Source organism: Mesorhizobium sp. 43Arga (assembly GCF_053714255.1).
Map to the genome: position 1 here is coordinate 1,108,911 of NZ_JBSKBO010000001.1, position 54,752 is coordinate 1,163,662.

Annotated in this window: 56 protein-coding genes (2 of these 56 cut by a window edge); 20 read left to right on the forward strand and 36 right to left on the reverse strand. The window is 64.0% G+C overall.

The window, feature by feature from the left end; translation table 11 throughout:
• Positions 1-215: the start of an MFS transporter gene (locus ACWGS8_RS05480; protein WP_454579946.1), read on the reverse strand. Its footprint begins 1,318 nt before the window's first position; 215 of the gene's 1,533 nt are visible here — the first part of the coding sequence; it begins with the start codon at positions 213-215; the stop codon falls past the left edge of the window.
• 147 nt (positions 216-362) lie between these two features.
• Here ACWGS8_RS05480 and ACWGS8_RS05485 point away from each other — a divergent pair, with 147 nt between their 5' ends.
• A complete protein-coding gene (locus ACWGS8_RS05485) occupies positions 363-1,304 on the forward strand; it encodes a LysR family transcriptional regulator (protein ID WP_454579947.1) in 942 nt (313 codons plus the stop codon).
• Here ACWGS8_RS05485 and ACWGS8_RS05490 read toward each other — a convergent pair.
• The 4 genes from ACWGS8_RS05490 to ACWGS8_RS05505 form a co-directional block, all read right to left on the reverse strand.
• Positions 1,294-2,397: an AbrB family transcriptional regulator gene (locus ACWGS8_RS05490; RefSeq protein WP_454579948.1), complete on the reverse strand. Its 1,104-nt coding sequence runs from the start codon at positions 2,395-2,397 to the stop codon at positions 1,294-1,296. The two genes, ACWGS8_RS05485 and ACWGS8_RS05490, sit on opposite strands and share 11 nt — an antisense overlap.
• Before the next feature lie 67 nt (positions 2,398-2,464).
• Positions 2,465-2,773, reverse strand: coding sequence for a putative quinol monooxygenase (locus ACWGS8_RS05495; protein ID WP_454579949.1), 309 nt, complete (start codon positions 2,771-2,773; stop codon positions 2,465-2,467).
• A gap of 64 nt (positions 2,774-2,837) precedes the next feature.
• Positions 2,838-3,620, reverse strand: a complete 783-nt coding sequence (locus tag ACWGS8_RS05500) for an SDR family NAD(P)-dependent oxidoreductase (RefSeq protein ID WP_454579950.1) — start codon at positions 3,618-3,620, stop codon at positions 2,838-2,840.
• 61 nt (positions 3,621-3,681) lie between these two features.
• Positions 3,682-4,119 carry a DsrE family protein gene (locus ACWGS8_RS05505; protein WP_454579951.1) on the reverse strand — a complete coding sequence of 146 codons (438 nt, stop codon included), beginning with the start codon at positions 4,117-4,119 and terminating at the stop codon, positions 3,682-3,684.
• Positions 4,120-4,214: 95 nt separating this feature from the next.
• On the opposite strand from ACWGS8_RS05505, the gene ACWGS8_RS05510 reads away from it, so the two are divergent.
• The gene (locus ACWGS8_RS05510; protein WP_454579952.1) at positions 4,215-5,318 is read left to right on the forward strand and encodes a hypothetical protein; all 1,104 of its coding nucleotides are present in this window, start codon (positions 4,215-4,217) and stop codon (positions 5,316-5,318) included.
• A gap of 29 nt (positions 5,319-5,347) precedes the next feature.
• On the forward strand, positions 5,348-6,052 hold the full coding sequence (locus ACWGS8_RS05515) for a DUF4272 domain-containing protein (protein WP_454579953.1): 705 nt from the start codon (positions 5,348-5,350) through the stop codon (positions 6,050-6,052).
• A 215-nt stretch (positions 6,053-6,267) separates the two neighbouring features.
• On the opposite strand, the gene ACWGS8_RS05520 is transcribed toward ACWGS8_RS05515, so the two are convergent.
• Both ACWGS8_RS05520 and ACWGS8_RS05525 read right to left on the reverse strand, forming a co-directional pair.
• Entirely contained in the window at positions 6,268-7,215 is a 948-nt protein-coding gene (locus ACWGS8_RS05520; RefSeq protein ID WP_454579954.1) for a cation diffusion facilitator family transporter, read from the reverse strand.
• A 5-nt stretch (positions 7,216-7,220) separates the two neighbouring features.
• Positions 7,221-9,410: an anthranilate synthase gene (locus ACWGS8_RS05525; protein WP_454579955.1), complete on the reverse strand. Its 2,190-nt coding sequence runs from the start codon at positions 9,408-9,410 to the stop codon at positions 7,221-7,223.
• 318 nt (positions 9,411-9,728) lie between these two features.
• Here ACWGS8_RS05525 and ACWGS8_RS05530 point away from each other — a divergent pair, with 318 nt between their 5' ends.
• Positions 9,729-10,499 carry an isocitrate lyase/PEP mutase family protein gene (locus ACWGS8_RS05530; RefSeq protein ID WP_454579956.1) on the forward strand — a complete coding sequence of 257 codons (771 nt, stop codon included), beginning with the start codon at positions 9,729-9,731 and terminating at the stop codon, positions 10,497-10,499.
• Position 10,500: 1 nt separating this feature from the next.
• Here the strand turns inward: ACWGS8_RS05530 and ACWGS8_RS05535 are convergent, their stop codons facing one another.
• The 4 genes from ACWGS8_RS05535 to ACWGS8_RS05550 all read right to left on the reverse strand — a co-directional run bounded on the left by ACWGS8_RS05535 (position 10,501) and on the right by ACWGS8_RS05550 (position 14,788).
• Positions 10,501-11,556: a peptidase M14 gene (locus tag ACWGS8_RS05535; RefSeq protein WP_454579957.1), complete on the reverse strand. Its 1,056-nt coding sequence runs from the start codon at positions 11,554-11,556 to the stop codon at positions 10,501-10,503.
• 109 nt (positions 11,557-11,665) lie between these two features.
• Positions 11,666-12,841: an MFS transporter gene (locus ACWGS8_RS05540; protein ID WP_454579958.1), complete on the reverse strand. Its 1,176-nt coding sequence runs from the start codon at positions 12,839-12,841 to the stop codon at positions 11,666-11,668.
• A 112-nt stretch (positions 12,842-12,953) separates the two neighbouring features.
• On the reverse strand, positions 12,954-14,330 hold the full coding sequence (locus ACWGS8_RS05545) for an FAD-containing oxidoreductase (protein WP_454579959.1): 1,377 nt from the start codon (positions 14,328-14,330) through the stop codon (positions 12,954-12,956).
• Positions 14,327-14,788, reverse strand: coding sequence for a DUF4126 domain-containing protein (locus ACWGS8_RS05550; RefSeq protein WP_454579960.1), 462 nt, complete (start codon positions 14,786-14,788; stop codon positions 14,327-14,329). The genes ACWGS8_RS05545 and ACWGS8_RS05550 overlap by 4 nt, the downstream gene beginning before the upstream one ends.
• A gap of 141 nt (positions 14,789-14,929) precedes the next feature.
• On the opposite strand from ACWGS8_RS05550, the gene ACWGS8_RS05555 reads away from it, so the two are divergent.
• A complete protein-coding gene (locus ACWGS8_RS05555) occupies positions 14,930-15,487 on the forward strand; it encodes a sugar O-acetyltransferase (protein WP_454579961.1) in 558 nt (185 codons plus the stop codon).
• A 2-nt stretch (positions 15,488-15,489) separates the two neighbouring features.
• Here the strand turns inward: ACWGS8_RS05555 and ACWGS8_RS05560 are convergent, their stop codons facing one another.
• Entirely contained in the window at positions 15,490-16,821 is a 1,332-nt protein-coding gene (locus tag ACWGS8_RS05560; RefSeq protein ID WP_454579962.1) for an ATP-binding protein, read from the reverse strand.
• The gene (locus ACWGS8_RS05565) at positions 16,818-17,477 is read right to left on the reverse strand and encodes a response regulator (RefSeq protein WP_454579963.1); all 660 of its coding nucleotides are present in this window, start codon (positions 17,475-17,477) and stop codon (positions 16,818-16,820) included. Before ACWGS8_RS05565 ends, ACWGS8_RS05560 begins: the two co-directional genes overlap by 4 nt.
• 168 nt (positions 17,478-17,645) lie before the next feature.
• On the opposite strand from ACWGS8_RS05565, the gene ACWGS8_RS05570 reads away from it, so the two are divergent.
• Together ACWGS8_RS05570 and ACWGS8_RS05575 are read left to right on the forward strand one after the other, a co-directional pair.
• Positions 17,646-17,912 (forward strand): PepSY domain-containing protein, encoded by a 267-nt coding sequence (locus ACWGS8_RS05570; RefSeq protein WP_454579964.1) that lies wholly within the window; start codon positions 17,646-17,648, stop codon positions 17,910-17,912.
• Between the two features lie 5 nt (positions 17,913-17,917).
• The gene (locus ACWGS8_RS05575) at positions 17,918-18,478 is read left to right on the forward strand and encodes a cytochrome b/b6 domain-containing protein (protein ID WP_454579965.1); all 561 of its coding nucleotides are present in this window, start codon (positions 17,918-17,920) and stop codon (positions 18,476-18,478) included.
• Positions 18,479-18,532: 54 nt separating this feature from the next.
• Here the strand turns inward: ACWGS8_RS05575 and ACWGS8_RS05580 are convergent, their stop codons facing one another.
• A complete protein-coding gene (locus ACWGS8_RS05580; RefSeq protein ID WP_454579966.1) occupies positions 18,533-19,528 on the reverse strand; it encodes a helix-turn-helix domain-containing protein in 996 nt (331 codons plus the stop codon).
• Positions 19,529-19,654: 126 nt separating this feature from the next.
• On the opposite strand from ACWGS8_RS05580, the gene ACWGS8_RS05585 reads away from it, so the two are divergent.
• Positions 19,655-20,299 (forward strand): cysteine hydrolase family protein, encoded by a 645-nt coding sequence (locus ACWGS8_RS05585; protein WP_454579967.1) that lies wholly within the window; start codon positions 19,655-19,657, stop codon positions 20,297-20,299.
• A gap of 67 nt (positions 20,300-20,366) precedes the next feature.
• Here the strand turns inward: ACWGS8_RS05585 and ACWGS8_RS05590 are convergent, their stop codons facing one another.
• From ACWGS8_RS05590 to ACWGS8_RS05630, 9 genes are all read right to left on the reverse strand, one after another.
• Positions 20,367-22,046 (reverse strand): formate--tetrahydrofolate ligase, encoded by a 1,680-nt coding sequence (locus ACWGS8_RS05590; protein ID WP_454579968.1) that lies wholly within the window; start codon positions 22,044-22,046, stop codon positions 20,367-20,369.
• Positions 22,047-22,499: 453 nt separating this feature from the next.
• Positions 22,500-23,624, reverse strand: a complete 1,125-nt coding sequence (locus tag ACWGS8_RS05595; RefSeq protein ID WP_454579969.1) for a DUF2333 family protein — start codon at positions 23,622-23,624, stop codon at positions 22,500-22,502.
• A 105-nt stretch (positions 23,625-23,729) separates the two neighbouring features.
• Complete coding sequence (locus tag ACWGS8_RS05600; RefSeq protein WP_454579970.1) at positions 23,730-25,031, reverse strand: DUF6638 family protein; 1,302 nt, start codon at positions 25,029-25,031, stop codon at positions 23,730-23,732.
• A gap of 67 nt (positions 25,032-25,098) precedes the next feature.
• Positions 25,099-25,509, reverse strand: a complete 411-nt coding sequence (locus ACWGS8_RS05605; protein ID WP_454579971.1) for an endonuclease domain-containing protein — start codon at positions 25,507-25,509, stop codon at positions 25,099-25,101.
• Positions 25,510-25,570: 61 nt separating this feature from the next.
• Positions 25,571-27,475 carry an ATP-binding protein gene (locus ACWGS8_RS05610; protein ID WP_454579972.1) on the reverse strand — a complete coding sequence of 635 codons (1,905 nt, stop codon included), beginning with the start codon at positions 27,473-27,475 and terminating at the stop codon, positions 25,571-25,573.
• Between the two features lie 24 nt (positions 27,476-27,499).
• Positions 27,500-28,645: a hypothetical protein gene (locus tag ACWGS8_RS05615; RefSeq protein WP_454579973.1), complete on the reverse strand. Its 1,146-nt coding sequence runs from the start codon at positions 28,643-28,645 to the stop codon at positions 27,500-27,502.
• 40 nt (positions 28,646-28,685) lie between these two features.
• On the reverse strand, positions 28,686-29,774 hold the full coding sequence (locus tag ACWGS8_RS05620; protein WP_454579974.1) for a hypothetical protein: 1,089 nt from the start codon (positions 29,772-29,774) through the stop codon (positions 28,686-28,688).
• Positions 29,775-30,083: 309 nt separating this feature from the next.
• Positions 30,084-30,473 (reverse strand): c-type cytochrome, encoded by a 390-nt coding sequence (locus tag ACWGS8_RS05625; protein WP_454579975.1) that lies wholly within the window; start codon positions 30,471-30,473, stop codon positions 30,084-30,086.
• Between the two features lie 115 nt (positions 30,474-30,588).
• Entirely contained in the window at positions 30,589-31,446 is an 858-nt protein-coding gene (locus ACWGS8_RS05630) for a LysR substrate-binding domain-containing protein (protein ID WP_454579976.1), read from the reverse strand.
• Between the two features lie 99 nt (positions 31,447-31,545).
• Between ACWGS8_RS05630 and ACWGS8_RS05635 the strand changes: the two genes are divergently transcribed.
• On the forward strand, positions 31,546-32,442 hold the full coding sequence (locus tag ACWGS8_RS05635) for a DMT family transporter (RefSeq protein WP_454579977.1): 897 nt from the start codon (positions 31,546-31,548) through the stop codon (positions 32,440-32,442).
• A 22-nt stretch (positions 32,443-32,464) separates the two neighbouring features.
• On the opposite strand, the gene ACWGS8_RS05640 is transcribed toward ACWGS8_RS05635, so the two are convergent.
• Positions 32,465-33,076, reverse strand: coding sequence for a thymidine kinase (locus ACWGS8_RS05640; protein ID WP_454579978.1), 612 nt, complete (start codon positions 33,074-33,076; stop codon positions 32,465-32,467).
• A gap of 407 nt (positions 33,077-33,483) precedes the next feature.
• Between ACWGS8_RS05640 and ACWGS8_RS05645 the strand changes: the two genes are divergently transcribed.
• The 3 genes from ACWGS8_RS05645 (at position 33,484) to choV (ending at position 36,589) form a co-directional block, all read left to right on the forward strand.
• Entirely contained in the window at positions 33,484-34,419 is a 936-nt protein-coding gene (locus ACWGS8_RS05645; RefSeq protein ID WP_454579979.1) for a choline ABC transporter substrate-binding protein, read from the forward strand.
• A 137-nt stretch (positions 34,420-34,556) separates the two neighbouring features.
• On the forward strand, positions 34,557-35,411 hold the full coding sequence (gene choW, locus ACWGS8_RS05650; RefSeq protein WP_454579980.1) for a choline ABC transporter permease subunit: 855 nt from the start codon (positions 34,557-34,559) through the stop codon (positions 35,409-35,411).
• Positions 35,408-36,589, forward strand: coding sequence for a choline ABC transporter ATP-binding protein (choV, locus tag ACWGS8_RS05655; RefSeq protein ID WP_454579981.1), 1,182 nt, complete (start codon positions 35,408-35,410; stop codon positions 36,587-36,589). Before choW ends, choV begins: the two co-directional genes overlap by 4 nt.
• 6 nt (positions 36,590-36,595) lie before the next feature.
• On the opposite strand, the gene ACWGS8_RS05660 is transcribed toward choV, so the two are convergent.
• Both ACWGS8_RS05660 and ACWGS8_RS05665 read right to left on the reverse strand, forming a co-directional pair.
• Positions 36,596-38,002: an ATP-binding protein gene (locus ACWGS8_RS05660; protein ID WP_454579982.1), complete on the reverse strand. Its 1,407-nt coding sequence runs from the start codon at positions 38,000-38,002 to the stop codon at positions 36,596-36,598.
• Positions 37,999-38,715, reverse strand: coding sequence for a response regulator (locus ACWGS8_RS05665; RefSeq protein WP_454579983.1), 717 nt, complete (start codon positions 38,713-38,715; stop codon positions 37,999-38,001). The genes ACWGS8_RS05660 and ACWGS8_RS05665 overlap by 4 nt, the downstream gene beginning before the upstream one ends.
• Before the next feature lie 345 nt (positions 38,716-39,060).
• Between ACWGS8_RS05665 and ACWGS8_RS05670 the strand changes: the two genes are divergently transcribed.
• The 4 genes from ACWGS8_RS05670 to clpS all read left to right on the forward strand — a co-directional run bounded on the left by ACWGS8_RS05670 (position 39,061) and on the right by clpS (position 40,600).
• The gene (locus ACWGS8_RS05670; protein WP_095773502.1) at positions 39,061-39,360 is read left to right on the forward strand and encodes a hypothetical protein; all 300 of its coding nucleotides are present in this window, start codon (positions 39,061-39,063) and stop codon (positions 39,358-39,360) included.
• Between the two features lie 36 nt (positions 39,361-39,396).
• Positions 39,397-39,678 (forward strand): hypothetical protein, encoded by a 282-nt coding sequence (locus tag ACWGS8_RS05675; protein ID WP_454579984.1) that lies wholly within the window; start codon positions 39,397-39,399, stop codon positions 39,676-39,678.
• A gap of 161 nt (positions 39,679-39,839) precedes the next feature.
• Positions 39,840-40,154 carry a hypothetical protein gene (locus tag ACWGS8_RS05680; RefSeq protein WP_454579985.1) on the forward strand — a complete coding sequence of 105 codons (315 nt, stop codon included), beginning with the start codon at positions 39,840-39,842 and terminating at the stop codon, positions 40,152-40,154.
• A gap of 140 nt (positions 40,155-40,294) precedes the next feature.
• Positions 40,295-40,600, forward strand: a complete 306-nt coding sequence (clpS, locus tag ACWGS8_RS05685) for an ATP-dependent Clp protease adapter ClpS (RefSeq protein WP_010911143.1) — start codon at positions 40,295-40,297, stop codon at positions 40,598-40,600.
• Between the two features lie 156 nt (positions 40,601-40,756).
• Here clpS and ACWGS8_RS05690 read toward each other — a convergent pair whose 3' ends face one another.
• From ACWGS8_RS05690 to ACWGS8_RS05705, 4 genes are all read right to left on the reverse strand, one after another.
• Complete coding sequence (locus tag ACWGS8_RS05690; protein ID WP_454579986.1) at positions 40,757-42,835, reverse strand: hypothetical protein; 2,079 nt, start codon at positions 42,833-42,835, stop codon at positions 40,757-40,759.
• A gap of 63 nt (positions 42,836-42,898) precedes the next feature.
• Entirely contained in the window at positions 42,899-45,718 is a 2,820-nt protein-coding gene (locus ACWGS8_RS05695; protein ID WP_454579987.1) for a DUF4159 domain-containing protein, read from the reverse strand.
• Positions 45,715-46,692, reverse strand: a complete 978-nt coding sequence (locus tag ACWGS8_RS05700; RefSeq protein ID WP_454579988.1) for a DUF58 domain-containing protein — start codon at positions 46,690-46,692, stop codon at positions 45,715-45,717. The genes ACWGS8_RS05695 and ACWGS8_RS05700 overlap by 4 nt, the downstream gene beginning before the upstream one ends.
• Positions 46,692-47,696, reverse strand: a complete 1,005-nt coding sequence (locus ACWGS8_RS05705) for an AAA family ATPase (RefSeq protein ID WP_010911139.1) — start codon at positions 47,694-47,696, stop codon at positions 46,692-46,694. Before ACWGS8_RS05705 ends, ACWGS8_RS05700 begins: the two co-directional genes overlap by 1 nt.
• Positions 47,697-47,837: 141 nt before the next feature.
• Between ACWGS8_RS05705 and ACWGS8_RS05710 the strand changes: the two genes are divergently transcribed.
• From ACWGS8_RS05710 to ACWGS8_RS05720, 3 genes are read left to right on the forward strand one after another with little or no spacing between them, the layout of a single operon-like run.
• Positions 47,838-48,467, forward strand: a complete 630-nt coding sequence (locus ACWGS8_RS05710; protein ID WP_454580124.1) for a DUF1285 domain-containing protein — start codon at positions 47,838-47,840, stop codon at positions 48,465-48,467.
• Positions 48,467-49,099 carry a CoA pyrophosphatase gene (locus ACWGS8_RS05715; protein WP_454580125.1) on the forward strand — a complete coding sequence of 211 codons (633 nt, stop codon included), beginning with the start codon at positions 48,467-48,469 and terminating at the stop codon, positions 49,097-49,099. The genes ACWGS8_RS05710 and ACWGS8_RS05715 overlap by 1 nt, the downstream gene beginning before the upstream one ends.
• Entirely contained in the window at positions 49,096-50,358 is a 1,263-nt protein-coding gene (locus ACWGS8_RS05720; RefSeq protein WP_454579989.1) for a CCA tRNA nucleotidyltransferase, read from the forward strand. Before ACWGS8_RS05715 ends, ACWGS8_RS05720 begins: the two co-directional genes overlap by 4 nt.
• A 79-nt stretch (positions 50,359-50,437) precedes the next feature.
• On the opposite strand, the gene ACWGS8_RS05725 is transcribed toward ACWGS8_RS05720, so the two are convergent.
• From ACWGS8_RS05725 to hemF, 4 genes are all read right to left on the reverse strand, one after another.
• Entirely contained in the window at positions 50,438-51,418 is a 981-nt protein-coding gene (locus ACWGS8_RS05725; protein WP_454579990.1) for a S8 family serine peptidase, read from the reverse strand.
• 86 nt (positions 51,419-51,504) lie between these two features.
• Positions 51,505-52,083, reverse strand: coding sequence for a hypothetical protein (locus ACWGS8_RS05730; protein WP_454579991.1), 579 nt, complete (start codon positions 52,081-52,083; stop codon positions 51,505-51,507).
• A 257-nt stretch (positions 52,084-52,340) separates the two neighbouring features.
• Entirely contained in the window at positions 52,341-52,526 is a 186-nt protein-coding gene (locus ACWGS8_RS05735; protein WP_027047304.1) for a DUF1059 domain-containing protein, read from the reverse strand.
• A gap of 189 nt (positions 52,527-52,715) precedes the next feature.
• Positions 52,716-53,630, reverse strand: a complete 915-nt coding sequence (gene hemF / locus ACWGS8_RS05740) for an oxygen-dependent coproporphyrinogen oxidase (protein WP_454579992.1) — start codon at positions 53,628-53,630, stop codon at positions 52,716-52,718.
• A 173-nt stretch (positions 53,631-53,803) separates the two neighbouring features.
• Here hemF and ACWGS8_RS05745 point away from each other — a divergent pair, with 173 nt between their 5' ends.
• Positions 53,804-54,061 carry a hypothetical protein gene (locus tag ACWGS8_RS05745; protein ID WP_454579993.1) on the forward strand — a complete coding sequence of 86 codons (258 nt, stop codon included), beginning with the start codon at positions 53,804-53,806 and terminating at the stop codon, positions 54,059-54,061.
• Here ACWGS8_RS05745 and soxR read toward each other — a convergent pair.
• Positions 54,058-54,504: a redox-sensitive transcriptional activator SoxR gene (soxR, locus tag ACWGS8_RS05750; protein WP_454579994.1), complete on the reverse strand. Its 447-nt coding sequence runs from the start codon at positions 54,502-54,504 to the stop codon at positions 54,058-54,060. The two genes, ACWGS8_RS05745 and soxR, sit on opposite strands and share 4 nt — an antisense overlap.
• Positions 54,505-54,659: 155 nt before the next feature.
• A protein-coding gene (locus ACWGS8_RS05755) for a tRNA (cytidine(34)-2'-O)-methyltransferase (protein WP_454579995.1) crosses the window boundary here: on the reverse strand, positions 54,660-54,752 show its end. 366 nt of this gene lie beyond the right edge of the window; only the last 93 of its 459 coding nucleotides appear in the window; the start codon falls outside the window, past its right edge — the gene reads right to left on this strand; the stop codon is at positions 54,660-54,662.

Below are 54,752 nucleotides of genomic sequence, written 5' to 3' on the forward strand. Positions count from 1 at the left end.
AGCGCACCTGCCGCCATCAGGCTGGCGCCGAAGGTCAGCATGAAGGCGTTCGTCACCCAGTTGAGCGCGATCGGGCTGCCGCCGAGATCGGCCGCGATGCGAGAAAGGGCGACGGCCGGGCCGGTGAAGGTCAAGGGCATGGTCATCGCGGCAAGGCATACCGACAAGAGGACGAGCCATCGCTCGGCCGAGCCGGTCAGAGTCTTCGGGGTCATGGATTTTCCTATCTGAAGCAGCATCCGCCGGCATGCGCGGGGGTCGCGGCGCCGGTCGCAACGACAAGATAGGTCGGCGGCCTTTCAGGAAAAATGGTACTATATCTCCTTATATACCGGACTGAAACGCTCGAATGGAAGACTATGATGGATCGTCTCAATGGCCTGGTGGCCTTCGTCCGTACCGCCGAACTCGGCAGTTTCATCGCTGCCGGCAGGGCGCTCGGCATTTCGGCCTCCGCTGTCGGCAAGAGCGTCGCAAGGCTCGAACAGGATCTCGGGGTGCGGCTCCTGCAGCGCAGCACGCGGCGCGTCGGCCTGACGGAAGAGGGCAGGCTGTTCAACGAGCGGGTGCGGCGCATCCTCGACGACATCGACGATGCCGAGGCGATGCTGTCGCGGACACGGGAAACGCCGCATGGGCGGCTGCGCGTCTCGACCCCGATCGTCACCTACCATCTGCTTTTGCCGGTGCTGTCGGAGTTCATGGCCCGCTATCCCGAGATCGAGCTCGACATCGATTTCAACGACCGCGTGGTCGACGTCATCGAGGAAGGCATCGACGTCGCGATCCGCAGCGGCGAGCTGCCCGATTCACGATTGGTGTCGAGACCCGTTGGGCCCTTTCGCATGCTTTTATGCGCGGCGCCCTGCTATCTCGAGCGCCACGGTACACCCGGCGAGCCTGCGGATCTCACCAGGCATTTCGGCATAAACTTCCGCTTTCTCAACAGCGGCAGGCTGCTGGAGTGGCCATTCATCACCGGAAGCGCCGAACCGCAGGCCCGCTCGAAGCTGACCTGCAACAATATGGAAGCCTTGAAGGGCGCCACGATCGCCGGGCTCGGCATCGCCTGCATGCCCGATTTCCTGGTCCGCGAGGCGCTGCTGGACGGAAGGCTGCGCTCCGTGCTGGACGATCATATCGACGGCCGTGGCCAGTTCCGGATGCTGTGGCCATCCAATCGCCATCTGTCGCCTAAGGTGCGCGTCTTCGTCGATTTCCTTCCCGAGCGGCTTGCGGCGGCGTCGAATACGGCGGCGGTGAAGAGTGGGGCACCGAAAGCGCTGAAGCCCGTCAGTCCCTGATGCTTCTGGCCACCAGCCGCGCGACGCTCGGGCCGACGATCAGCACGATCAGGAAGCGGGCCGATTGCAGCGCCATGACGAAGGAGATGTCGACGTTCCGCGCCGCGGCGGCGATGATGGCGACGCTGTCCATGCCACCGGGGCTGGTTGCCAGATAGGCGGTCAGAGGATCGATGCCGAGGAGATGGCTGATCAGGAAGGCGAGCCCGCCGCAAAAGGCGATCAGCGCCACGATCGAGGCGATGATCTGCGGCAGTGCGCGCGTCGCATGGCGCAGGATCGGCCTGGTGAAGTTCAACCCGATCGACCAGCCGACCATGGCGTAGCTGATTGCCAGCAGCCAGGGCGGCAGCTGCATCGTGAAGCCGAGGCCGAGGTGGATGACGGTACCGAAGATGAAGGTGCCGAGGAAGAAGGGCGAGGGTAGCCTGAAAAGCTTTCCCGCCAGGCCACCTAGGACTGCGATTCCGATGGTGGCGGCGAAGGCTTGGGCATCGATCGGCGGAAACCAGATGATGGGCGGGATTTCGATGCCCGATGTGTCGACCCACATCTTGGCGACAATCGCCGCCGTCATCGAAACGAAGATGACGCGCAGATATTGCATGAAGGCGACGAGGCGCTGGTCCGCGCCAAAAGCGCCGGCCATCAGCACCATGGCGGTGGCGGCCCCCGGCGAGGAGCCCCAGACGGCGGTGGTGCCGGGCAGAATGCGCCAGCGGCTGATCAGCCAACCAAGCAGGCTGGAGGCCGCGACCGTGGCGATCACCACGCCAAGGAACAGCGGCCACTCCTGGTAGAAGACGGGAAAGATGTCGGCCGAGATCGACGCGGCGACGAGGCAGCCGACAATGGCTTGGGCGGAGCCGAACAGCAGGCGCGGCACCCGCACCGTGGCGCCATTGGTGCCGGCGACGATCGCCGCCAGCATCGGCCCGATCAGCAGCGCCGCCGGCAGAGCGGCGAATTCGAGCGCGCCGGCAAACAGGGCCGAGATGGTGAGCAGAACCAGCCATTGCCAAGGCTTGGGTATCCGCGCCATGCGCTCGGTGGCGGGCTGATCGGGAGTTGGCTGCTGCGCCGAGGAATCCATGTTTCGGTCTTAGACGCGAAGCACGGCGATGCGAACCCCGCCGTGCTGAAAAAGCTGCCCGAAGGCCTCAGCCCGTCTTGCCGTCAGGCAACCCGAAGCCGCCGACCGGATGGGTCTCCACCTGGAACTCGAAGCCGGCGATGAAGGAGCGCGCCTTGGCGATGGCCGCCTGGACTTCAGGAAGTTGTAGCGAGGCCTTGTGGCTTGCCTGATCCGTCCACACTTCGGTCACCCAGATCGCATCGGCATCGGCCGGGTCGGTGGCGATGATATAACTCAGGCAGCCGGGCAGGGCGCCGGTGCTGGCGCGCAGCAGGTCCATGACCGCGTCGCGCTGGCCGCGCGCCGCCCGCATCTTGCCGATCAGTCCGTACATTCAGTCGTCTCCCCTTCAAAGTCTCCGACAAGAGTATGCGGACCGCCAGTATGCAGATAGCCGCTCACGGCATCAACTGGCCGCCATTCACCTCGATCACCTGGCCGGTGATGTAGCCGCTCAAAAGGTCCGACGAGAGGAACAGATAGGCGCCGACGCAGTCTTCCGCCGTGCCGGCCCGTCCCTGCGGAATGGTGGCGACCATGCCCTTGATCTGGTCCTCGGTCGAATAGCGCTCATGGAAAGGGGTGAGAATGGTGCCGGGCGCCACGGCGTTGACGCGGATGCCGAAGCCGATCAGTTCCTTTGCCATGCCGCGTGTGACATTGGAGACAAAGGCCTTGGCCGAGCCGTAGAGGCCGGCGCCGCCGCCGGCCCCGTTGCGCGCGGCGATGGACGAGGTGTTAACGATGAAGCCGCCCTGCTTCTTCAGCCACGGCATCGCCTTGCGCGAGGCGGTCAGCACAGAACGCGCATTGAGGTCCATCACGGCATCGTAATGCGCTTCGGTCTGTTCGGCGTAGGGTATGCGGCCGAGCATGCCGCCGGCATTGTTGACCAGCCCGTCGAGGCGGCCGAAATGCTGGGCGCTGTCCTCGACGACACGCTCGACATCGGCTGGAACGGAAAAATCGCCCTGGACGAGGAACACCTCGCCGCCGCTATCACGAATGGTCTTGGCGAGTTTCTCGGCGGCCTCCTGGCTCGAATTGTAGTGCAGCGCCACTTTGGATTTCTGCGCGGCATAGGCCAGCGCGAGGGCCGCGCCGATGCCTGTCGAGGCACCGGTGACCAGCACCGCCTTGCCGGCGAGATCGGGGATGCTGAGTGTATTGGTGGCTGGCACTGTTGTTCCTCCGGGATGTCCGCCGCCCTTCGTAGGCCTTTGCCACCCCGGTGTTCAAGCCTCAGGGGCGCAGATAGGCATAGCCCTGGCTTTGCAGTTCCGCGAGCTTGACGACACCGCCCTTGTCGGCGGAATGGAAGCCGTCGAGCAGGTCGGCGAGCGAGATATCCATGCCCTGCATGGTGTTGCCGCAGGCTTGCGGGTCGAGACCCTGCTGCACCAGGCCGGCGAAGCGGCCCGAGATGGCGGCCGATATGCCCTTCGACTTGAAGCTCGCCAGGGCCGGCCCATGCACGACCAGCACGATGTCGACATTGCCGCCGGTGCCCTCATAGTGGTTCTTGATATTGCCGAGCACGAAGTTGACCTTGTCCACATCGCTGAGATGATAGGTAACCTTCAGCCGAGGGGTTTCCGTGGCCGCGGCCTGCATCGCCCGCAGGCCGAGAAACGTTCCGGTTCCGGCAAGAACCGCGCGGAACATGTCGCGTCGGCGCATGGCATCCTCCTCAGATCTTACCGCGATTTGCGTGGCTGTGGCCGCAATACTAGCATAAATTGACGCTACGTCCTGCCGATGCGAGGAGAGGTCACATGACGTTCAGGGCAGGGGGATGGAAGGCAGTTGCGGGCGCCGGACTTGGCGTTGCGCTGCTCGGTCTGCTGACAGGCACGGCCGTCGCCGACGACGCGCTCAAGCTTAGGGAACTCAGCCCGAACGGGGCGGACGCCTGTTTCGGCCGGGTCTATGACGCGGCCCATCTCAAGGCGCATCCGAAGCAGAAAGTGGCGCGGATCTTCTTCTATTATGGCCATGACCCGGTCAGCCGGCCGAACGAAGAGCCCGCGGCAAATTCCGACACGTCCTATAATGGCTTTCTCACCACGACGGTGCGTGGCGCCAAGGCGCCGCAATGGGCCGGTGGCTGGTGTAATCATGAATCCGAGGACGGCACATCAGGGCCGATCCATTGCGGCATGGATTGCGACCGCACCATGGCCTCACTGAAGGTCGATGACAAAGGCCGTCTGGTCGTCACCGATGTCTCGGCCGACCTTTATCTCGATGCCGGATCGGAGGAGGAACTCGGCAAGGCCGAATATGACAGGCAAGCGCTGGGCTCGGAGGACGACAATTTCCGCCTCGACCCAATGCCGGCCGCGACCTGCAAGGCCGAGTTCGAGCGCATCGATCCGATCGATCCGGCGCTCGGCCCACCGTTGCGTGAGCGGCTGAAGCCCGACCAGGCCTTCTGCTACGGCCGCGACTACGATGCCGCGCATCTGGCCTCGCATCCCGATCAGCTGACGCAGTCGATTCGGGTTTTCCGCGGGCCGGTCGAACTGGCGTCTTTCGCTTCGGGCGGTGATGTCGGCAATTGGCCTGATGGCGCCGACATCGCCGTCTCGGTGGCCACCAGGCTGAAGTCCGGAAAGGTCACGCAGACCTATTCCTGCCAGGGCGAGGCTGACCAATGGCGCTGCGCGGCAAGCTCGAAGATGAGCGATTTTGCCTGCGACATCGCGCAGAAGGAAATCTTCCTCAAGCGTGGCGCCAACGGCACGATGATGCTGGCCAATCCCAACAGCAGCCTGGCGATCATCGATCTCTGCTCGAAGGCAGCGGCCGGCAAGACGAAGTCGGACGACAAGGTCTATCGGCTGGAGCCGATGCCGCAATCGGCCTGCGCGCCTTAAGTCACTTTAGCAGCCATTTGGTAATGAATATGATGCGTCGCAGCTTTCTTGGTTTTCTCACTTCCTTGGCCTTCATCGGTTCCGCCAAAGCTGAGGGTGAGGCTGAGGCTCGCAAGGCGGCCTCAACAGCACAGTTGAAGAAGGAGGGCGTGCCCTTCATCGACCATTTGCCGACGATCGAAACCGCAGCCGAAAGTCGCCGACGAACGACGGACGAGGTGGTTGAACGCGCCATCGCACTGGTGATCGTGGCCGTCAAAGCGGAGACCAATGATCGAAATCTTGTAAACAACTTGATCAGGCAGTTTGGAGCCGAAGGGTTTTTTACGCCCAAGGAGCAAGCGTTTGTCGGTGGCCCCGTTGCAAGCGAGCAAGATCGCGCAAATTTTAGCTGGCGCTATGAAGGGGCTTTCGTAATGTTGTGGGCGTTGCAAGTCTTCAAAGATCTTGGACGCCCAGATAAGCCTTGCGATGTGTCGCGTATCGTTTCGATGTTGCGTGATCTCGACACGGAAGGGCTGCTCAAGCGGGCCAATTTGCGCCCGCAAAGCGACCTTCTCGATGCTGCCGATTTGATCTACCGGTACGATTGGGCTGTGGTGAATGCGCGGGTGAATGGGACAGCCGCGCCGGCAGGATTGCAACAAGACGTGGTTGTCGAACGTCATTACGCGCTTAATTGGCTGATTGGGTATATGGGGCAGGAATGGGATGACATCTCGACCGACACATGATGAGCCGGTCGCAAGCGGGGTGCTACCCTGGGTCGGACTTTCACCTGACGACGGTTTTGCCGAGGCCGAGTTCGCGTGCCTTTGATCAGCGGTCGCTGCCCGATTTGGAGATCTTTTTAGCTGATCAACGCCTGGATGGAGCCATTCGCGGGTTACCGATCGATCCGGCGAGGTCGGCACATTGTCGCCCGAGGATGATGCCCTGAAGGCTTTCCTCAAGCGAAGGGTACGGCGGTCGTGCCTTTCGGCAGCTTGGCCTCGTCGTCGGGCTCGACATGGATGGTGACGCGCACCGAGGGGATTTCGGCTTTCAGCGCGTCTTCGATGCGGTCGCAGATGACGTGGCTGGCGCCGACCGACATGTCGGCGTCGACGACCAGATGGAACTCGATGAAGGTGGCGCGGCCGGCGATGCGGGTTTTCAAATCGTGCACCTCCAGCGCCCCCTTGCAATTGGCCGAGATGACGTTGCGGATGCGCATGTGTTCCTGCGTGTCGACGGCACGGTCCATCAAGCCGTTCATCGATGAGCCGATGACGTGCCAGCCCTGCCACAAGATGTTGAGCGCGACGATGACGGCGAGCGCCGGATCAAAGATATGCCAGCCGGTCAGGATTGCTCCGACCAGGCCGCCGAAGACGCCCACCGAGGTGACGACGTCGGTCATGATGTGATTGCCGTCGGCGATCAGCGCCGGCGATTTCTCCGCCCGGCCGACGCGGATCAGCATCCAGGCCCAGAAGGCATTGATCACCGTGGCGACGCCGTTGACGGCAAGACCTTTCCAGGGCTGTTCGAGTGGCGCCTGCGTCTGCCAGCTCCGCCAGACCTCGTTGAGGATCAACAGCGCGGCAACGACGATCAGCACGCCTTCGAGCACCGCCGAGAAATATTCCGCCTTGTGATGGCCGAACGGATGATCCTGGTCGGCCGGCTTGTAACTGACCTGGATCGCCCAGAAGGCGGCGACCGAGGCAATGACGTTGACGATCGATTCCAGAGCGTCCGAATAAAGCGCGACGGAGCCAGTAATGTACCAGGCGGCCAGCTTCAACGCGAGCACGACAAAGGCGACCGCGATCGACCAGAAGGCAAGGTTGGCAACCTTGCGCTTCGCGGCCGCCCGGGCTGCGATCGCCACCGTGTTCTCGGCTTCGGCCATTGAGGTCAGGCTGCCTTTTCCTTGGCTTTGCGCGGCAAATGGGCGACGATGTTCTCGATGATGCGCATGCCGGCATTGTGGCCGAGCGTCATGATCGATTCCGGGTGGAACTGCACCGCCGCGATCGGCTCCTTGCGGTGCTCGAAGGCCATGATGACGCCGTCCTCCGTCTCCGCCGTGACGATGAAATCATCGGACAGGCGCACCGGATCGGCGAAGATCGAGTGGTAGCGGCCAACGGTGACTTCCTTGGGCAGGCCGGAGAAGATGATGCCGGGCTTGGACACGCGGATGCGCGACGGCTTGCCGTGCATGGGAATATGCAGTTGCCTGAGTTCGCCGCCATAGGCCTCGGCCAGCGCCTGCAGGCCCAGGCAGACGCCGAAGATCGGCAGGTCGCGGGCGCGGGCTCGTCTGATGGTGGCGGCGCAATCGAAATCCTTCGGCGTGCCCGGTCCGGGCGACAGCACAACAAGGTCCGGCTTCAGCCGCTCGAAGACTTCCTCCGGCACCGGCGTACGCACGGTCGAGACATTGGCGCCGGTCTGGCGGAAGTAGTTGGCCAGCGTGTGGACGAAAGAGTCCTCGTGGTCGACGAGCAGAATGTTGACACCGTCGCCGACCCGCGCGGTGGTGCGCTCGGTGCTGGCGGAGTTGCCCATCTTGGCGTCGCGGATGGCGGAGAGCATGGCGGATGCCTTCAGTTCGGTTTCGGCTTCTTCTTCCTCGGGAATGCTGTCGAACAGCAATGTCGCGCCGGCGCGCACTTCGGCAATGCCGTCCTTGATGCGGATGGTACGCAGCGTCAGGCCGGTGTTCATGTCGCCGTTGAAATTGACCATGCCGATGGCGCCGCCATACCAGGCGCGCGGGCTTTTCTCGTTCTGCTCGATAAAGCGCATGGCCCACAGTTTCGGCGCGCCGGTGACGGTGACCGCCCAGGCATGCGACAGGAAGGCGTCGAAGGCGTCCATGCCTTCGCGCAGGCGGCCTTCGATGTGGTCGACTGTGTGGATGAGGCGCGAATACATCTCGATCTGGCGGCGGCCGATGACGCGCACCGAACCCGGCTCGCAGACCCGCGACTTGTCATTGCGGTCGACGTCCGAGCACATTGTGAGCTCGGACTCGTCCTTCTTCGAATTGAGCAGTTTCAGGATCTGCTCGCTATCGGAAATGGCGTCGTCGCCGCGCTTGATGGTGCCCGAGATCGGGCAGGTCTCGACGCGGCGGCCATTGACGCGCACGAACATTTCGGGCGAGGCGCCGATCAAATATTCGTTTTCGCCGAGGTTGATGAAGAAGGAATAGGGCGAGGGGTTGATCGATTTCAGCTTGCGCGAAATGTCGGAGGGCTGCGTCTCGCAGCGCTCGTAGAACATCTGGCCGGGCACGACCTCGAACAGGTCGCCGCGCTTGAACGAGTCCATGGCGCGCCGCACAAGATTGGCATATTCGCCGGGTTCATGGTCGCCGCGCGGCGGGATGCGGTCGGCGGTCTTGAACGGCTCGGTGATAGCGTCGCGCGGCAGGCCTTGGGTGGAAAATCCTTCGCCCGAATAGTCGTAGCGGTCGGTCCAGGCCTTGGCCGAATAATGATCGACGACCAAGATCTCGTCGGGCAGGAACAGGACGAGGTCGCGCTGGCTGGGCTTGCGCTCGAGCTTGTAGTCGACCGGGTCGAACTGGAAGGAGAGGTCGTAGCCGAAGGCGCCATAGAGGCCGAGATTGGCGTCTTCGTCGGTCTTGAACAAAGCGGTGATGGCGCGCAGCACGGTGAAGACCGAAGGCACGCGGCTGCGCTCCTCCTCCGTGAAGACACGGCCGGGCTTGGCGACGTCGAGGCGGATGAGCGTCTTCGTCGTCTCGGTGATGGTGATGTCGGCAAGGCCGCCCAGTGTTTTGCCGATGACCGGCAACAGCGCCTCGCCGCGGAGGTTCAGCGCTTCGATGCGCATGGCGCGGCCCCGCGCGGAAATGACCAGCGGCGGATCGATGATGGCGGTGTCCCAGCGGGTGTAGCGGCCGGGATATTCGTAGTTGGAGGAAAACACCGCGCCGCGGCGCGAGTTCAAGCCATCGACATAGGCGTCGATCGCCCCCGAATAGGGCCGGTCGTGGCGCTCGCGCGTAATGGTGATGCCACCCGCGGTCATGAAGCTTTCAGCGCCGTTTTCCAGAACCTTCATCGTCATTGCCGTCTCCATCAGCTTGTTGGGCAACGGACCCGGGACTGGTTTTTAAAAGACAAATGGCCGCCCGGACTTTCCGTTGCGGCCACCCTCTCTTTTCACGCACGCGCGTTCGAACAGGCCGCTGTCAGCAGGCCCACCACCAAATGGTCTTGGTCGAACGCATGTTCATGGCGAAATCCATAGCGGCGAAAAACCGGATGCGCAACAGGTTTGAAACGTCTGTCCGGTGGCCGCCGCTTCGGGGGCTCATGGCACATCGCCAGCGGCGGCGGTCCCGGCTAGGCTGGACTTCCGACAATACCAACACGGGAAACACCCATGACCGACCAGGCCGAGCGCGCGCGGACGTTCCATTCCCTTCACGTCAAGGGCAACCCGATCGTTCTCTACAATGCCTGGGATCCGGGCTCGGCCAAGATCGTCGAGAAGGCAGGGGCCAAAGCGATCGCCACCGGCAGCTGGCCGGTCGCGGCCGCCTTCGGCTATGCCGATGGCGAAAAAATCCCGCTGGAACTGGCGCTCGACAACATCAGGCGCATCGTCGCGGCGGTCGACCTGCCGGTGACCATGGATCTCGAGGGCGGCTATGGCGTCGAGCCGGAAGTCGTCGCCCAAACGGTGACACGCGCCTTGCAGGCCGGCGCCATCGGCTTCAATTTCGAGGACCAGATCGTCGGCGGCACCGGCCTGTACGACATCGCCGCGCAGGTGAACCGGGTCGAAGCGGCCGCGGCTGCCGTCAAGGCCTTCGGCATCCCGGCCTTCCTCAACGCCCGCACCGACATCTTCCTCAAGGCCAAGCCCGACGCGCATGACAAGGCGCTGCTCGACCAGGCGATCGAGCGGGCGCATGCCTATGAAAAGGCCGGCGCAAGCGGCTTCTTTGCGCCGGGCCTGGGTGACGAGGGTCTCATCGGGGCGCTGTGCAAGGCAGTTGCGCTGCCGGTCAACATTATCGCGCTGGCGCATGTGCCGCCGCGCCAGCGGCTGGCCGAACTCGGCGTTGCCCGCATCAGCCACGGCCCGGTGCCGTACCGGCAGATGGCCGAATGGCTGGAGGCCAAGGCGCGCCTGGCAATCTCGGGCTAGGTCAATCCTCCAGCGTACCCGATCTGGCGTCGGCGCTCTTCCTGTCGCCGACTAGCTTCAGCAGGTCCTCACCGGCGCGGATGATGCGGCGCGAGCGGCGGGTCAGGATAATGCCGTCCTGCGGCGCGAACACTTCCGCGCGGCCATCTGCTTCGCCCGGCGCGTGGACGATGGTGGCGAGGCGATCGCCCCTGATGACGCGGTCGCCGGGCTTCACGTCATAGAGGACGGCGCCGGCCCGGGGCGCCGGCATCATGTCGATGTTTTCCAACGGGGCGACGACGCCCTTGAATGGGCCGGGTGCGGGCAGTGCGTTGTCGGCGATCACGCCGCGCGCAACCAGTAGCCGGTAGAGCCCCTCGGCGTCGGCTTTAGCGAGCGCGCCATCGACATCGAGGATGCCGCGATATTCGACAGTGGCGGCGACGCGCCGGTCGAACTTCGCCACATCTGCGGGAACGTTCTGGTACGGCATGATCGAGGCGCCCTCGAAGGTGCCGTCGGTGTCCTCGCTCCACAGCAGGACCGCATCGACGCCCATGGCGGCGGCGCAATCGGCCATGGCCGGCCACAGGCTGGTGTGGATGTAGAGATAGGCAAGGCCCTCATCGTCGCAGTGCAGGTCGAGCACGATGTCGTGGCCGAGCGACAGCTGCACCAGGCGTGACTTCAGCCGCTGGTCGGCGCCGCCAAAGGCGGTGTCGGGCAAGAGCTTGGCGTCGGGCGCGGCGAGCAGCGGGAAGGCGCGGTTGAAATTGGTGCGGGTGCCCAGGTGAAAGCGGCCCTGATGCTCGCCGAAATGATATTGCGCGCGGCCGATCGGATTGGCCCAGGGCACGATGGTGATGTCGCCCCTGATGCGGCCTTCGGCAGCGGCCTTGTTCAGCTCTGGCATCAGCGCGTCGATGGCGACGACGCCCGGCAACTCGCCGGCATGGAGGGCGGCCTGCAGATAGGCCGAGGGCGCCGCCTTGTCGCTACCTGTGAAGCGAAACACCGGGAATTCGTAGGAAACGCCCTCGCTGTCACCGGCGATGCGTTCGATCGATTTCTGCATGACTTCCTCCACTAGAGCGAGAGACATGCCCATTTGAGGGATCGCTGTCGATTGGTCCAGCCTGCCGCGCTATGGGCGCAAGATTTCCGCCCCTCTGGCGAATGGACGCCTATTCCGCGGCAGCCTGGAGCGGGACAGGCGCGCGCCGGTCAAGCGCTTGCGACAGCACCGCGACGGTGACCGCCAGCAAGGCGAGCACCGCGCCGACCAGGGGCAGGTGGGCGTAGGACACGCCGGCCGAGAGGGCCACGCCGCCGATCCAGGCGCCGCTGGCATTGCCGACATTGAAGGCGCCCTGGTTCAGCGTGGCGGCGAGGTTTGGCCCTTCCGCGGCCGCCTCGACGACGCGGATCTGCAGCGGCGGCACGACGACGAAGATGAGCAGGCCCCAAAGGAAGACGATGCCGATGGCGACACTGGCAATGGCGCCGAACTGCATGAAGCCGACGAACAGCACCGCCATCAACAGCAGCGTGCCGATGACCGTCGGCATCAGCTTCCAGTCGGCGAGCCGCCCGCCGATGATGTTGCCGATGGTCATGCCGGCGCCGAACAACAGGAGCACCCAGGTGACCGCAGAGGTCGACAATCCGGACACGTCGGTCAGGTAGGGCTTTATATAGGTGAAAACGGCAAACAGGCTGGCCGAGGCCAGCGAGGCGATCAGCATCGCCAGCCAGACCTGCAGTCGGCCCAGCACCCGCAACTCGCCGCGCAGGCCGCCGCCGCTTGGTTCAGCGACATCCGACGGCACGAGCCAGGCGATGGCCGCGACAGAGATCAGGCCTATGCCGACCACGGCGATGAATGTGGAGCGCCAACCGAAAGCTTCGCCAAGGGCTGTGCCGGCGGGAACGCCCAGAATGTTGGAAAGCGTCAGGCCGGCAAACATCAGCGCCATGGCGCTGGCGCGTTTGTTGCGCGGCACCAGGCTGGCGGCAACGACCGAGCCGATGCCGAAGAAAGCGCCGTGGCCAAAGGCGGTGAAGACACGCGCCGCCATCAGCGCCCAGTAGTCAGGCGCGATGGCGCAGAACAGATTGCCGACGACGAACGACGCAGCCAGCCCCACCAGCACCGGCTTGCGCGGCAGATGCGCGGTGGCCATGGCGACGATCGGGGCGCCGAAGACGACGCCAAGCGCATAGCCGGTGACCAGCAGGCCGGCCGAAGGGATCGACACGCGAAGGTCGGCGGCGACCTCCGGCAGCAGGCCCATGATGACGAATTCGGTGGCGCCGATGCAGAAGGACGCAATGGCAAGCGCAAGGATCGGCAAAGGCATGGAGCGTCCAGACTGAATCGGTTCAATTCAGAGATTGCGCCAGGAATTGAGCTATGCGCAATGCACATTGCTGCAATGCACCAATGCAGAATGTCGTGAGCTTGAGGTGCCGTCAGGCCAGCGGCCTCAGCTCCTGGGCAATGGTGGGCAGCAGTTCCGAGACAGTGGGGTGGATGTGCGTCGCGCGCGCCAGCGTGTCGATCGGTGCCTTGGCGTACATCAGATCGAGCACGCAATGCACCGCCTCGTCGCCGCCGGGGCCAAGCACCGAACAGCCGAGGATTTCCCTGGTGTCGGCATCGACCAGGATCTTCATGAAGCCCTGCGTCTCGCCCTTTTCGACGGCGCGGCCGACGCGGGTCATCGGCCGCTGGCCGACCAGCGCGCGGCGTCCGGATTTCTTCACCGCCGCCTCGGTCATGCCGCAGCGGCCGAGCGGCGGGTCGATGTAAAGCGCATAGGCCTCGATGCGGTCGCTGACTTTGCGCGGATCATCGTCGAGCAGGTTGGCGGCGACGATCTCGTAGTCATTGTAGGAGGTGTGGGTGAAGGCGCCCTTGCCGTTGCAGTCGCCCATCGCCCAGATGCCGGGGACGCTGGTGCGCAGCCGGTCGTCCACGATAACGGCACCACGCTTGTCGACGGCGACGCCGGCTCTGTCGAGGCCGAGATCGTCGGTGTTGAGCGTTCGTCCGAGCGCCAGCAGCACGTGAGAACCGACGGCGGGCGGCTTGCCGGCCGAGAAGGTCACGGCGATATCGCCGCCCTGTTTGGCGAAGCCGATGTCGTCGGCGCCGACATGGACCGTAATGCCTTCGTTTTCGAGGATGGACAGGATGGTGGCCGAGACGTCCTCGTCCTCGCGGCCGGTCAGGCGCGGGCTCTTCTCGATGACGGTGACGTCCGAGCCGAAACGGCGGAACATCTGCGCGAATTCGAGCGAAATGTAGCTGCCGCCGACGACGACCAGATGGCGCGGCAGGACCTCGAGATCCATCATCGAGGAATTGGTCAGATAGTCGATGTCGTGGATGCCGGGCAAATCGGGCACGGAAGCACGGCCGCCGGTGTTGAGGAAGATCTTGTCGGCGGTCAGAAGGTCGTCGCCGACGCGCACCGTATTGGCGGATTCGAAGCGCGCATGGCCGCGATAGAGCGTGCATTTGTCCATGCCGGCGATCCAGCTTTCCAGCCCGGTGCGGGAGGCGCCCGAAACCTTGTCCTTGCGCGCCTTGATCGCCTTGTAGTCGACGCCGACAGGGCCATTGACCGTCACGCCATAGTCGGCGGCGCGGCGCGCCAGATGCGCGGCATAGGCGCTCGCCACCATCGTCTTGGTCGGGATGCAGCCGGTGTTGACGCAGGTGCCGCCGACCAGCTTGCGCTCGATCAGCGCCACGCTCATGCCGGCTGCGTTCAGCCTGCCGGCGAGCGGTGTGCCGGCCTGGCCGGCGCCAATGATGATGGCGTCGAAAGTTCTTGCCGTCATGCCACCGCCGCCACGATCAGCAGGCCGCCGATGATCGCCACCGCGTCCTCGATGAAGGCGGCGGGCTGATCCTTGCCGAAAGCGGCCGCCAGCCGGCCGCGCGCTTCGGCGCCGCCATAAGTGCCGATGACCGCGCCGATGGCGCCGGCGATCAGGCCGCCGATGGTGGCGCCACCGGTCGCGCCGATCGCCGCGCCGGTGAAGGCGCCCATGATGATGCGGGCGCCGAACTGCTGCGGCACCTTACGGCTCGGCGTGGACGGCAGCTGGTCGGTGACGAGCTCGACGACGGCGAGGATCGTGAAGATACCGACGGCGGCCCAATGGCTCATGAAGCTTGCCCATGTGCCGGCAACCGGCAGCCAGCCCAGATACGCGCCCCAGGCGACCGCGGCCGGCGCGGTCATGGCGCGCAGGCCGGCAATCACGCCGATCAGAAGTGCAAGAAGATAGAGCATGTTGATCCCCCTCGATCACGGGGCCAGGACGGCCTTGGGACGGCAGGCTACCATAGGTCGGATATTTGACCAGTACTTGGATTGGCGCTTTTCTGCTGGCCGCAACCATGCTTTGCAACGACGTCAATCGGAGACCCCGCCATGGCTGGAAGTGAACGCGCCAAGATGGCGGCCGGCGAATGGTACTCTTGCCTCGATGACGAGCTGGAGGCGCTGCGTGCCCTCGCGCGCGACGCGGTGTTCGAGCACAATTGCCTGTCGCCAAGGCAGCGCGGCAATCTCGGGCCGGGCCTGAAGGCATTGCTTGGCGGCAGGGGCGAGGGCGCCCGCATCGAGGCGCCGTTCCACTGCGCCTACGGCTTCAACATTTTTCTCGGCGATGGCGTCTTCCTCAACGCCGGCTGCACCATTCTCGACACGGCAGCCGTGCGCACCGGCAAGGGAACGCTGCTTGGCCCCAATGTGCAGATCTATTGCGCCGAACACCACAAGGAGGCCATGGGCCGGCAAGCGGGGCTGGAGATCGCCAGGCCGGTCGAGATCGGCGCCTATGCCTGGATCGGCGGCAGCGCGGTCATCCTTGGCGGCGTCGGCATCGGCGCCGGCGCCATCGTCGGCGCCGGCGCGGTTGTGACGCGCGACGTGCCGGCGAACACCACGGTGGTTGGCAATCCGGCGCGGGCCGTCAAGCGCTGTTGACGTTACGCCGTGGGAAAGCGGATCGTTGCTTCAAAACCATCCTGCCGGCCGGATGCTGGCGAGTTCAGGACCAGCGTCGCGTCGATCTGTTGCAGGATTTTGTTGACGATCGCCAATCCGAGGCCAGACCCCTCGGCGCGCGTCGCGCCGCGTTCGAACCGTTGGATCAAGCTCTCTGGGGTCGGAACCACCGGGCCTTGGTTGATCACACTGAGCCGGGCGTCCTCGTCGATGCGCACGACAACCTCGCCGCCTTCGGCGCCATGCCGCAAGGCATTCTCGATGAGGTTGCGCAGGATGACGGCCAGCGCATCGGTGTCGATCGCGGCGTATGCCTTGGCCTTCGGCGTTTCAAGGCGAAGGCGGCCCTTGTTCTGGCCGCGCTGCTCGAAGTCTTCGACCACCAGTGCCGCGACCGCGGCAAGATCGACTGGCTTGCCGGCGACCGCTACTCCGGCATCGGCGCGCGCCAACTGCATCAGCTTTTCCGACAGGTCGGCGAGGTCGGACAGGGCCCGCTTGATCTGGCGTGGGCGTTTTCGCGAGGTCTCGTCGGGAGCTTCGGCAATCAGCCGCTCCGTCTGGGCCAGCGCGCCGGCGATCGGCGTGCGCAATTCATGCGCGGCGTTGGCGGTGAACTCTCTTTCGGCGTCGAGTGCCATGTTGAGGCGCCGCATCAGGCTGTTGACCGACTTGGCAATGGCGGCAAGCTCCGAGGGCAGGTCCTCGGTGCGGATCGGAGCGAGGTTGTCACCATGACGGGCGCTGATCTCGCCGCGCAGTGTCGAAATCGGCCTCAGGAAACGCGCCAGGGTCAGCCAGGCGACAAGCGCGCTCAACGGGATGAGGATGACCATCGGTATCAGGAAGCCAGTGGCGGCTTCGAGCGTCTCCTCATTGCGTCGTGAATCGAGCTCGGCGACCTGGATGAAAACCGTGCCGCTGACCGCCGGCTCGGTGTAAATGCGCCAGCCGGCTCTCTCCGAGAATCCGCGCGCCAGTCCAACCGTGAGCGGCTCCGCAGGAGCATCATAGGAGTGCAAGAGAACGCGGCCGCCGGCGTCTCGCACCTGGAAGATCAGGCGGCCGCCGTCATCGTCCGAAACGCCCGCTGCCAGCCTGCGCGGCGATTGCGACGCCTCGCGTCCGAATAGATCATCGATGACCAGTGGCAGCAGCCGGCGCGCCGCTTCCTGCATGGAACTGTCCATGGCCTCGTTGATTTCACGATGCAGGGTGATGCTTCCCGCGCCCGCGGCGACCAGGCCAAGGGCGACCGTGACCAGAATCAGCGAGGCCACGAGGCGACCGGCAAGGCTGTTGAGGACCTTCATGAAGATGCCAGGCGGTAGCCCAGCCCCCTTACGGTCATGATCGTCTGACGCCCGATCTTCTTGCGCAGGCGACTGACATAGACTTCGACGGTGTTGCTTTCGATCTCCGCGCCGAAGGCGTAGAGCGCATCCTCGATCTGATTTTTGCCGACGGTCGTGCCGGGCCGGCGCAAGAACTGTTCCAGAACCGCCCATTCGCGGGACGTCAGCATGGCCTCCACGCCGTCGACGGCAACACGGCGCGCGGCCTGGTCGATTTCGACCGGCCCCAGCCGGATCAAGGGATTGGGGTTTCCTGCATAGCGGCGCGCGACCGCGGCAAGGCGCGCGGATAGTTCTCCGAGGTCGAACGGCTTGACCAGATAGTCGTCCGCCCCGGAATTCAGCCCCTTTATGCGGTTGGAGAGCTGGTCGCGCGCGGTCAGGATGATGACTGGCGTGTCGGTGCCTTCGCGACGCAGCGTTTTCAGGAATTCGAGGCCCTTGCCATCAGGCAGATGCAGGTCGAGCAGGACGAGTTCATAGGAGACGACATGGAGGTGATCGCCCGCCTCGCCAAGCGTCGTGCTCCAGTCCACGGCATGGCCGTCGGCGGCGACGTGATCGCGCACCGCCTCGCCCAGCACGGGGTCGTCTTCGATCAGCAGGACGCGCACCTTAGCTCCGTGTTCGCGGCGACACGCCGACTTCATGCCGCACAAGGCTGACAGGAAGCTGAACGAAAGCCAATCGCCGCTTTTGGACGAGGCGAGGGGCGTTCAGGTGGCTGTCAGGTTCCACAGCCAAGGTCCGCAACATCGGAATTGGCCGATGGAGAAAACAAGATGAAGACCTTGATCCTGACCGCGCTGGTGATGGCCGTTGCCGGACCAGCCTTTGCCGCAGACAGATGCGATGTGCCGACCGACCAGTGGCAGCCGCGCGAGGCGCTGCAGAAGAAGCTCGAAAGCGAGGGCTGGAAGGTCCGCAGCATCAAGACGGAAAACGGCTGCTATGAAGCCAAGGCACTCGACGCCAGCGGCAAGAAGCTGGAAGCCGTGTTCAATCCCAAGACGCTCGAGTCGGTCGGCGCCGATTCCGACGACGGTTGATCGCCATGAACGCCACCGTTTCGACACGAGAACAATTGGTCAAGGTCTGGAGCCCTTACGTCCGCCTCTTTCACTGGTCGCTGGTCCTGTGCGTTGCGGTGGCGTGGCTTTCTTCCGGCGAAATCATGAAGGTGCATGAACTGGCCGGCTATTGCGCGGGCGTGCTGATAGCCTCACGGCTAATCGCCGGCCTGGTCGGATCTGGATACACGCGCTTCCGTCAGTTCGTGCGTGGGCCGCGCGCGGTGAGCGCTTATCTCGCCGATGTGGCGCAGGGCGATGAGAGGCGCTATCTCGGCCATAACCCTGCCGGCGGCGCCATGGTTCTGGCACTTCTGGCTTGCGTGGCTGGAATTGCGCTGACCGGCTGGATGCAGACCACCGATGCCTGGTGGGGCGTGGCCTGGGTCGAGGACACGCACAAGATCCTGGGCAATGGCATCCTGGTGCTGATCGGGCTGCATGTTGGCGGCGTGCTGCTGGCCAGCCGGCGCCATAGCGAGAATCTGGTTCGCGCCATGATCACTGGCCGCAAACGCGCACCATCGCCGGAAGACGTCGCCTGACCACAGAGACTGGAAATGCAAAGGGCGCCGCGCGGCGCCCTTTGCCGCTCGAGTTCAAGATGACAGGGCCTGCGCCACCCGTTCGTCCCGATCGACCCGCCGGGTGAATTCCCGCCGATACTGCGCCGGCGATGTCCTCAGCCTCGCGGCGAAATGCTGGCGCAGCGAGGTGGCGCTGCCGAAGCCGGCCTCGAAGGCCACGATGTCCATCGATTTCTCCGTCGCTTCCAGCAGGCGCTGCGCCAGTTCGATGCGCTGGCTGGTCAGCCAGTCGCCAAAACTGGTGCCGATCGATTTCTGGAAGCGGCGGGTGAAGGTGCGCCGCGTCAGGCCGGCGGCCTCGGCGACGCTGTCGAGGCTGTGCGCCTCGCCGAGTGTCGCGCGCACCGCGTCGAGCGCCTGTGTGAAGCGGTCGGTGTTCGCGCTTTTTGCCACGGGGCGTTCGATGAACTGCGCCTGCCCGCCCTGCCGATGCGGTGAGAGCACAACGTGCCGGGCGAGCCGCAGTGCCGCTTCCGCGCCATAGCGGGCGCGCACGATATGCAGGCAGCAATCCAGGCCGGCGGCGACGCCGGCGGAGGTGACGATGTCGCCGTCATCGACATAAAGCACATCGGCGTCGACCGAGATATCGGGGTGCAGCGCCTGCAACTGGTCCGTATAGGCCCAATGCGTGGTTGCCTTCCGGCCTGAAAGCAGGCCGGCGGCGGCAATGGCAAAGGTGCCGAGGCACAGGCCGACAATCAGCGCCCCGCGCCGGTGCGCGCGGCCGAGCGCTTCGTTGAGCGGCCTGGCCAGCGGGGCTTCGAGATCCTTCCAGCTCGGGACGATGATGATGTCGGCATCGTCGAGCACGGACAGATCGTGCGGGACAAGAATGCTCAGCCCGGCATCGGTCCGGATCATGCCTTGCTCGACCCCGCAGACACGGAAGTCGAAGCGCGGCAGGCCGAGCCTGGTCCGGTCGGCGCCGAACACCAGGCAAGGCACGGAAAGGTGAAACGGGCTGATGCCGTCGAAGGCGAGAACGGCGATGATCGGGGCGGTCATGGGCGTTTCCGGTTGGGAGGCTGGATTGTCCCAATTCTTTCGAATGATGTCAATCGGGCCACTTTTGATCAATCACGAAGCCGCCTATTTTCCGCCCATCGCATTCAAGCCGGAAAGGGAAACACCATGTCTGACAGAGCCAACACCACGCCGCGCCGCGCGCTCATCGTCGTCGACGTCCAGAACGACTATGACGGCGGCAATCTGGCCATCCAGCATCCGCCGTTCCGCGACAGCGTCGTCAATGTGGCGCGCGCCATGGATGCCGCCGCGGCTGCCGGCATCAAGGTGGTTGTTATCAAGCAGATGGCGCCCGAGACCTCGCCGATCTTCGCCAAGGGCAGCCATGGCGGCGAATTGCATCCCGAAATCGCCAAGCGCGGCCGCGACCACTATGTCGAGAAGACGCTGCCCTCGGCGTTTGCCGGCACCGACCTCGAGGCGTGGCTGCGCGCCAATGCCATCGATACGCTCACGGTGGTCGGCTACATGACGCATAATTGCGACCTGTCGACCATCATCCATGCCGTGCATATGGGCTTTGCCGTCGAGTTCCTGTCGGATGCGACCGGCTCGGTGCCCTATGCCAACAGCGCCGGCTATGCCTCGGCCGAAGAGATCCACCGCGTCGTCACGATCATCCTGCAGTCGCGCTTCGCGGCCGTGCTTAAGACCGCCGAATGGGTCGAGTGCCTGAAGACCGGCGCCCTGCCGGAACGCGACACGATCTACGCCTGCAACCAGCGGGCGCTGGCGCGCAACGCGGCGTAGGATATCCGCAAACAGAAAGGGCGCCGCATCGCTGCGGCGCCCTTTGCCGTTCAGGATTTGAAAGATTCTAGAACAGGCCTTCGATCTGGCCGGCCTCGTTGAGGAAGATCTTTTCCGAGGACGGCGCCTTGGGCAGGCCGGGCATGGTCATGACCTCGCCGCAGATGATGACGACGAAGCCGGCGCCTGCCGAAAGCCTGACCTCGCGCACCGGCACGGTGTGGCCGGTCGGCGCGCCGCGCAGGTTCGGGTCGGTCGAGAAGGAGTACTGGGTCTTGGCCATGCAGACCGGGAGGTTGCCGTAGCCGGCCTGCTCCCAGGCGTGCAACTGGTCGCGCACCGACTTGTCGGCGATCGCTTCCGAGCCGCGATAGATGCGCTGGACGATGGTGTTGATCTTCTCGAACAGCGGCATGGCGTCGGGATAGAGCGGCGCGAATTGCGAGGCGCCGGATTCGGCCAGCGCCACCACCTTGTTGGCGAGTTCCTCGATGCCGGCCGAGCCCTTGGCCCAGTGCTTGCACAGCACCGCCTCTTCACCCATGGAGGCGACATAGTCCTTCATCGCCTGGATTTCGGCGTCGGTGTCGGAATAGAAATGGTTGATGGCAACCACCGCGGGCACGCCGAACTGCCTGATATTCTCGATGTGGCGGCCGAGATTGGCGCAGCCCTTCTTCACCGCCTCGATGTTCTCCTTGCCGAGGTCCTCCTTCTTGACGCCGCCATTCATCTTCATGGCGCGCACGGTGGCGACGATGACGGCCGCCGCTGGCTTCAGGCCCGCCTTGCGGCACTTGATGTCGAAGAATTTTTCAGCACCGAGGTCGGCGCCGAAGCCGGCTTCGGTGACGACATAGTCGGCGAGCTTCAGCGCCGTGGTGGTGGCGACGACCGAGTTGCAGCCATGCGCGATGTTGGCGAACGGGCCGCCATGGACGAAGGCCGGGTTGTTCTCCAGCGTCTGCACCAGGTTCGGCTGCATGGCGTCCTTCAGAAGCACGGCCATGGCGCCGTCGGCCTTGAGGTCGCGGGCATAGACCGGCGACTTGTCGCGGCGGTAGGCGACGATGATGTCGCCGAGGCGCTTTTCCAGATCCTTCAGGTCGGTGGCAAGGCACAGGATCGCCATGACTTCCGAGGCGACGGTGATGTCGAAGCCGGCCTCGCGCGGGAACCCGTTGGCGACGCCGCCGAGCGAGCAGATGATTTCGCGCAGCGCCCGGTCGTTCATGTCCATGACGCGGCGCCACACCACGCGGCGTGTGTCGATGCCGAGATCATTGCCCCAGTAGATGTGGTTGTCGATCAGCGCTGAGAGCAGATTGTGGGCGGTGGTGATGGCGTGGAAGTCGCCGGTGAAGTGGAGGTTCATGTCCTCCATCGGCACGACCTGCGCATAGCCGCCGCCGGCGGCACCGCCCTTGACGCCGAAATTCGGGCCGAGCGAGGCTTCGCGGATGCAGACGATCGCCTTTTTGCCGATGCGGTTGAGGCCATCGCCGAGGCCGACCGTGGTGGTGGTCTTGCCTTCGCCGGCAGGCGTAGGGTTGATGGCGGTGACCAGGATCAGCCTGCCATCCTTGTTGCCCTTCACCGATTTGATGAATTCGGCTGAGATCTTGGCCTTGTCGTGGCCGTAGGGCAGCAGATGCTCGGTCGGGATGCCGATCTTCTGGCCGATCTCCTGGATCTGCTTTTTCTTGGCGGCGCGCGCGATCTCGATGTCGGACTTCACTTCGGCCATGACGGCTTTCCTCTGGATTGAACGGTGGAGGGGACGGGGTTGATCTCTATCGCAAGCAGGTTGGAACCGGGCGCGCGGGCATGTTTTAACCCTGTCGCTGCCGTGGCGTCAACTTCCATGCAACTATGTTTCCTATAGAGAAAATTCCTGTGCGGCCGACCGACCTGTCCTCGGTTCTTTTTGGCTCCGCTTGCCGCGCCGTATAGAAGCCAGAGCGGCGGCGCTTCCGCCGTCTCAAAACAGCCGCACAATGCACGGAATGCGACAGAGGCGACGGCGCAAATTCGCCATCGCCCGGGTTTTTGTTTTAACGCAATTCCGGACGGAAAAACCGCTCACACATTTCCTGGAATTGCTCTAAAGCGCATCGCGCTTTAGCCTTTTGTTCCTATGCATGTCGTTCTCCCAAAACCGGGACCACTTTTGGGCGACATGCATTGCGACTGGCGAACGCTACTGCGTCAGCACGTTGCTGATCTCGACCATGTTGGAGCGCACGCGCAGGATGTAGAAGCCCATCGTCGTCAGGTGCGTCGGCAGCAGCCAGCCATCCTCACGGCCATTGGCGATGATGAAGGGCTGGATGCGCAGCGCCGAGACGAATTGTGCGTCCATCGTGTCCCACAGGCTCTGCAGGTGCTTTTCCTTGATGACGTCCTCGAAATCGGCCTGGGCGCCCTTCATCAGGCCGTAATAGGCATAGAGCTGGCCATAGGCGAACCAGTAGCGGTCGTCCGCGCGGGTGTCGAACCAGCCATTGTTATGGTTCTCGGCACGCTCCTTGAGGATGGCGGAGGTCGAGCCGATGTCTGATGCGATGCGGTCGATATACTGCTTCAGATTATCGGCGCGGGCATCGAAAGTGGCCTGGCAGGTGGCAAGGCGGGCATTGAACGAACGCAGCTTGCGCACCGCGTCGCGATAATAGCTCGGGGTCGGCGTCTTCGGGCCGAACGGGCTCACGCCGAAATACCAGGTGTATTCGTCGAACTGCAGATTGCCGCGCGCATCCTGCAGGTCGGCATCGATCTGCGAGGTCGTGCGCACACGGCCGAGATTGTCGGCGAGTTCGGTCGCCGTGCGCCGCACCGCCTGGTTGATGCCACGCTGGAACGAAGCCTTGTTGTCCATCCACGGCGTGTTGTCCCAGTCGATGCCGAACAGGCCGAGCTTGTAGAGGATCATCGACGAGATCCAGGCATTCTGGTTGACGTTGAAGTCGGTCAGGTCCGCCGCGATCTGGGCAATACCGGAGTTGCCGCAGGTCTTTGCCGTGTCGGTGCCGGTGCCCGCGGCCACCTGCTCGCCGGCGGAAACATTGCGCTTCTCGAACGTGTAGCTGTCTGGATAGTTCGGGTTGAAATTGTTCCACCACTGCGTGGCATAGAAGAAATTGGCGTAGAGGCCGATCAGCACCAGCAGGGCTAGGCCAACCACGGCCTTGAGGATCCAGCCGCGCTGCGTGTACCAGCGGCCGGCCCACAGGAAAGGCCACAGGATGGCGCCGATCAGAAGGCCGATGCCGCGGCCGATCCATTGAAAAATCCTGGACAAGAAGTTCACGATCGGATCGAGCATGGCTGTGTCACCCCCTCAAAGCATGATGCCAAAAAGTTGCAGACTTTTTGGATAACATCATGTGCTAAAACAACAAGTTAGAACGAAATTTCGGCTCATTTCGTTCTAGTCAGTCAGGCCGTAGAGGCGTGTGCGAAACGCCACCTTGTCCTTCAAATATGTGGTTTTCAGAACGTCCACAACGTGCGATCTCCAGGCGTCGCTGAAGCCGTCATAGTCCTTGTAGAAGCCCTGCTTGTTGAAGATGTAGCGCGAGACGAAGTCGGTCGGCACGAAATCCGAGATCAGCCGGTTGGTCAGCCAGGCGTCGGGATGGTCCGGCTTGGCGCGGACCACGAGGAAGCGCTGCTGCGGGAACACATCCTCGATCTTGAGATGGCCAAGCTGGGCGATCTCGCGCTTGGCGGCGTTGAGGAACGGGAAATTGCCGTCCTTGGTGATCAGGTCGGCATGGCTCTGGATCCAGGTCTGCAGCCAGACCTTGTCGACATCGGTCAGATTGCGGTTTGGCTCGGCGTCACGGATCAGCGCGCGCACCACCATCTCGGCGCGGTGCTCGAGATAGCCAGACGCTTCTATCCAGGAGGCGCGCGGCAGTTCGATGCGGCCGGTGCTGGCCAGGAACTTGAAGACCTTGTCGGCGTCCTTGATGGAGAGATAGCTCACCTGCCACGGCCGCGAGCGGCGGAACCCCGGCGCGGCAGGATCGCTGATCACCGTCGTCATGTCGGGATCGACGAACACGTAGAGCCCGCCGAAATGGCTGGTCCAGTAGGCATTGTGGCGGAAGATCACCTGGTCGGGCACCAGTGCGTTCTCTCTGATGTCGCCGCAGATTTTCGCCAACTCCACCATACGCGTCAGCATGGTATTGTCGCGCCAGGCATCGGGCTCCTGCCTCAGCCGGTCGACGAGCTTGCCGAGTTCAGCGGCCTTGCCCAGCACGTCCTCGGCCGACAGCACCTTGAACTCGACCTGGCTGATCGACAGCAGGTCCTCGATATCGTTGACCTTGGGAATGGAATCCTCGATCTCGCCATAGATGACATCCTTGATGGTCAGCGCGTCGATGGCGCGCTGGTTCTTGGACATGAACTCGAACATCAGTTGCGACGTGTTGGAGAAGGCCGTGTGCACCACCGGCAGGTCGATCTGCGACGGCGTCAGGATGATGAAACGGCGATTGACCTCGTTGGGATCGAGATAGTCGGGGTCGCCGCATTCGTCGGCGATCTCGGGCGAGAAGCCGGTGCGGTCGATCTGGAAGCCCTTCAGCCTGGTGGGCGGCAGGCCGAACGCGGCCAGCGCCTTGTTGTAACGCTGGATGAGATGCGGCTCGTCGACGATGAGCAATCGACCGTAGATGAGCTCGTTGTCGCGCAAGAGGTCGGGTTTTTTGGCGCTCATCTTTCCTTCTCCCCGTTCACGGGGAGAAGGTGCCCGAAGGGCGGATGAGGGGCAGCGCAAACGCTCATCATTTTTCACCCGACGTTGAAGCGGGCAAAAACTTCGCGTCGACAGCAATCATTTTCCGGTCGAGCCGCCCGTCCAAGGCCGCAACAATCGTATCCAGCACGCTCGAAAGGTTGGCCAAAACATCAGCGTGCCAAACCCTCAGAACCGACCAGCCGTTCCTGTTCATGGTCTCATCCCTGTATCGATCGTGGGATCGACTGGCATGCTGGCTGCCGTCGACTTCGACAACCAGATTGGCTTCGCGGCAGGCGAAGTCCGCGAAATAGGGGCCGATCGACAGCTGCCGAACAAACTTGTGGCCATTCAATCGTCGTCCGCGCAATTCATGCCAAAGCCTTTCCTCGGCATCGTTCTCAACTCTCCGCAACTCGCGGGCTCTCACAACCTTTGGCTCATTTCTTCCACGCATGGCGCTGCCCCTCATCCGCCCTTCGGGCACCTTCTCCCCGTAAACGGGGAGAAGGAAAAGATCACCACGACCCCTTCTTCTTCATCTCCTCCATCTCGCGTGCCGCCCGCTCGCGCAGCCGCGCGTCGCGCAGCAGTTTTTCCACGGCGGCGTCGTCGGATTTGTCGGAGTAGCGGAACTCGGAATCGGCGTAGCGGTTGATCTCCTGCATGACCATATCCATCGAGAACGGACCGCGCAGTTCCTCGATCATGGCTTTCTTCTCGTCGTAGTCCTTGTGCATGAACGCTTCCGGCTTTTCGAACCAGTCGTCGGGAAGCTCGATGTCCATGGCGCGCATCTTGATGGCGTCGGTGACGTTCTTGATGGCGCGGCCGGTGAACCGGGGCTCGGCGTCCTTGATCAGGTGCAGGTAGGTGCCGATGTCGGCCATGGTCTTGGGCGAGCCGTTCTCCTTCATATAGCGCTCATAGACCTTGATCAGGCCGTCTTCCTGCGGTTTCTCGTGCTCCTCATAGGCTTCCTCGACAGCACGCTTGATTTCTTGCGCGGCGTAGAGTTCGTGCTTGCCCAGAGGGATCTCGTGGTTCTTGCCGGCCAGCAGCACGAAGATGTCGATATAGTCGTCGCGGGTCTGCGGGCCGTCGACCAGCCAGCGGGCGCCGGCGCGCTGGCGCAGCGCATCGTCGACATTTTCGGGATAGTTGGAAAACATGCCGAATGAGCAGTTGCCGCGCACAACGGTTGACGCGCCGGCGAAAGCGTCCATCAGGACGCCGGTGATTTCCTGCTGGCCGGCCGAGGCGCGGTCGTCGGAGCGACGTGCCGCCACCTGGTCGATATCGTCGATGGTGCCGAAGCCGATGACGCGCGGGTTCAAGACATTGTTGATGAACTGGCGGCAGTTCTGGCCTGACTTGCCCTGATAGGACGAGATCTGGTCGACGCCGAAATTCTCATAGGCGAAGGGATAGCCGGCGACCTGGCAGTAGCCGTTGACGAGGCCGGCGATCATCTGGATCAAAGTCGTCTTGCCGGTGCCGGGTGCGCCGTCGCCGATGAAAGTGAACAGGAAGCCGCCGAGTTCGACGAACGGGTTCAGCTCGCGCTCGAAATCATAGGCCATCAGCATCTTGGCTAATTTGACCGACTGGTATTTGGCAATGTGGTTGCCGACGACCTCTTCCGGCTTCTTGAAGGTCATCACCAGCGGCTTGGAGCGCTTGCCTGGCGCGACGTCGAAGCCGTCGAGGGTGAAATCGTCGGCATCGATACGGATATGGGCGTTCTCGAACGGGCCGATGCCGTCGAAGCGGCCTTTTCTGGCCAGCAGCCCGTCAATGGCGACGCGGGCGAAGGCGCGTGCCCTGGTCATCAGGTCGGCATCGTCCTTCGAACCCGCTATCGCCTTGTCGAGGCCGGCGAGGATCGACTTCACCGCATCCTGCGGCGTGTCGAAAAGGAAGTCGGGTTCGGGGATGTCGTTGGGCGCCTCGCCGTCGCTGTCGATCAGCTGGAACAGATAGGACGCCAGGCTGAAGGCCGAGATGTAGGCAGAGGCCGAAAGAAGCTTCTTGAAGGTCGATGCCTCGTCGCCCTCGAGCGGCGCGCGGACGTTCTTCGCCTGCAGGCTTTCGAGGTCGGAGCCTTCGGCGAAGACATCCGATACAGCGAGCGCGATCGCCGTGCCGCGCCGGGCACGAAACAGAAGCGTGTGCTGCGGGATGGTCAGCAACTGGTCGTCGGGATGGACGGCGCCGACGGTCTTCGACAGTTCGACCTCGCGCGTGCGGCGGACCGAGCCGACCGAGACAGTGGAGACGAAGCGGCGGTTGGTGCCGGCCAGTGCCGTGCCGGATTCGCGCGACGGATCCTCAAGCACGACGATGCGGGTGATGAAGCTCTGCGCGGTGGCGCGGTGCTTCTCGATCGCCGCTTCCGGGATGGTGGTCAGGCCGGTGTCCATGAAGTGTGCTCCGTGGTGTTACGGTCAGACGTCTGAAATGACCTGCCCGTTGGACAGGATGTGGACCTTATAGCCGCCAAAGATCTTCTGTGCTTCGCCGGCGGCGTAGAGCGCCTGGTAGGCTTCGTGCGGGATCAGTGCATGGTTTTCGTAGCTCGACACGCCCTGGCGCGCGGCTTCCAAATCGTCGGTGTTGATGAAGAATTCCTGCGTCGCCTTCTCGCTGGAAAACAGCCCCTTGCGGCCGGGCTTCTCGCCCTTGGAATAGACCTCCTGGATGGTCCAGGTCAGCAGCCAGGCGTTTTCCGGCTTGCGCACCTTGGCCAGCACTTCGGTCACCGTCGAATTGTTGTCGGTAATGCCCGCGGAATAGAAGGGGCCGAGCACGACGCGGCGCAACTGCTTGGGGTGAAGCGGCTCGAAATCCTTGTCGAGATTGACGGCAATGGTCGTCGGCGACAGCGTGTAGGCGGAGTTCTTCTCGGTGAAATCATCGAAACGGTGGGCAAGCTCGGGATTGAGCAGGCCGTCGACCGGCAGCGGGATGTCGACCTTGTCGTTGAGTTTGCCGTTCCGGTCGACGAGCTGGCGGACCATATTCTCGGAGGAATCCTCTACCGTCACCATGTAGACCAGCGGCAGGTTGGCGCTGCCGTCGAAGGTCGCCCAATGGACGAGATAGTAGGGCAGTGCCGTCTTCGGATTGACCGACACCTTGGCCGTCTGCGCCAGCGTGAACGGCCCAAAAGTCTGCTCGCTCTTGACGTCCTCGAGATAGAGCCGCTCGGCCATCGACTTCTGCAGCGCCTCGGGGAATTCCTTGTGGCGCAGGATGAAGTCGGCCATCTCCTCGCGCAGCTCGCCGGCCAGCGGGATGTTGGCAAGGCGCGCATCGGCCTGGCGGCGGTCGTTTTCCAGTTCGAGCAGGTTCTGGAAGACCGGGAAGCCGCTTTCGGCGCGCGAAATGCGGAACGTGTCCATGAAGCCCAGCCGGTTGCGCCAGCAGCCAAAGGACTTGTCGAGCCGGGCGATGTATTCGGCAACGATCTTGGCGACGATGCCGTGCCGGTAAAGCGGCGAGCGGTCGTCGCGCATGAACACTTCAAGGCCGCTGAGCGCGGCCGTGATTGCCGAGAAATACCGCGCCGCCGCGTCGTTTTCGGGGGTCATTCTGTCAGCCCTGGGATTGTCGCACCGGTGCGCGCGGCAATTATGACTGCACGTAGTTGGCCGAATTGTGCTTCCTCAGCACCTCGTCGAAGCGGCGGGCAAAGGCATCGTCGGCCAGCTTCTTGCGGCGCTGGATGTCGGCGCTGGCAACCATGTTCTTCTCATGCATTTCGAGCAGGTCGCCAATGTGCTTCTGCGAGGCTGCGCCGATGCCGGCCATGGTTTCTTCCGCCGTGTTGTCGACCTGGCTGCCCAGCGTGTTGATCTTGTGGGCGACGTCCTGCTGGGCGGCGGTCTTCAAGGAATCTTCCAGCGCCTTGTAGAGCACGATGCGCTGCTCGGTATCGATGGTCAGCTTGTTGATCAGCGTCGACTGCGCGGCGATCTGGTTGTTGAGCGAATCGACGAAGGTCTGGAACATCGAGGTGTAGCGCTCGAGCGTCTGGCTTTCGGCCAGCAGTTCCTGCTCCTTGGCCTGCTTCTCATTGTATTCGGTGGCGAGCTTGGAGCGTTCGCCCTCAAGCTGGGTGCGGTCCTTCTGGCTGGTCGAGGCGGCGATCTTGTTTTCGATGTCGAGCAGCATCGGGTTGAGCTCCTCAATACGTTTCTGCACGGCTTCGAGGTTCGACATGGTGGTCTTGCGGCGCTCGATCACCTGCGACAGACTGGCCTCGGAGGTCTTGTAGCGCTGGTCGAGGACCTCCTTCTGCGCCTTCAGGATGCCGACGATGGTGTCGGACTTGGCCAGAAGTTCCTGCAGATTGCCGGCCAGCGACATGTTGCGGACGCGGTCGGTGCGCATGCGCTGCTTGCGCTGTGCCGAAAAGACGCCGACGAAGTTTTCCCAGCCGGTGTAGTTCTTCATGCTTTCGAACTCGGCGCCGAAGACGTTGGTGGCGTCCTCCAGGCCGATGATCAGGTCGGCGATATTGCCTTCCATCACCTTCTGCTGCTTCAGCACATCCTCGATGCGGGCGTTTTCGATATCGAAATTGGCGTCGCCGATCTTCTTGTCAGCAGTGGCAAGCGTGTCGAGCACGGTGCCGGACTGCTCGATCTTGGTGCGCATGTCCTGGACGACCTGCTTGGTCCTGGCAATTTCGGCATCGAAATTCTGCAATGTCGCCATAGGGGCCTCCCGCTTCGGCTTCCGGTCGCTGGTTGCGAACAGCGGCGAATATATGTGGGGCATCCGGGGATTGAAAGACGTGAAGACAAGGGTTGTGTGAAAACAAAAGAATCCGCCAAGGCCTTGAAAGACAATGCAAGTGGGGTCATGGCGTGATTAGCCGGTCAGTCGGAACTGGTTCAGCTGTCATTGAACTTTCATGCCGGCAAAGCAGTCAGTCCTGGCACGCACGGAAATGCTGAATTCGGCAGGGAATTGAACCGGTTGCAGGCAAGCATATCGATGCGGCCGTGCCACGCCGGCGCGCACTCAGGGCTTCGGATCTGCCTTCAGATAGGCGATGATATTGGCGATGTCGTCATCATTGGTCAGGCCGCCAAAAGCCATCTTGTTGCCGGGAACCTTGAGCCTGGGGGCCCTGAGATACTCGGTGAGATTTGCCTCGTCCCAGACGAGACCGGCAGCGCCCGCACTTTTCATGGCTTCGGAATAATGGCCAAGGAAGCTCTCGGCCGTGCCGGCGGTGCGGCCGACGACACCCTTGAGATGCGGGCCGACCTTGTCGCGGTCGGTGGCCGCTTCATGGCAGGCCATGCAGCGGTTGAAGACGTGCTTGCCTTGCGCCGGGTCGCCGCCCGCATGGGCGGCAATGGAGGTGGCAATGAGAAGAAGGCTGGCTGAGGAAACGGCGCGAAGCATGGCTGACCCGGGAGAGTTCTGGCTGCCGGCCTTATAGGACCGAGGCCTTAACAAACGCTGTGTTGTGGCGAGAGGGGGGCCGGCCGGCACCTAGTCCCGTGTGGGAACGATGATCTCAGACTTGCCGTGCGAGATCGCGGCGCAGGAAATCATGCAGCCGATCGACTGCCGGCGTCGTCGACATCGGGTTGCGCAGGATGCCGATTTCGAGATCCGGCAGCACGGGAAGCCCTTCATTGGCGCCGATGATGCGCAGCGATGGCGGTACGCTGCGCTGGGCGAGGCCGGCGACGGCGAGCCCGGCCTGCACGACCGCGATCAGGCCGAGCAGGGAGGCGCTGGAATAGGTGCAACGGTAGGACCGGTCGGCATCGCCAAGCGCCTGCAGGACATTCGTCCTGGCGGCGCAACCGGGCTCGAACAGGGCGACAGGCAAGGGATCGGCCTGCCAGGCGACATGGTTTGGTGAGGCGACCCAGACGAAACGCTCCAGCCGGATGACGTCGAGCGGCTGGTCCGGCAGTCGGGTGACGATCGCCAGGTCGAGCCGTCCTTCCGCCAGGGTTTTCACCAGAGCGGTCGACTGTTCGCAGATCAGCTCCACCGTCACCAGCGGGTGGTCCTCGGCAAAGCGCGATAGCACAGGTGGCAGAAGGAAGGCGGCGTAGTCGTCCGGCACGCCAAGGCGCACGCTGCCCGTCTCCTTCGGCCGCGTGACGCTCGCCCAGGCCTCGTCCGACAGCTTCAGCAGCCGGCGCGCATAGATGAGAAAATCCTCGCCGACGGCGTTGGGGGCAACCGTTCTCGGTCCGCGCACCAGAAGCTGGTTGCCCACCATCTCTTCCAGCCGCAGCATCTGCATGCTGACCGCCGACTGGCTGCGGCCGACCCGGGGCGCGGCATTGGACAGACTGCCGCTCTCGACGACGGCGACGAAGGTTTTCAGAAGATTGAGGTCAAGGGGAGCAGCCATGGTGCTATCAGCATATCGAATAGCTTGCTCCAAATCTATTCGCTTGTTTGAAAGCTATCCTGCTGGCCAGATGGGTCTTGTCAGTTCGAGGAGCCTTCCATGAAGGACCTGCCGATCTCCCGTTTTCCGGCCGCGAGCCTGGCCTTTGCGATGACGATCGCCGGCACGGTTGGCGCCTTTGTCACGGAAGCGGGGCTTCATCCCGTGACAATCGTGTTCTGGCGCTGCGTGTTCGGCGCCGTGTTCCTCGGCGCATGGTGCCTGCTGCGGGGCTATCTGCCGGACAGGACGCTGTCGCCGTCCCGCCTCGCGCTGGCAGCGCTTGCCGGCGCCTGCATGGTGCTGAGTTGGACGGCCTTCTTCGCCGGCTTCGCCATGACGTCGATCGCCACGACGACGATCGTCTATCACGTGCAGCCCTTCTTCGTGGTCATCATCGGGGTGGTCTTCCTCAAGGAGCGCATCTCCCTAGACCAGATCCTGTGGATGCTTGGCGCGTTCCTCGGCGTCGTTCTGGCCAGCGGGCTGGTGGTCCCGCATACGCAGGCCGGTGCGGCATGGCCGCTGGGCATCGCGCTGACGCTGGTCGCCGCGCTGCTCTACGCGGTGGCGACGATCCTCGCCAAGGGCCTGGGCCAGCAGCGCGCGGAGGTCACGGTGCTCTGCCAGACGATCATCGGGATCGTCATGCTCGCGCCCTTCGCCGGCATAGGCCAGCCTGTTCCCGCTCATGCATGGGCCTGGCTGGTCAGCATCGGCGTGCTGCACACCGGCATTGCCTATGTGCTGATGAACTCGGCCTTTCCGCGCCTGACGACACCGGTGATCGGCATCATCACCTTCATCTATCCGGTCGTCGCCATCATCATCGACTGGGCGGTCTACGGGCACCCGCTCGGGCCGGCGCAGGCCGCCGGCATGGCGCTGATCGCCATGGCGACACTCGGTGTCCGGCTGGGCTGGCGGTTTCCGCTGCGGCGTGTCTCGGTGGCATGACGCGGTTCGCAGGGAAGCAGGGTCAGGATTTCATGAAGCCGATGAAATCGTCGGGTGCGGCGCGGCCCATTTCCTCTTCCCAGTGACGGCGGCAGAGCGAGACATAGACATCTTTGCCGATCGCCACCTGTTCGCCCTGGCGGGCCACCTTGCCATCGGCGCCGAGGCGCACCACCATCGTCGCCTTGCGGCCGCAGCGGCAAATGGTGCGCACCTCGCGCAGATCGTCGGCGATCGCCAGCAGCGCCCGCGAGCCCGAAAACAGCTTGCCCTGGAAATCGGTGCGCAGGCCATAGCACATGACCGGGATGTTCAGCCGGTCGGCGATGCGGGCCAATTGCCAGACCTGCTTCTCCTCGAGGAACTGCGCCTCGTCGACGAAGACGCAATGAACCGTCGTATGGTCGTGATGCTCGGCGACGCGGGCGTAAAGGTCGTCGCCGTCGCGGAACATCTCGGCCTCGGTCTCCAGCCCGATGCGCGACGAGATCAGGCCGCTGTCGCCCTTGCGGTAATGGCCGGCGACGAACAGCATCGTCGTCATGCCGCGCTCGCGATAATTATACGAGGCCTGCAAGAGCATCGTCGTCTTGCCGGCATTCATCGTTGCGTAATTGAAGTAGAGCTTGGCCATGCCGCCCTTTACAGTCTGTTGATATTCAGGTGATGCCGGCCTGCAAATGGCGGTCCCCTGCGCTTCCCCGTTCTACTGCGTCGCAGTAGAACTGACCTCACGTACCCCAAAAACACGCTCCGCTCTGGTTCTCTGGCCCCACCATTTTCGTCTCGGCCTGACCTGAATCCAAACAGACCTTAAGCCGAGTTGCCTCTGCGCGGGGAGGGGCCGTAGCCGCATTCCCCCGAAAAAGCAGCCATGAACGACAAAAGCGTCAGTCGTGTCGCTGATTGGCCAGCCCGCGCCGTTGATCGTGATTGCCTTAACGCTTGAATCCACACCAGAATGGTGTTTGGCTGACGAAACAAGGCGGGCAGAGAAACCGTACCGACGCTTCGCCAAAGAATCACAATGGGAGACTAACTATGTCGCGTATGAATTCCTTCGTCGCCGGCCTCGGGCTGGCGGCTTTGTTGTCCACGAGCGCCGCCTTCGCCGGCGACGCCGCAAGCTGCAAGACCGTGCGTCTCTCCGATGTCGGCTGGACCGACATCCAGGCCACCACCGGGCTCGCCTCGGTGCTGCTCACCGCGCTCGGCTACGAGCCGAAGGTGATCCAGCTGTCGGTGCCGGTGACCATGGCTTCGCTGAAGAACAAGGACCTTGACGTCTTCCTCGGCAACTGGATGCCCTCGATGACCAACGACATCAAGGATTACACCGCCGATGGCTCGGTCGAGACCATCAGCACGAACCTGACCGGCGCCGGCTACGGCATCGTCGTGCCGACCTATGTCGCCGACGCCGGCGTCAAGTCACTGACCGACCTTGGCAAGTTCAAGGACAAGTTCAACGGCAAGATCTACGGCATCGAAGCCGGCAATGACGGCAACCGCATCATCCTCGACATGATCAAGAATCCTGCCGACAAGCTCGACGGCTTCGAACTCGTCGAGTCGTCCGAGGCCGGCATGCTGACGCAGGCCGAGCAGTCGATGAAGAACAATGAGTGGATCGCCTTCCTCGGCTGGACGCCGCATCCGGTGATGGGCGCCATGAAGATCACCTATCTTGACGGCATGGGCGACAGCGGCTTCGGCGCGGCCACCGTGTTCACCAATGTGCGCAAGGGCTACACCACCGAATGCCCGAATGCCGGCAAGTTCATCGCCAACCTGAAGTTCAATCTGGACATGGAAGGCCAGATGATGGACGCGATCCTCAAGGGCGCTGACGCCCAGACCGTCGCCACCGACTGGCTGAAGAAGAATCCGGACGCGGTCAAGCCATGGATCGCCGGCGTGACCACGTTCGACGGCGGCGACGCCGCGGCGGCCGTCAAGACCGCGCTCGGAAGCTGAGCCGACTTCGCATCCGGCATGACCGGATGAAGATGGGCAGCCGTTTGACAAAGGGCTGCCCTTTTTCACATCCTGTGACAAGATGACGTAGCGACAGCGCGGGGCCGAAGGCAGAGCTCCGGTGGAAGAGGGGTGAGATGGATCCGATTTCCAAATTCATGATCGATCACAAGATCCCGATCGGGGCCTGGGGAAAGTCCTTTTTCGGGTTCCTGACCGACAATTTCGACACCATCTTCAGGGCTTTCTCCAACGGCCTGAATTTCATCCTCGACGGGCTGGTCGACCTCCTGCTGTTGGTGCCGCCGGTGCTGCTGGCGTTGGTCATCGCCGTTATCGCCTGGTTGCTGCAGCGCTCGCGGCCACTCGCCATCGGCGTCTTCCTCGGCCTGATCTTCATCATCAACCAGAACCTGTGGAAACAGACCGTGCAGACGCTGGTGCTCGTCGTCGCCGCTGCCGCCATGGCCATGGCCATCGGCGTACCGCTCGGCATCTGGGCGGCGCACAAGCCGAAGGTCTACCGCATCATGCTGCCGGTGCTCGATCTGATGCAGACGCTGCCGACCTTCGTCTACCTGATCCCGGTCTTGACCCTGTTCGGCCTCGGCAACGCGCCCGGCCTCATCGTCACCATCATCTTCGTCATCCCGACCGCGGTCAGGCTTACGCATCTGGGCGTCGTCTCGGTGCCGAAGTCGATCATCGAGGCCGGCGAGGCGTTTGGGGCCACCAAGAGCCAGCTGTTGTGGAAGGTGGAGCTGCCATCGGCGCTGCCGACCATCATGGCGGGCCTGACGCAGTCGATCATGCTGTCGCTGTCGATGGTGGTGTTCGCGGCCCTTATCGGGGCCGGCGGGCTGGGCACGGAGATCAACCGCGCGCTCGGCTCGCGCCGCATCGATCTCGGGCTTGAGGCGGGCCTCGCCATCGTCGTGCTTGCCATCGTGCTCGACCGAATGACCCGCATTGGCGTTGGAGGCAAGAAATGACCGTCGCCGTCGATTTCAAGAACGTCGATATCGTCTTCGGCGCCGACCAGGCCGGCTCGCTGGCGATGATCGACAAGGGCGCCACGCGCGCCGAAATCCTGGAGAAGACCGGCAATGTGCTGGGCTGCGCCGGCGCCAGCCTGACCGTGCATGAGGGCGAGATTTCGGTGCTGATGGGCCTGTCGGGCTCCGGCAAGTCGACGCTGCTTCGAGCCGTCAACAGGCTCAACGTGGTGTCGCGCGGCCAGGTGCTGGTCAAGGACGGCGACAAGATCGTCGACGTCGTCACCTGCGACGAGCCGACCTTACGGCGCTTGCGCCAGAAGCAGGTGGCGATGGTGTTCCAGCAGTTCGGCCTGCTGCCGTGGCGCACGGTGGAGGAAAATGTCGGCCTCGGTCTCGAACTTGCCGGCGTGCCGGACGCCGAGCGCAAGGAGCGCGTTCACAAGCAGCTCAAGCTGGTCAATCTCGACCAATGGTCGAAGAAATACGCGCATGAGCTGTCGGGCGGCATGCAGCAGCGCGTCGGTCTAGCGCGGGCGTTTGCCACCGAGGCACCGATCCTGTTGATGGACGAGCCGTTCTCGGCGCTCGACCCGCTGATCCGCACCAAGCTGCAGGATGAGTTGCTGCAGCTGCAGGCCGAGCTGAAGAAGACCATCATCTTCGTCAGCCACGACCTGGAAGAGGCGCTGAAGATCGGCAGCCACATCACCATCATGGAGGGCGGGCGCATCGTCCAGACCGGCGCGCCGGAAGACATCGTGCTGCGCCCCGCCAACGACTATGTCCGCGACTTCATCGCCAATGTGAACCCGCTCTCGGTGCTCACCGCCTGGAATGTCATGCGCGACCGCCGCGACCTCGAACACGGCGACAATGGCTGGGTGTGGCTCGACCGGCGCAAGACGACGCGCTTCAAGATCGACGATCACGGCCTGGTGGCGGCCGCGGAACGCGACGGCAAGCCGGCGGTGTGGGTCTCCTGCGCCGATGTCGAGAGCCAGTCGGAGGAATCAGCGCAAGTGTTCTGGGCCAATCCCGGCACCTCGCTGAAAACCGTGATGCTGGCCATGCACCGTTCGCAGACGGCACCGGTGGCGCTGTTCGACGACCAGTCCCGCTTCGTCGGCGCCATCGGCATCAGGGATGTGCTGAGCGCGGTCTTGAGACGGTAGAGCGGTTCAGGTCGCCAGCGGCAGGCGCAGCTCGGTCAGCAATCCGCCGTCCGGATGGTTGGACAGGCGGATCTCGCCGCCGGCGGCGCGCGCGATGTTGCGGGCGATGGTGAGGCCCAGCCCAAGGCCGCCGGTCTGGCGGTTGCGCGACTGTTCGAGCCGCACGAAGGAGCCGAACACGGCATCGATCTGGGCCTGCGGTATGCCAGGTCCTTCGTCGCGGATGGTGAGCGTGATCGTACCGTCCGAGCGGTGCAGGCTGAGATGTGCCTTCTTGCCGTAAGTGACGGCGTTCTGCACCAGATTGGTGACGCAGCGCCTGAGCGCCACCGGCCTCGCCATGCAGATCAGGCCGCGCGAACGGGTATCGTCATTGTCGAACGAGACCTCCGGATAGGGGTCGGCGATCGATTCCACGAACGACCAGAAGTCGATGCGCTCGGTCTTTTCCTCGTTCACCTCGAAAGTGGCGAAGTCGATCACCGAGCTGGCGATGCTCTCGACATCGGCGAGATCATGCGCCAGCGCCTCACGAACCGCCGATTTGCGCAACAGTTCGAGCCGCAGCCGCATGCGCGTCATCGGCGTGCGCAAATCATGCGCGAGTGCCGCGGCAAGATGTTCGCGGTCCTCGACATATTCGCGCAACCTCGTCTGCATGGCATTGATGGCCCTGGCGGCGGCCCGCACCTCGCGGCTGCCCGACTCGGCGATCGGCGGGCTCTTCAAATCCTTGCCGATCCGGTTCACGGCGGTTTCCATCATCCGGTAGGGCGCGGTCAGCCGGCGCAGCGACCAGATCGACATGATCACCACCAGGCCGGCGATCAGCGAATAGAGCGGCAGGCTGTCGAAGCTCAGGATCGGGCCGACCGGCGTGATCGGCTCCGTGAAGTTCAGCCACTGGCCGTCGGCGAAGCGCAAGGAGGCCGTCAGCTTGTCGCTCTGGGCGAAATTGGCAGCGAGCACCAGAAGGTCGCGCTCGACCTGGCCGATATCGGGGCCGGATACGGTGCTGGCGTCGTCGGCCTCGCGCGTCGCCGGGTCGCGCCGCACGCGCGCATCGGTGACGCCGAACTTCGACAGCCGGCCGACGAGGATATCCTCGAGTTCGGCCAGTTCGTCGTCGCCGGCGATCGAGGAGGTGACGGCGGGCGTGTCCGAGACGGTAAGCGCGTAGGTCGAGTTGAACAGGCCCGCCGCGGTTGCCTTGCGCTCTTCCGGCGTGGCGCCGCTCATCAGCTGCACCAAGGAGAAGGCGCGGTCGTTGAGCCGGTAGAGGTCGACCACGTCGTTGGCGACGGCGCGGTCGCGCGACACGATATAGAGGGTCGCGACCTGGCTGATCAGAAGGCCGGCAATGACGATCAGCAGCACCCAGGCAGGCAAGGTCTGCGGCAGGAGACGTTTCATTCGGAGGTCGTCTCGGGCAGGAACTGGTAGCCGCCGCTGCGCACCGTCAGGATCAGTTTCGGTGTTTTCGGGTCATCTTCCATCTTGCGCCGCAGCCGGCTGACCAGGATGTCGATGCTGCGGTCGAAGGAATAGTCGCTGTCGCCGCCGGAGAGTTCGATGAGCTGGTCGCGGGTCAGCACGCGCTGGGCGCTCTTGACGAAGGTCTGCAGCAGGTTGAATTCGGCCATGGTCAGCTCGACCCTGACATCGTCGGGCGCCGTCAGCCGGCGCCGCGAACAGTCCATCGTCCAGCCGGCGAAACGGTAGATCTGCTTAGCGGTGGCGCGTTTCGGTTCGGCGGCACCATTGCGCCGCAGCACGGCGCGGATGCGCGCCAAAAGTTCGCGCGGATCGAAGGGCTTGGGCACATAGTCGTCGGCGCCCATTTCCAGGCCGACGACGCGGTCGGTGGTCTCGGTGACGGCGGTCAGCATGATGATCGGCGTCGAGTACTGGGCACGCAGGTCTCGGCACAGTTCCAGCCCGCTCTTGCCGGGCAACATCACGTCGAGCACGATGAGGTCCACCTGCGCGCGGCGCAGCACGGCGTCCATCTCGGTACCGTCGGCGGCAACCGAAGTGTGCAGCCCCCGCTTCTGAAAGAATTCCTGAAGCAGGTCGCGGATGCCCTTGTCGTCGTCGACGATCAGTATGTGTGCGTCGGATTTCACGAGGTACCCTGTCTCGATTGCCAGCCAAGTCATTCTTGGCAGGTGAGCCACACGATAGAATTCGGGCCATATGTTGGCCAGTGCCTTGCTTTTCAAGGGAGAACGAATTCAGCCTTCTCCACATGGAAACCTATGGCCGTGCTGAAGCTCATTGGTTCCATGCGTGCCGTTTCCCAAAACCGGGACCGCTTTTGGAGGACACGCATCAGGCGGGCGGACCAGACACAATCCAGAAACAAAATTCTACAATTGGGAAAAACTCCTGAAAAGGTAGGGCGGCATAACGGTGCCGTGGCGGTCAGATTACCGGCTGCGACGCAAATCTCCGGGTTCACGGAAAAACCGATGCCAAGCTTGTCGATCAGTTTGTTGGGTGCGTTGCTGGGCCTTGGCCTGGTCACTGCCGCTGCTGGACAATCGGACGCAAAGGCGCCGCTCACCCGGAGCGAACGGTGCGCCAATCTCAGCCACCAATTTGATGAAGCCCTCGAAACCCATGCCACGGCAACGCAGGTCACCGCGGCAAAGGCACTTCAGAGAAAGGGCAACCGGTACTGCGCCGCCAAGAAACAGGCACAGGGCATCCGGATGCTCGCCAACGCTTTGAAGCTGCTTGGAGTGACGCCGAACGACCCGGTCCAGTGACACTCAACTTGACCCGCATAAAAAGGAAATGAAGCCATGAAAAAGTCCATCCTCTCCGCCACCGGTCTCGCCGTCGCTCTGGCTTTCGCGATGCCCGCTCTCGGCAACGCCGCTGCCACCACGACCGCTGCCCCGGCTGCCTCGACCACGACGACCACCACCGCTCCGGCTGCCGACGCCACCGCCAAGCCCCCGATGAAGAAGGTCGTCAAGAAGGTCAAGCACAAGAAGGCTCCCAAGAAGCCCGTGAAGAAGGCCACGGACAAGGCAGCCCCCGCCGCGGCGGCCCCGATGGCTGCTCCGAAGAAGAAGCCCTGATCAGCTTCGCGGTCAGTTCTAGCAAGGCCGCCCCAGCCGCAACCGGCTGCGGCGGCCTTCTGCCGAATGCACGGTCGATGAGCTGAACACCGGCGGCTTCCAGCCACGCATCTCGATCCTGCTTAACCCGTTTGCAACGCCGGTCATGTTAGACAATCCGCATGAAGAAGCGGCTTTCGTCCATTTTGCGTTCGATGGTGATTGGTGGCCTGGTCGCCACCGGTGTCGCCAGGGGGCTGATTCTGCTCACCGCCAGCCCCGTGCCGGACCCCGCCAGTGGCCGCACCGAGCCCTCGCTGTTCGCGCCGATAATTTCCAGTAACTGGGACTACATCACACCTGTCCAGGCATGGCTGCTGATCGTGCTTCTTGCCGTGACGCTGGTCTGCGTTGTCGGATGGCCGATCGCGGCCTGGCTGGAACGTCGAGCGGATGCCGGCGCGAACCGCCGCATTTTCGGCCGCCAGGGCCGTTGAACCGCGCCCGACAATTTCCCACATGATTGTGAATGGACCGGGCCAGCCCGCCGGCGGTCCGCGTGCCAATCAAAATGGACGATCGCTGCCGCCCGTGGCAAAATGCGGGGTAATGCCCGATCGCGAAACTGTCGGTTCCGATGCCAGAAATCACCACAAAACCGCGAACCAAGGTCAAGCCGCAGACCGAGCGGCCCAAGCTCTACAAGGTCATCCTCATCAATGACGATTTCACGCCGCGCGAATTCGTCGTCACGGTGCTGAAGGGCGAGTTCAAGCTCAGCGAGGACCAGGCGCACCGCATCATGATCACCGCGCACCGGCGTGGCGTCTGCGTGGTCGCGGTCTTCACCAAGGATGTTGCCGAGACCAAGGCGACGCGGGCCACCGACGCCGGCAAGGCAAAGGGCTACCCGCTGCTGTTCACGACCGAGCCGGAGGAGTAGAGGAGGGGCGCCTTTCCCTACTCCCCTTGTGGGAGGAGGTGGGCTCGCGAAGCGAGGTCGGATGAGGGGTGTTCCAGGGAACACTCCTCAACCGTCCCGGCGCTGCGCGCCGATCCACCTTCTCCCACAAGGGGAGAAGGGAAAAAGAGCACCGCTCTACCGCCCCTCGCGGTACCACATCGAGCCCATCGCCAGGAGCAGCAGGCCGAGGCCGAGGAAGCCGCCGAACAGCGGCACGCGCGAGACCGCCTTGAGCACGCTGTCGTCGGTGGTGCGCAGGCCGATCCAGTCGCTGCCGGAGGCCTCGCCGGCCGAGCGCACCGGCACGATGGACGGCAGGGTCACTTCGCTGCCCAGCGCCGTCGATGACGCCAGCCGGCGCACACTGCCGCCCGTGGCTTCCGCCGGCGCCTTCAGCCGGTTTTCGGTGGAGATGACATCGGCGAATTCCGGTGCATTGACCGGTCCGACATGGGCGAGCGCGGTGAGATCACCATTGGCGACCTGGAAGAGGCCGATCTCGCTGGTCTGGACGCTGCCGAGGAAGACGCCGGGCTCGGATTTGTCGAGCTTGACGGTCACCGTCTTGCCGGATGGTGTGATGATCTGCGCGGGGCCTGGATCGTCGGCCATGGTCTGGCGGCGGATCTCCAGCACCATGCCGCGGCCCTCGGCGGTCAGCCGCTCTTCCTCAAGCTCGGGCTCCTTCATCAGCCAGTGGGCGATGCGCCTGTAGAGCTGGACATGCGGACCGCCGCCCTCGAAGCCGCGCGCCCACAGCCAGCCCTGGTCGGAAAGAAGCATGCCGACACGGCCTTCGCCCTTGCGGTCGAGCAGCAGCAGCGGCCGGTTGTCGGCGCCTTTCATCACCACCTCGCCTTGCGGGTTCTGCACGCCGATGGTGCGGAACCAGCGGCTCCAGTGCGGCGGTTCGGTGGCCGAACCATCGAGGCCGCGTGTCACCGGATGACGCTGGCCGAGATCGGTGAGGCGCGGATAGAAGGCCTTTTCGACCACTTCGCCGGTGGGCATGGCCGGCAAAGCAGACATCAGCGGCGTGCGCGCGATCGAAGCCTCGCCGGCATATTCGGGGCCGGCGGCGATCAGCAGGGCGCCGCCCTTTTCGACATATTCGGAGATGTAGTCGTAATAGAGGATCGGCAGCACGTCGCGGTGCTGGTAGCGGTCGAAGATGATGAGGTCGAAATCCTTGATCTTCTCGACGAACAGTTCGCGCGTCGGGAAGGCGATCAGCGACAATTCGTTGATCGGCGTGCCGTCCTGCTTTTCCGGCGGCCGCAGAATGGTGAAATGGACGAGATCGACCGAGGCGTCGGATTTCAAGAGATTGCGCCAGGTGCGCTCGCCCGCATGCGGTTCGCCCGAAACCAGCAGCACGCGCAAATTCTCGCGGATGCCGTCGACCAGTGCGATGGCGCGGTTGTTGGTGTCGGTGAGTTCGCCAGGTTCGCGGTCGATGGCGAGCTCGATGATGTTGCGCCCGGCGCCCGGAATGGTCACCTGCAGCGGCATGGCCTGGCCGACGGTGGCATGCTCGACCGAGACCTGTTCGCCATTGACCGAGACGCGCACATCGACCGGGCCGGCCTCGTTTTCCGTCGAGATGACGCGGTAGGTCATGTCGAGCGGCTTGCCGACGATGCCGAAACGCGGCGCGTTCTCGAAGCGGATGCGGCGGTCCTTTTCGTGGTCGTTGCCGGTGATCAAAGCGTGCAGCGGTGCGTTGAAGTCGGGCGCGCCCGGGGGCGCGTCGTGCACCTCGCCATCGGTGATCATGATGGCGCCGCCGATGCGCGACGGCGGCACGTCGCGGAGGGCGCCTTCCAGCGCGCCGAACAGCCGTGTTTCGGTACGCTCCTCGGCGGCATCGGACTTGCCGGCCTCGACGACGCGCACGTCGAACTGCTTGAAGCGGCCTAGACGCTGCTGCAATCCGGCCAGCGCCTCATCGGTCTGCCTGGTGCGGTCACCGATGTCCTGGCTCTGGCTGCGGTCGACGATCAGCGCGACGACGCTCTTCAGCGGCTCGCGCTCCTCGTTGAGGAACACCGGGTTGAACAGGGCGGCGGCCAGCGCCAGCAGAGCGACGAAGCGCAGGACGCCGCCGCGCTGGCGAAACCACAGGCCGACAAGCGCCAGCAGCGCCAGCGGCACCAGCACGAGGGCCAGCAATGGCCAGGAGATCAGCGGCTCGAAGGAGATCGACCAGTTCATGCCTTACCCTCCCGTTGTTGGGGAAGGTCGATCCGCCGAGGCTGTGCAACAAGGAGCGTCATCCTACTGCCCCAGCCGTTCGAGCAGAATGGGGACATGCACCTGGTCGGATTTGTAGTTGCCGGTCAGCATGTACATCATGATGTTGACGCCGGCGCGCAGCGCATAGATGCGCTGCATCGGGTCGGCCGGCACCGTCGGCAGCAGCGGATCGCCATTCTCGTCGACCGCCCAGGCGCCGGCGAAATCATTGGCGGTGATCATGATCGGCGAGACGCCGTCGCCGGTGCGCACCGGCCGGTTGTCGGCATTGCTGGCGTCGAGCGAGGCCTCGACCCAGAGCGGGCTGCCAGCGAAGCGGCCGGGGAATTCGGGCAGGATGAAGAAGGACTTGGTCAGCACGTGGTCCGACGGCACCGGCTCCAGCGGCGGCACGTTGAGGTTGCCGAGAATGTCTCGCAGCCGCTCGGTCGCCGGGCTGGTGGAATCGGCGCCGATGCCATTGGCGAACTGGTCGCGCGTGTCGAACAGCACCGTGCCGCCCTGCTGCATATAGGCGTCGATGCGGGCGATCGCGGCCGGGCTCGGCATCGGAGCGGCCGGATCAATCGGCCAATAGATCAGCGGATAGAAGGACAGCTCGTCCTTCGCAATGTCGACGCCGGCAGGTGCGCCGGGTTCCAGCGCGGTCTTCTCGATCAGGAAGCGGGTCAGCCCCTCGAGCCCGGCGCGGCTGATCGAATCGTCGCCCGGCACGCCGGTCAGCACATAGGCGATGCGGGTCTTCGAAATCGCAGAGATGGCCGCCTCGTCGCCCGGCTTGGCATCGTCGGCGCGGGCGAAATCGGCATGGCCGAACAATGCGCCAAGCGCGATCAGGACCACCGCGGTGGTGGCCACCGCGCCGGCACGGCGCCGCCGGCGTGAAAACACCCCGCCCATCCAGAACACCGCCAGCGTGTCGAGCAGCATCAGCACCAGGGCGGCGGTGACCAGCGGACCCTTCAGATTGCGGGATTCATCGAAGGCGTATTGGATCGTGGTGACCGGCACGGTGAGTTGCGGGCGCGCCAGCGGCACGAACGTGCTTGCGGCGTCCAGCAAATTGTGGGCGAAGACGCCGGTTTCCGAGCCGTACAGGCCGGGCGGGTTCTCGAAGGTCACCGGCACACCGGCGCCCGGCACCAGCGGCCGTGCATCCGGCGTCGGTGGCACCAGCGAGCCGTCGGCCGCGATCATGCGATAGGGTGCCAGCGATGTGGCGGCGGCTTCGGCATTGGCGATCGCCGCGCCCTGGTTGCGCGACAGCTGCACGATGCGGCGCAGCATCTCGACGAAGCTGCCCGAGATCGGCAGGTTTGACCAGGTTGCCTCGGGCGTGACGTGGAACAGCACCAGCGTGCCCTTGCCTTTCTTCAGACCGGTGACCAGCGGCGTGCCGTCAGCAAGAGCGGCCCAGGTGCGCTCGACGATGTCGGGCGTCGGTTCAGCGAGCACCTGCCTGCTCACCGTGACTTCGGTGGGCGGTGCCAGATCGGCGAAAGGACCGGCCTTGGGGAATTCGGTGACCGGCTGCGGCGAGGTCCAGGACAGCGCGCCACCGAGCGAACGTTCGCCTGTGCGCAGGCGGACCGGCAGCAGATCGTCATCATTGCCGGCGGCGGCCAGCCGCGAGCCGGCGAAACGCACAAGCGTGCCGCCATTGTCGACCCAGTCGACCAGCCTTTGCCGGACTTGCGCCGGAATGGTGCCGATGTCGGCCATGATGATCATCGCCGGCTTCTGGTCGAGGATCTGCGGGATGGCGTCGGCGAGATCGGCGCTCGAGGGTTCGACCAGATCGGCGAAGGGCTGCAGCGCGCGCCTGATGTAGTAGAGCGGCGACAGAAGCGGCTGCGCCTGGTCGGCCTCGGCCTGCGACAAGAGCCCGACCCGGCGGCGCTTGGAGCTTTCGTCGAGCACACGCACCGCACCCGCCTGGCGCTCGCCGTCGAGGGCGATCGAGGCGAAGTCGTTGCGCAGTTCGAACGGCACCGTCATCGTGCCGGTGGCGGTGGCTTCGCCGGGCGCGAAGGTCAGCGTCGCATCGGCGATGCGGCGGCCCTTGTCGTCGAAGGCGCCGGCGGTGACCTGCACCGGCGCCGGATCGCCCGGCGCGCGGATGGCGGTGAGCGCGAAACCGTCGACCTGGTTGTCGGCGGCGGTGAGGCCCGTCAGGGAAAGCCGATCGGCGGTAGCCCAAACCACGCGTGCCGCATTCTTCGACAGCAGCGTGTTGAAGGCGGCCTCGTCGCCCTTGGCCGCGAGGCCGTCGGCCAGCACGGCGACGCTGGCGCCGCGCAAGGTCTCCAGCACGCCGGCGACGCGGGCATAGACAGCGGGCCGGTCGGTCGGGATCGGCCGCGGCTTGGCGGCGCGCAGCCGGTCGAGCGCGGCGGCGGCATCGAAGGGACCGATTTCCGCATTGGGTTTTTCGGCGGTGAAGGCGATGATGACAGGCACGCCGTTCGAGCCGGCGTCCTTGATCAGCCGTTCGGCGGTGGCAACGCACTTGTTCCAGTCGGCGGCACTCGCCCAGTCATTGTCGATGACCAGCGCAAGGGCGGCACCCTCGGCCGGCAGTTTTTCGCGCGGGTTGAAGACCGGTTCGGCCAGCGCCGCGACGATGAGGCCGGCCATCAGCAGCCTGAGCAGCGTCAGCCACCAGGGGCTTTGATGCGGCGTCTCCTCGCGCTTCAAGACGCGCACCAGGATCTTCAGCGGCGGAAAGATCTCGGCCTGCGGCTTGGGCGGCGTCAGCCTGAGCAGCCACCAGATCACCGGCAGCGCCAGCAGGCCCCACAGCACCATGGGAGCGCCAAAGGAGAGCGGCAGCCAGCTCATGCGCCGACCACCTTTCCAGGCTGACCGCCAGCAGCGGTCGGCCCGAACTGACTGGCCCGGCTGCCAGCGTCAGGCCCGGCATGAACGCCATCGGCCGTCATTGCCATATGCAGGCGTACCAGCGCGTCGGACGCCAGCCGATCGGTGTGGTTGACTGTAAAACTCCAGCTGAGCCGCTTGCACCAGCTGGCCAATTCCTGGCGGCGGGCGGTGTAGAGCAGGCGGTACTCGTCGCCGAGCATTTCGGCGCGTCCGGCGGTCAGCTTGTCGCCGGTTTCGGGATCGGTGAACTCGGTGCGGCCGGCATAGGGGAAGGTTTCCTCGGCTGGGTCGGCTACCTCGATAAGATGGGCGCGCACGCCGTGGCGGGCGAGCACGTCGAGCCATTCCATCGTTTCCTCGACCGGATCGAGGAAATCGCTGGCGATGACGATGTCGCAGAAGCGTCTGATGTCCGTGAGGTCGGGCTTTGCCGGCAAGTCGCCGGCATGCATCAACTGGGCGGCAATGCGCTCGGCGCCGTTGCGGGCGGTGAACGGATCGGTCAGGCCCGGCCAGGCGATGCGTTCGCCGCTGCGCGACAACAATTCGGCCATGGCCAGCGTCAGCACCAGCGCGCGCGACTGCTTGGAGACGCTGGCGCCGGTCGATTTGTAGAGCATGGACGGCGAGGGATCGGCCCACAGCCAGACCGTATGGGCGGCTTCCCATTCGCGGTCGCGCACATAGGTGTGGTCGTCGCGGGCCGAGCGGCGCCAGTCGATGCGCGAGGAGTCGCCCTCGACATAGGGCCGGAACTGCCAGAAATTCTCGCCGATGCCGCGTTTGCGGCGGCCATGCCAGCCGGCGATCACGGTGTTGACGATACGGCGCGCCTCGACCAGCAGGTCGGGCACAAGCGAAGCCCGCAACCGGCCACGGGCGAGCGCGTCGCGCGTCGCTGCCGGAGCCTGGACCTCGCCGATGCGCGCCATCAAATCCCTTTCACGAGTTTCGCCACCACGTCGCGTACGCTGGTGCCCTCGGCGCGGGCGGCGAAGGTCAGCGCCATGCGGTGCTGCAGCACCGGCTCAGCCAGCGCCCGCACATCGTCGACCGAGGGCGCCAGCCGTCCGTCGTAGAGCGCACGCGCCCTGGTGCACAGCATCAGCGCCTGGCTGGCGCGCGGGCCGGGGCCCCAGGCGACATGCTTGTCGGTCTCGGCATTGCCCTGGCCCGGGCGCGCCGAGCGCACCAAAGTGAGGATCGCCTCGACGACACTTTCAGGCACCGGCATGCGGCGGATCAGCGTCTGGATCTCCTTCAGACGCGCCGGCTGCAGCACGTTCTGCGCCTTGGCATCCTCGATGCCGGTGGTTTCCAGGAGGATGCGGCGCTCGGCTTCGATTTCGGGATAGAGGATATCGACCTGCATCAGGAAGCGGTCGAGCTGGGCTTCGGGCAGTGGATAGGTGCCCTCCTGCTCCAGCGGGTTCTGTGTCGCCAGCACATGGAAGGGCGCCGGCAGGTCATAACGGGCGCCGGCGATGGTGACGTGGTATTCCTGCATGGCCTGCAGCAGCGCCGACTGGGTGCGCGGCGAAGCGCGGTTGATCTCGTCGGCCATCAGCAACTGGGCGAAGATCGGCCCGGAGATAAAGCGGAAGGAGCGTTTGCCGATCTCGTCCTGCTCCATCACCTCGGAGCCGAGGATGTCGGACGGCATCAGGTCGGGCGTAAACTGGATGCGGCGCGAATCGAGGCCGAGCACGACGCCCAGCGTTTCGACCAGCTTGGTCTTGGCGAGGCCGGGAACACCGACCAGCAGCGCATGGCCACCGGCCAGCAGTGCCACGAGCGTGCGCTCGACGACATTCTCCTGGCCGAAGATCACCCGGCCGACCCCGTCGCGGATCCTGGAAATGTCGGCCAGCGCCTTTTCGGCCTCGGCGATCATGTCCGTTTCGCTGATCGGGCTTTCCTTGACCATCACGCTCATTCGGCTCGATCCCTTCGGTTGGAAATACCGGCCCGCACCATATCATAGGTTGCCGCGATTCGGCCTCGCGTAGCGCCTATGGTCGAACTTAAATCACAGACTTAGGCTGACAAGCGGAACAACAGTGACTATTTCGTGACGATGACGGAACACGACGAACATCGCCAACAAAGCCTTACGCAGGCAACCGAGGCGCGCGGCCTGGAGGCGCTGATCTCGCGCGCGGCGCGTGCCGGCAAGGGCGCGGCGCCCGTCGAGCGCTGGAATCCCGACTTTTGCGGCGATCTCGACATGGAGATCAAGGCCGACGGCACCTGGTTCTATCTGGGCACGCCGATCGGCCGCATGCCGCTGGTGCAGCTCTTTTCCTCGGTGCTGCGCAAGGACGCGGACGGCAGGACCTATCTGGTGACGCCTGTGGAAAAGGTTGGCATTCGCGTCGCCGATGCGCCGTTCATCGCCGTCGAAATGGATGTTTCGGGCAGTGGCGACGAACAGATCATCACCTTCCGCACCAATGTCGGCGACGTGGTCGAGGCAGGGCCGGAACGGCCGCTGCGCTTCGTCGACGAGAACGAGACCGGCGGCTTGAAACCTTATGTGCTGGTGCGCGGCAGGCTGGAAGCGCTGGTGGGGCGGCCTGTCATGTACGAACTGGTCGGGCACGGCGAGGAGGTCGAGATCGGCGGCGAGGCCATGTTTGCCGTGCGCTCGAAAGGCGCGGTGTTTCCGATCATGCCGGCGGACCAACTGAAGCGGCTGAGCGCATGATGGACCAGGTGTCACGGACGCCGTTCTCGTCGGCGGATTTTCGCGCGCGCTTCGCCGCGCAGCCTGATGCGCATGCCGGCGACGACTATGGCGACCATCGCTTCAATCCGGGTCATCCGCGGCTGAATCAGGGCAAGCCGCTGCGCAATGCGGCGGTGCTGATCCCGGTAGTCGATCACGAAGGCGAGGCGACGGTTCTCTTGACCAAACGGGCCGAAAAGCTGCGCAACCATTCGGGGCAGGTGGCGTTTCCCGGCGGTACCATCGATGCGACCGATGCCAGCCCGGAGGCCGCGGCGCTGCGCGAAACCTTCGAGGAGATTGGCCTCGATCAGCACCGCATCGAGATCATTGGCCGCATGCCCGACTATGTCGCCGGCAGCGGTTACCGCATCGCGCCGGTGCTGGGTATCGTGCGGCCCGGCTTCCAGCTGGACTTGAATGCCGACGAGGTCGATGCCGCCTTCGAAGTGCCGCTGCGCTTCCTGATGGATCCGGTGAATCACAAGCGCGACAGTCGCATGTGGAACGACCTCGAATGGTTCTTCTACGATATGCCCTATGGCGACCGGCGCATCTGGGGCGTCACCGCCGGCATCATCCGCACGCTCTATGAAAGGCTTTATGCGTGAGTGTTTCGATCTCGGGCAGGGCCAACTGGCTTGCCGACAAGCATTTGCAGCGCCTGCTTGCCGCCCTGGCTGAAGGCGGCGAGGAGGCGCGTGTCGCCGGTGGCGCCGTGCGCAACACGCTCATGGGCCAGCCGGTCGCCGATGTCGACATTGCCACCACCTGTTTGCCGCAGGAAACCATCCGCCGCGCCGAGGCGAAGGGTTTCAAACCGGTGCCGACCGGCATCGAGCACGGCACCGTCACGGTGGTCGCCGGCGGCAAACCCTATGAAATCACCACCTTGCGCGCCGATGTCGAGACCGATGGCCGCCGCGCCAAAGTGTCGTTCGGGCGCGATTGGAAACTCGATGCCGAGCGGCGCGACTTCACCATCAACGCGCTCTATGCCGAGGCCGATGGCAGGGTTGTCGACCTGGTCGGCGGCATCGCCGATATCGAGGCGCGGCGGCTGCGCTTTATCGGTGATGCGGAAGCACGCATCCGCGAGGATTATCTGCGCATCCTGCGCTTCTTCCGCTTCTTCGCCTGGTATGGCGAAGGCCGGCCTGACGCCGAGGGGCTGAAGGCCTGTGCCCGGCTGAAGGAGGGCTTGGGCCAACTCTCGGCGGAGCGCATCTGGGCAGAACTGAAGAAGCTGCTTTCGGCGTCTGATCCGTCGCGGGCGCTGCTGTGGATGCGGCAGGCCGGTGTCCTGACCGCCGCGCTGCCGGAAAGCGAGAAATGGGGCATCGACGCCATCCACGGGCTGACCAAAGCCGAGAAGGATCTGGGTTGGGCAGCGGACCCGATGCTGCGGCTTGAGGCCATTGTGCCGCCGGATGCCGCGCGCATGAAGACGCTTGCCGAGCGGCTGAGGTTTTCGACCGCGGAATCCGACCGTTTGCGCCACTGGGCACTGGCCACCGCCGTCGAGCCGAAGATGACCGAGGGCGAACTGGCGAAAAGGCTCTATCGCGGCGACCGGCAAGGATTTGTCGACCGCCTGCGGCTATCGCTTGCCGGAGCCAGGGTGCGCGCTGTCGAGGACAATAACGCGCTGCTCGAAGCCGGCGGCTTTTCGCGCCTGCTGGCCTTCGCGCTCAAATGGGAAAAACCGGTGTTTCCGCTGAGAGGCGCCGATCTGACGGCGCTCGGCGCCACGCCGGGGCCGAAGCTGGGCGAAATCCTCAAGAACCTCGAGACGGAATGGATCGAGGCTGGATTTACCCCCGATCGCGGCGCGCTGCTGAAGCGCGCCACGAAGGCGCTTGAAGCTTAGCCTGGAGCCTGGCCGTGCGACCCTGCCGATCAAAAGGCATGGCCGAGGCGACGATTTGACCGGGCGAAGCGTCGCTCGCCTACCTGATCGCTACCGGCGCCAGGGCGCGCGAAAGGCTTGCCTCGCCCTTGCCGTAGACGGAGGCGCTGTAGTTGACCAGCGTGTCGGTACGAGCCGTGTTAAGCAAGTCGTTGGTGATCTGGGTCGGCGTGGCGCTGGTGAATTTGCTGCCGATGATCGCCGCATATCCTGAAATGATCGGCGCGGCGAAGGAGGTGCCATAAAGGCCTGTCTTGCCTCCATCGACACCAACCACGAGGAAGTGGCTTTGCACCTGCGGATTGGAGCCGGCGGTGTTGGAATACCAGGCAAGCTGGGCCTTGCTGGACGTGGTGCCGTTGGTGGACAGCGCGCCGACGAAGATCGCGGATGGTTTTCCGATCAGGGCAAGGTCGAGATAGTCCTGCCGGCCGTTCCTGACCCCGCCCACGGCGACCGAATCGTTGCCCGCGGCCTTCGAAACAACAGCCGTTCCCCTGGTGGCATAGGAGATAATGGAGGCTTCCTCCGGGGCCCACCCGATCTGGTTCGCGCTGTAGCCCGCCCTGGCATACATGCCGTAGCTCAGATTGAGCACGTTCAGGCCGGGCGCCAGGCCGACGGCCGAGCCGGTCGAGAAGTCCTTCGACCTGATGGACGCCAGGGGCGCGATCATGCCGGCTTCCTCACGCGTCCATTCACCGTGGCGCTGGGTTTGAACCCCGACACCGAAATTGCCGGAGAAGCGCGATGTACTGGAGAAATCGTCGACGATCGTAATAGTGACGCCCTTGCCCCTGTATCCCGCGGCCCAAGCGGCGCCAACGTCGGGGCTCATCCACCGCTGCACTGTTGGCGTGCCCGCGGCCGGGATCGTTGCGCCCACGCATGTCGACAGGCCGCCGCCGTGGCACAGCGCGGCCATCTCGTCCGCAGTGACTGCCTCCTGTGCCGACGCCATCGGCCCCGACAGGATGGCGAGAGCCGTGGCGATACCGAATTTCAAGCAACTCCGTGACATGCTCTTACTCCGTTCCGACAAGAACCAAGACGGGTGATCGCGAATTTCGGGGCGAGATGATTTTCTCATTTACATCCTCCCGGCGATCAGAAAGTAACACGGTAATTCAGCCAGATGTGCTGGCTCTCCGGTTTAGCGTTAACCAGATATTTCAAGGTTTCCTCAGGCGCCAACTGGCTGGCCGCGAGCCGGCAATTGACGCTGTAGGTGCCAAAATCGCCGTAGTTGGCTTCGCAAGACTTTTCGGTAAGCTTGCCGCCGATGGTCGTGGTGAGTGAAAGGGAAAGAGTGCTGTTCGGGTTCGGATGCATCTGGGTGACGAACCCAAGCTTGAGGCTGGGCTCGATCCGATACTTCTCGCCCTCTTCGCCGGTTCCAAATCCCCAAAGTATGCCGGTATCTTCCGTGACCTGGGTGAGCAGGTCCACATGCATGTCGACCCAGCGGGCGCGGTACCATTGGTTGAACGAAACGAAGGTCCCGTTCTGCAGTTCGTAGCCGCCATTGCCCAGGCTCCTCGCGCGATCGCTGAGCGGCGAGCCCTGATGTATGTCGACCAACGATGTCGTCATTTCCTGGGCAGCAGCCGGGGACGCCCCGATCAGCGCGCCCAGCAGGAGCGCCATCGTGCGGAACCTCACTCGACTGCCGGACTTTTCGCGCATGCGCGAAACACCTCGCCCCACTGTCCCGGATCAGTGCCTGGTGGCGAAGGGCTTCTCTGGCAGCCCACTGTAGCCGGATTGTCCGTCCGACAGTGGCACGGCTTCGGTTACCGCGCGGTTTATTTTAGCTGAGGCAAATATAATTTTTGACCCTGCGGGGTCTGGCTCGCCCGACGTTCGCGATGGCGCTTCCATTCAATCTTGAAGCGCCAACGCGGCTGGTTTTCCGTTGCCGATGGCTGCTAGTCAGGGCAAGCCTACGCGGCGTCGCGCACCTTCTCTATGCGCGAGCGGATCGCTTCGATCATGGTTTCGCGGATTGTCGTCTCGCCATGCGTCTCACGCATATGCTCGACGGCACGGCGCATCACTTCGGCTTCCTCGTCGGCACGGGTGTGCCACTCACAGCCGGGAACAAGCGAGCCGCAGTGGAATTGCTTCATCGGATTTCTCCTTTTCCTCCAGGGAGCCGGTCGAGGCTCGGCCACTTTCTTGGCCCACGGTCCATTCCCGGACGCGGGCGGGGCGAGAACTATAACACGGGAGGGGCGCTCTGGTTGCATCAAAGCATCGTGCGGCGCCGCCCGTCTCCTTGATTTGACGCAATTCCAGACCGGATTGCTCGGCTGATCCTACGGCCAGCGCACCTCCGGCGGCAGGCTGGACAGGATCGAGGCGACATTGCCGCCGGTCTTCAGGCCGAAGATGGTGCCGCGATCGTGAAGCAGATTGAATTCGACATAGCGGCCACGGCGGATGAGCTGTTCGTCACGGTCGCCGTCCGTCCAGTTCTCGTCGAAGTTGGCGCGCACGAGGTGGCCGTAGACGACGAGGAAGGAACGTCCGACGTCCTGGACGAAGTTGAAGTCGGCGTTCCAGCCGCCCTTATTCTCGTCAGAATGCAGCCAGTCGAAGAAAATGCCGCCAACGCCGCGCGGCTCGTTGCGGTGGGGCAGGAAGAAATACTCATTGCACCATGTCTTGAATTTCGGGTGGTCGGCGACGGCGGCGTTCTTCTCGCAAGCGAACTGCATGGCGCGGTGGAAGGCGACAGTGTCAGGGTCGTCCTGGGTGCGGCGGCGGTCGAGCACCGGCGTCAGATCGGCGCCGCCACCGAACCATTGCCTCGAGGTGACCACCATGCGCGTGTTCATGTGCACGGCGGGAACGTTGGGGTTCCAGGGGTGCGCGATCAGCGAGATGCCGGAGGCCCAGAAACGCGGGTCTTCCTCGGCGCCGGGCATCTGCTTCCTGAATTCGGGCGAGAACTCGCCGTAGACGGTCGAGGTGTGGACGCCGACCTTCTCGAAGACGCGGCCATGCATCATCGACATGGTGCCGCCGCCACCCTTGCCGGCATCGCGTTCCCAAGGCGTCTTTTCGAAATGGCCCGGCGACCATGAGGCGAGAGGGCCCTGGAGATCCTGCTCGATCTGCTCGAAAGCGCTGCAGATGCGTTCGCGCAGCGCCTCGAACCACAGGCGCGCCTTCATCTTCTTCTCTTCGATGTCGGCGGGCAGGCCCGCCGGTATTTCAGGTCGTTCCAAAATGCCGTCTCCGGTTGCGGGGCGGCCCGCCCCTACAAACGACTCGTCTTTTGCCGGCGCGATCCCTAATCTCTTAAGGAACAGGGTCAAGTCACTTTGCTTTTGCGCATGATCCTTTCCGAAACTCGGATTCCGATTTTCGGGGTCATGCGCCAGGTGCAAGGAGTTGTTTCGTGCGCACCCCGTCAAGACCGCCGCTGGATGGACTGAAGAAAAGGCTCGATCAAAGCCGGGCCGAGCGCGCACGCATGCCGCGCGACGGTTTTCTGCGCGAGACCTTCGTCCTGCCGCGCTCCGACGCGCGGCTTAAAGCCAAGGAATGGTTCGAGCGCTTTCCCAAGCAAGCCTACTGGACCGAGATCGAAAGCTGGTTCGAACGCCCGGGCGATTTGATCGAGTTCACGATCCGGCGGCTGCCGGCAGCGGATTAGGATTCTATCAACAGTCGCCTCGCTCCCGTACCCTCCCTTGCCAGCCGGTCGCCCTTGTTCCTGAGCGGGCATTTGTCGATCGACATGCAGCCGCAGCCGATGCAATCGGTCAGCCCGTCGCGCAGCTTCTTCAACTGGTCGATCTTGTGGTCGAGCGCGTCGCGCCAGGCGGTCGACAGCAATCCCCAGTCGTCGCGCGTCGGCGTGCGGCCTTCCGGCAGGGAGGCCAGTGCCTCGCCGATTTCGGCCAGCGAGATGCCGACCTCCTGCGCGACCTTGATGATTGCCACCCGCCGCAGCACGTCGCGGCCGTAACGCCGCTGGTTGCCTGATGTGCGGTGGCTGCGGATCAGCCCGCGCGTCTCATAGAAATGCAGTGCCGACACCGCCACGCCGCTGCGCATGGCCACCTGGCCGACCGTCAATTCCGTTGCTGGAGCCATTTCCGATTTTCCGCTTGACCTCAAGTTAAGTTGAGCTTGTAGCCAAGAAACGTTGATTGGGCAAATGACAGGAGAAGGCGATGTGCGCCTGGGTGAGAATGACCGCAGAAACCGCTGTCGTCGGCGACGGCAAGGCCGTTGACGGGCCGCCGATCCTATCCGAGTTGCCGGACGGCTTCGCCCGCCACCATGGCGACGGACAGCGCGACGTTGATGCTGCGCGCGCTGCCCTGCATGGGGATGGTCAG

Bases quoted from the DNA above. Each gene is read 5' to 3' on its own strand.
- ACWGS8_RS05485 (WP_454579947.1), top strand. From the start codon at position 363: ATGGATCGTCTCAATGGCCTGGTGGCCTTCGTCCGTACCGCCGAACTC.
- ACWGS8_RS05490 (WP_454579948.1), bottom strand. From the start codon at position 2,397: ATGGATTCCTCGGCGCAGCAGCCAACTCCCGATCAGCCCGCCACCGAG.
- ACWGS8_RS05495 (WP_454579949.1), bottom strand. From the start codon at position 2,773: ATGTACGGACTGATCGGCAAGATGCGGGCGGCGCGCGGCCAGCGCGAC.
- ACWGS8_RS05505 (WP_454579951.1), bottom strand. From the start codon at position 4,119: ATGCGCCGACGCGACATGTTCCGCGCGGTTCTTGCCGGAACCGGAACG.
- ACWGS8_RS05510 (WP_454579952.1), top strand. From the start codon at position 4,215: ATGACGTTCAGGGCAGGGGGATGGAAGGCAGTTGCGGGCGCCGGACTT.
- ACWGS8_RS05515 (WP_454579953.1), top strand. From the start codon at position 5,348: ATGATGCGTCGCAGCTTTCTTGGTTTTCTCACTTCCTTGGCCTTCATC.
- ACWGS8_RS05520 (WP_454579954.1), bottom strand. From the start codon at position 7,215: ATGGCCGAAGCCGAGAACACGGTGGCGATCGCAGCCCGGGCGGCCGCG.
- ACWGS8_RS05525 (WP_454579955.1), bottom strand. From the start codon at position 9,410: ATGACGATGAAGGTTCTGGAAAACGGCGCTGAAAGCTTCATGACCGCG.
- ACWGS8_RS05530 (WP_454579956.1), top strand. From the start codon at position 9,729: ATGACCGACCAGGCCGAGCGCGCGCGGACGTTCCATTCCCTTCACGTC.
- ACWGS8_RS05535 (WP_454579957.1), bottom strand. From the start codon at position 11,556: ATGCAGAAATCGATCGAACGCATCGCCGGTGACAGCGAGGGCGTTTCC.
- ACWGS8_RS05540 (WP_454579958.1), bottom strand. From the start codon at position 12,841: ATGCCTTTGCCGATCCTTGCGCTTGCCATTGCGTCCTTCTGCATCGGC.
- ACWGS8_RS05545 (WP_454579959.1), bottom strand. From the start codon at position 14,330: ATGACGGCAAGAACTTTCGACGCCATCATCATTGGCGCCGGCCAGGCC.
- ACWGS8_RS05550 (WP_454579960.1), bottom strand. From the start codon at position 14,788: ATGCTCTATCTTCTTGCACTTCTGATCGGCGTGATTGCCGGCCTGCGC.
- ACWGS8_RS05555 (WP_454579961.1), top strand. From the start codon at position 14,930: ATGGCTGGAAGTGAACGCGCCAAGATGGCGGCCGGCGAATGGTACTCT.
- ACWGS8_RS05560 (WP_454579962.1), bottom strand. From the start codon at position 16,821: ATGAAGGTCCTCAACAGCCTTGCCGGTCGCCTCGTGGCCTCGCTGATT.
- ACWGS8_RS05570 (WP_454579964.1), top strand. From the start codon at position 17,646: ATGAAGACCTTGATCCTGACCGCGCTGGTGATGGCCGTTGCCGGACCA.
- ACWGS8_RS05575 (WP_454579965.1), top strand. From the start codon at position 17,918: ATGAACGCCACCGTTTCGACACGAGAACAATTGGTCAAGGTCTGGAGC.
- ACWGS8_RS05580 (WP_454579966.1), bottom strand. From the start codon at position 19,528: ATGACCGCCCCGATCATCGCCGTTCTCGCCTTCGACGGCATCAGCCCG.
- ACWGS8_RS05585 (WP_454579967.1), top strand. From the start codon at position 19,655: ATGTCTGACAGAGCCAACACCACGCCGCGCCGCGCGCTCATCGTCGTC.
- ACWGS8_RS05590 (WP_454579968.1), bottom strand. From the start codon at position 22,046: ATGGCCGAAGTGAAGTCCGACATCGAGATCGCGCGCGCCGCCAAGAAA.
- ACWGS8_RS05595 (WP_454579969.1), bottom strand. From the start codon at position 23,624: ATGCTCGATCCGATCGTGAACTTCTTGTCCAGGATTTTTCAATGGATC.
- ACWGS8_RS05600 (WP_454579970.1), bottom strand. From the start codon at position 25,031: ATGAGCGCCAAAAAACCCGACCTCTTGCGCGACAACGAGCTCATCTAC.
- ACWGS8_RS05605 (WP_454579971.1), bottom strand. From the start codon at position 25,509: ATGCGTGGAAGAAATGAGCCAAAGGTTGTGAGAGCCCGCGAGTTGCGG.
- ACWGS8_RS05610 (WP_454579972.1), bottom strand. From the start codon at position 27,475: ATGGACACCGGCCTGACCACCATCCCGGAAGCGGCGATCGAGAAGCAC.
- ACWGS8_RS05615 (WP_454579973.1), bottom strand. From the start codon at position 28,645: ATGACCCCCGAAAACGACGCGGCGGCGCGGTATTTCTCGGCAATCACG.
- ACWGS8_RS05620 (WP_454579974.1), bottom strand. From the start codon at position 29,774: ATGGCGACATTGCAGAATTTCGATGCCGAAATTGCCAGGACCAAGCAG.
- ACWGS8_RS05625 (WP_454579975.1), bottom strand. From the start codon at position 30,473: ATGCTTCGCGCCGTTTCCTCAGCCAGCCTTCTTCTCATTGCCACCTCC.
- ACWGS8_RS05630 (WP_454579976.1), bottom strand. From the start codon at position 31,446: ATGGCTGCTCCCCTTGACCTCAATCTTCTGAAAACCTTCGTCGCCGTC.
- ACWGS8_RS05635 (WP_454579977.1), top strand. From the start codon at position 31,546: ATGAAGGACCTGCCGATCTCCCGTTTTCCGGCCGCGAGCCTGGCCTTT.
- ACWGS8_RS05640 (WP_454579978.1), bottom strand. From the start codon at position 33,076: ATGGCCAAGCTCTACTTCAATTACGCAACGATGAATGCCGGCAAGACG.
- ACWGS8_RS05645 (WP_454579979.1), top strand. From the start codon at position 33,484: ATGTCGCGTATGAATTCCTTCGTCGCCGGCCTCGGGCTGGCGGCTTTG.
- choW (WP_454579980.1), top strand. From the start codon at position 34,557: ATGGATCCGATTTCCAAATTCATGATCGATCACAAGATCCCGATCGGG.
- choV (WP_454579981.1), top strand. From the start codon at position 35,408: ATGACCGTCGCCGTCGATTTCAAGAACGTCGATATCGTCTTCGGCGCC.
- ACWGS8_RS05660 (WP_454579982.1), bottom strand. From the start codon at position 38,002: ATGAAACGTCTCCTGCCGCAGACCTTGCCTGCCTGGGTGCTGCTGATC.
- ACWGS8_RS05670 (WP_095773502.1), top strand. From the start codon at position 39,061: ATGCCAAGCTTGTCGATCAGTTTGTTGGGTGCGTTGCTGGGCCTTGGC.
- ACWGS8_RS05675 (WP_454579984.1), top strand. From the start codon at position 39,397: ATGAAAAAGTCCATCCTCTCCGCCACCGGTCTCGCCGTCGCTCTGGCT.
- ACWGS8_RS05680 (WP_454579985.1), top strand. From the start codon at position 39,840: ATGAAGAAGCGGCTTTCGTCCATTTTGCGTTCGATGGTGATTGGTGGC.
- clpS (WP_010911143.1), top strand. From the start codon at position 40,295: ATGCCAGAAATCACCACAAAACCGCGAACCAAGGTCAAGCCGCAGACC.
- ACWGS8_RS05690 (WP_454579986.1), bottom strand. From the start codon at position 42,835: ATGAACTGGTCGATCTCCTTCGAGCCGCTGATCTCCTGGCCATTGCTG.
- ACWGS8_RS05695 (WP_454579987.1), bottom strand. From the start codon at position 45,718: ATGAGCTGGCTGCCGCTCTCCTTTGGCGCTCCCATGGTGCTGTGGGGC.
- ACWGS8_RS05700 (WP_454579988.1), bottom strand. From the start codon at position 46,692: ATGGCGCGCATCGGCGAGGTCCAGGCTCCGGCAGCGACGCGCGACGCG.
- ACWGS8_RS05705 (WP_010911139.1), bottom strand. From the start codon at position 47,696: ATGAGCGTGATGGTCAAGGAAAGCCCGATCAGCGAAACGGACATGATC.
- ACWGS8_RS05710 (WP_454580124.1), top strand. From the start codon at position 47,838: ATGACGGAACACGACGAACATCGCCAACAAAGCCTTACGCAGGCAACC.
- ACWGS8_RS05715 (WP_454580125.1), top strand. From the start codon at position 48,467: ATGGACCAGGTGTCACGGACGCCGTTCTCGTCGGCGGATTTTCGCGCG.
- ACWGS8_RS05725 (WP_454579990.1), bottom strand. From the start codon at position 51,418: ATGTCACGGAGTTGCTTGAAATTCGGTATCGCCACGGCTCTCGCCATC.
- ACWGS8_RS05730 (WP_454579991.1), bottom strand. From the start codon at position 52,083: ATGCGCGAAAAGTCCGGCAGTCGAGTGAGGTTCCGCACGATGGCGCTC.
- ACWGS8_RS05735 (WP_027047304.1), bottom strand. From the start codon at position 52,526: ATGAAGCAATTCCACTGCGGCTCGCTTGTTCCCGGCTGTGAGTGGCAC.
- soxR (WP_454579994.1), bottom strand. From the start codon at position 54,504: ATGGCTCCAGCAACGGAATTGACGGTCGGCCAGGTGGCCATGCGCAGC.